The organism is Kitasatospora phosalacinea, assembly GCF_030268885.1.
Taxonomy (GTDB): Bacteria; Actinomycetota; Actinomycetes; order Streptomycetales; family Streptomycetaceae; genus Kitasatospora; species Kitasatospora phosalacinea_C.
Genome location: NZ_BSSA01000009.1, coordinates 173,015 through 230,685 on the forward strand (window position 1 = coordinate 173,015; position 57,671 = coordinate 230,685).

43 protein-coding genes and 1 pseudogene (1 of these 44 cut by a window edge) are annotated in these 57,671 nt (G+C 76.5%); 17 read left to right on the forward strand and 27 right to left on the reverse strand.

Annotated features, from left to right (window positions below; translation table 11 throughout):
* Positions 1–35 precede the first annotated feature (35 nt).
* Positions 36–659 (forward strand): helix-turn-helix domain-containing protein, encoded by a 624-nt coding sequence (locus QSK52_RS15870; RefSeq protein ID WP_285736700.1) that lies wholly within the window; start codon positions 36–38, stop codon positions 657–659.
* A 120-nt stretch (positions 660–779) separates the two neighbouring features.
* Here the strand turns inward: QSK52_RS15870 and QSK52_RS15875 are convergent, their stop codons facing one another.
* Positions 780–1,784, reverse strand: a complete 1,005-nt coding sequence (locus QSK52_RS15875; protein WP_285736701.1) for a YihY/virulence factor BrkB family protein — start codon at positions 1,782–1,784, stop codon at positions 780–782.
* Positions 1,785–1,938: 154 nt separating this feature from the next.
* Here QSK52_RS15875 and QSK52_RS15880 point away from each other — a divergent pair, with 154 nt between their 5' ends.
* Positions 1,939–2,979 (forward strand): mechanosensitive ion channel family protein, encoded by a 1,041-nt coding sequence (locus tag QSK52_RS15880; RefSeq protein ID WP_285736702.1) that lies wholly within the window; start codon positions 1,939–1,941, stop codon positions 2,977–2,979.
* A 75-nt stretch (positions 2,980–3,054) separates the two neighbouring features.
* On the opposite strand, the gene QSK52_RS15885 is transcribed toward QSK52_RS15880, so the two are convergent.
* From QSK52_RS15885 to QSK52_RS15895, 3 genes are all read right to left on the reverse strand, one after another.
* Positions 3,055–3,873: a hypothetical protein gene (locus QSK52_RS15885; protein ID WP_285736703.1), complete on the reverse strand. Its 819-nt coding sequence runs from the start codon at positions 3,871–3,873 to the stop codon at positions 3,055–3,057.
* Positions 3,874–3,883: 10 nt separating this feature from the next.
* Positions 3,884–4,036 carry a hypothetical protein gene (locus QSK52_RS15890; RefSeq protein ID WP_285736704.1) on the reverse strand — a complete coding sequence of 51 codons (153 nt, stop codon included), beginning with the start codon at positions 4,034–4,036 and terminating at the stop codon, positions 3,884–3,886.
* A 490-nt stretch (positions 4,037–4,526) separates the two neighbouring features.
* A complete protein-coding gene (locus QSK52_RS15895) occupies positions 4,527–4,901 on the reverse strand; it encodes a winged helix-turn-helix transcriptional regulator (RefSeq protein ID WP_285736705.1) in 375 nt (124 codons plus the stop codon).
* A gap of 161 nt (positions 4,902–5,062) precedes the next feature.
* Between QSK52_RS15895 and QSK52_RS15900 the strand changes: the two genes are divergently transcribed.
* Both QSK52_RS15900 and QSK52_RS15905 read left to right on the forward strand, forming a co-directional pair.
* Complete coding sequence (locus tag QSK52_RS15900; RefSeq protein WP_285736706.1) at positions 5,063–5,920, forward strand: SDR family oxidoreductase; 858 nt, start codon at positions 5,063–5,065, stop codon at positions 5,918–5,920.
* A gap of 104 nt (positions 5,921–6,024) precedes the next feature.
* Positions 6,025–7,074, forward strand: coding sequence for an SMP-30/gluconolactonase/LRE family protein (locus tag QSK52_RS15905; protein WP_285736707.1), 1,050 nt, complete (start codon positions 6,025–6,027; stop codon positions 7,072–7,074).
* On the opposite strand, the pseudogene QSK52_RS15910 reads toward QSK52_RS15905, so the two are convergent.
* Positions 7,017–7,614, reverse strand: a pseudogene (locus QSK52_RS15910) (transposase). The gene QSK52_RS15905 and the pseudogene QSK52_RS15910 overlap by 58 nt on opposite strands.
* A 263-nt stretch (positions 7,615–7,877) precedes the next feature.
* The gene (locus QSK52_RS15920) at positions 7,878–8,966 is read right to left on the reverse strand and encodes a polysaccharide deacetylase family protein (protein WP_285736708.1); all 1,089 of its coding nucleotides are present in this window, start codon (positions 8,964–8,966) and stop codon (positions 7,878–7,880) included.
* Between the two features lie 119 nt (positions 8,967–9,085).
* Here QSK52_RS15920 and QSK52_RS15925 point away from each other — a divergent pair, with 119 nt between their 5' ends.
* Positions 9,086–11,569: a SpoIIE family protein phosphatase gene (locus QSK52_RS15925; RefSeq protein WP_285736709.1), complete on the forward strand. Its 2,484-nt coding sequence runs from the start codon at positions 9,086–9,088 to the stop codon at positions 11,567–11,569.
* A gap of 7 nt (positions 11,570–11,576) precedes the next feature.
* Here the strand turns inward: QSK52_RS15925 and QSK52_RS15930 are convergent, their stop codons facing one another.
* A complete protein-coding gene (locus QSK52_RS15930; RefSeq protein ID WP_285736710.1) occupies positions 11,577–12,026 on the reverse strand; it encodes a MarR family winged helix-turn-helix transcriptional regulator in 450 nt (149 codons plus the stop codon).
* 104 nt (positions 12,027–12,130) lie between these two features.
* Here QSK52_RS15930 and QSK52_RS15935 point away from each other — a divergent pair, with 104 nt between their 5' ends.
* The 3 genes from QSK52_RS15935 (at position 12,131) to QSK52_RS15945 (ending at position 15,382) form a co-directional block, all read left to right on the forward strand.
* A complete protein-coding gene (locus QSK52_RS15935) occupies positions 12,131–12,979 on the forward strand; it encodes an NAD(P)H-binding protein (RefSeq protein WP_285736711.1) in 849 nt (282 codons plus the stop codon).
* Positions 12,980–13,092: 113 nt separating this feature from the next.
* Positions 13,093–14,676, forward strand: a complete 1,584-nt coding sequence (locus QSK52_RS15940) for a sensor histidine kinase (protein WP_285736712.1) — start codon at positions 13,093–13,095, stop codon at positions 14,674–14,676.
* 58 nt (positions 14,677–14,734) lie between these two features.
* A complete protein-coding gene (locus tag QSK52_RS15945) occupies positions 14,735–15,382 on the forward strand; it encodes a response regulator (RefSeq protein WP_285736713.1) in 648 nt (215 codons plus the stop codon).
* Positions 15,383–15,389: 7 nt separating this feature from the next.
* Here QSK52_RS15945 and QSK52_RS15950 read toward each other — a convergent pair whose 3' ends face one another.
* The 3 genes from QSK52_RS15950 to QSK52_RS15960 form a co-directional block, all read right to left on the reverse strand.
* Positions 15,390–15,707, reverse strand: coding sequence for a hypothetical protein (locus QSK52_RS15950; RefSeq protein ID WP_285736714.1), 318 nt, complete (start codon positions 15,705–15,707; stop codon positions 15,390–15,392).
* Positions 15,708–15,889: 182 nt separating this feature from the next.
* Positions 15,890–16,849 carry a hypothetical protein gene (locus QSK52_RS15955; RefSeq protein WP_285736715.1) on the reverse strand — a complete coding sequence of 320 codons (960 nt, stop codon included), beginning with the start codon at positions 16,847–16,849 and terminating at the stop codon, positions 15,890–15,892.
* 155 nt (positions 16,850–17,004) lie between these two features.
* A complete protein-coding gene (locus QSK52_RS15960; protein WP_285736716.1) occupies positions 17,005–17,667 on the reverse strand; it encodes an AAA family ATPase in 663 nt (220 codons plus the stop codon).
* A gap of 225 nt (positions 17,668–17,892) precedes the next feature.
* On the opposite strand from QSK52_RS15960, the gene QSK52_RS15965 reads away from it, so the two are divergent.
* The 4 genes from QSK52_RS15965 (at position 17,893) to QSK52_RS15980 (ending at position 21,670) form a co-directional block, all read left to right on the forward strand.
* Positions 17,893–18,813 carry an ATP-grasp domain-containing protein gene (locus QSK52_RS15965; protein WP_435053264.1) on the forward strand — a complete coding sequence of 307 codons (921 nt, stop codon included), beginning with the start codon at positions 17,893–17,895 and terminating at the stop codon, positions 18,811–18,813.
* Entirely contained in the window at positions 18,810–19,577 is a 768-nt protein-coding gene (locus QSK52_RS15970) for an ATP-grasp domain-containing protein (protein WP_285736717.1), read from the forward strand. Before QSK52_RS15965 ends, QSK52_RS15970 begins: the two co-directional genes overlap by 4 nt.
* A gap of 171 nt (positions 19,578–19,748) precedes the next feature.
* Entirely contained in the window at positions 19,749–21,461 is a 1,713-nt protein-coding gene (locus QSK52_RS15975) for a sensor histidine kinase (protein ID WP_285736718.1), read from the forward strand.
* A gap of 62 nt (positions 21,462–21,523) precedes the next feature.
* Positions 21,524–21,670 (forward strand): hypothetical protein, encoded by a 147-nt coding sequence (locus QSK52_RS15980; RefSeq protein ID WP_285736719.1) that lies wholly within the window; start codon positions 21,524–21,526, stop codon positions 21,668–21,670.
* A gap of 7 nt (positions 21,671–21,677) precedes the next feature.
* Here the strand turns inward: QSK52_RS15980 and QSK52_RS15985 are convergent, their stop codons facing one another.
* From QSK52_RS15985 to QSK52_RS16010, 6 genes are all read right to left on the reverse strand, one after another.
* Entirely contained in the window at positions 21,678–23,057 is a 1,380-nt protein-coding gene (locus tag QSK52_RS15985; protein WP_285736720.1) for an RNA polymerase sigma factor, read from the reverse strand.
* Positions 23,057–23,476 (reverse strand): YciI family protein, encoded by a 420-nt coding sequence (locus tag QSK52_RS15990; RefSeq protein ID WP_285736721.1) that lies wholly within the window; start codon positions 23,474–23,476, stop codon positions 23,057–23,059. Before QSK52_RS15990 ends, QSK52_RS15985 begins: the two co-directional genes overlap by 1 nt.
* A gap of 133 nt (positions 23,477–23,609) precedes the next feature.
* Positions 23,610–24,206 carry a hypothetical protein gene (locus QSK52_RS15995; protein ID WP_285736722.1) on the reverse strand — a complete coding sequence of 199 codons (597 nt, stop codon included), beginning with the start codon at positions 24,204–24,206 and terminating at the stop codon, positions 23,610–23,612.
* Between the two features lie 76 nt (positions 24,207–24,282).
* Positions 24,283–26,310, reverse strand: coding sequence for a hypothetical protein (locus QSK52_RS16000; protein ID WP_285736723.1), 2,028 nt, complete (start codon positions 26,308–26,310; stop codon positions 24,283–24,285).
* Positions 26,307–29,942: a DUF5682 family protein gene (locus QSK52_RS16005; RefSeq protein WP_285736724.1), complete on the reverse strand. Its 3,636-nt coding sequence runs from the start codon at positions 29,940–29,942 to the stop codon at positions 26,307–26,309. Before QSK52_RS16005 ends, QSK52_RS16000 begins: the two co-directional genes overlap by 4 nt.
* Complete coding sequence (locus QSK52_RS16010; RefSeq protein WP_285736725.1) at positions 29,942–31,036, reverse strand: AAA family ATPase; 1,095 nt, start codon at positions 31,034–31,036, stop codon at positions 29,942–29,944. The genes QSK52_RS16005 and QSK52_RS16010 overlap by 1 nt, the downstream gene beginning before the upstream one ends.
* A gap of 173 nt (positions 31,037–31,209) precedes the next feature.
* On the opposite strand from QSK52_RS16010, the gene QSK52_RS16015 reads away from it, so the two are divergent.
* Both QSK52_RS16015 and QSK52_RS16020 read left to right on the forward strand, forming a co-directional pair.
* Complete coding sequence (locus QSK52_RS16015) at positions 31,210–31,848, forward strand: SMI1/KNR4 family protein (protein ID WP_285736726.1); 639 nt, start codon at positions 31,210–31,212, stop codon at positions 31,846–31,848.
* An 80-nt stretch (positions 31,849–31,928) separates the two neighbouring features.
* Positions 31,929–32,717, forward strand: a complete 789-nt coding sequence (locus tag QSK52_RS16020; RefSeq protein ID WP_285736727.1) for a GNAT family N-acetyltransferase — start codon at positions 31,929–31,931, stop codon at positions 32,715–32,717.
* On the opposite strand, the gene QSK52_RS16025 is transcribed toward QSK52_RS16020, so the two are convergent.
* The gene (locus tag QSK52_RS16025; RefSeq protein ID WP_285736728.1) at positions 32,696–33,586 is read right to left on the reverse strand and encodes a hypothetical protein; all 891 of its coding nucleotides are present in this window, start codon (positions 33,584–33,586) and stop codon (positions 32,696–32,698) included. The genes QSK52_RS16020 and QSK52_RS16025 overlap by 22 nt on opposite strands.
* A 91-nt stretch (positions 33,587–33,677) precedes the next feature.
* On the opposite strand from QSK52_RS16025, the gene QSK52_RS16030 reads away from it, so the two are divergent.
* Complete coding sequence (locus QSK52_RS16030) at positions 33,678–34,217, forward strand: AAA family ATPase (protein ID WP_285736729.1); 540 nt, start codon at positions 33,678–33,680, stop codon at positions 34,215–34,217.
* 52 nt (positions 34,218–34,269) lie between these two features.
* On the opposite strand, the gene QSK52_RS16035 is transcribed toward QSK52_RS16030, so the two are convergent.
* From QSK52_RS16035 to QSK52_RS16050, 4 genes are all read right to left on the reverse strand, one after another.
* Positions 34,270–37,647: a DUF4132 domain-containing protein gene (locus tag QSK52_RS16035; RefSeq protein ID WP_285736730.1), complete on the reverse strand. Its 3,378-nt coding sequence runs from the start codon at positions 37,645–37,647 to the stop codon at positions 34,270–34,272.
* A gap of 73 nt (positions 37,648–37,720) precedes the next feature.
* A complete protein-coding gene (locus tag QSK52_RS16040; protein WP_285736731.1) occupies positions 37,721–38,842 on the reverse strand; it encodes a hypothetical protein in 1,122 nt (373 codons plus the stop codon).
* A 532-nt stretch (positions 38,843–39,374) separates the two neighbouring features.
* The gene (locus QSK52_RS16045; protein WP_285736732.1) at positions 39,375–42,935 is read right to left on the reverse strand and encodes a DUF4132 domain-containing protein; all 3,561 of its coding nucleotides are present in this window, start codon (positions 42,933–42,935) and stop codon (positions 39,375–39,377) included.
* 127 nt (positions 42,936–43,062) lie between these two features.
* Complete coding sequence (locus tag QSK52_RS16050; RefSeq protein WP_285736733.1) at positions 43,063–46,473, reverse strand: DUF4132 domain-containing protein; 3,411 nt, start codon at positions 46,471–46,473, stop codon at positions 43,063–43,065.
* 125 nt (positions 46,474–46,598) lie between these two features.
* Between QSK52_RS16050 and QSK52_RS16055 the strand changes: the two genes are divergently transcribed.
* On the forward strand, positions 46,599–47,294 hold the full coding sequence (locus QSK52_RS16055) for a maleylpyruvate isomerase family mycothiol-dependent enzyme (RefSeq protein WP_285736734.1): 696 nt from the start codon (positions 46,599–46,601) through the stop codon (positions 47,292–47,294).
* A 98-nt stretch (positions 47,295–47,392) separates the two neighbouring features.
* Here QSK52_RS16055 and QSK52_RS16060 read toward each other — a convergent pair whose 3' ends face one another.
* The 3 genes from QSK52_RS16060 to QSK52_RS16070 all read right to left on the reverse strand — a co-directional run bounded on the left by QSK52_RS16060 (position 47,393) and on the right by QSK52_RS16070 (position 52,428).
* Positions 47,393–51,070 carry a DUF4132 domain-containing protein gene (locus QSK52_RS16060; RefSeq protein ID WP_285736735.1) on the reverse strand — a complete coding sequence of 1,226 codons (3,678 nt, stop codon included), beginning with the start codon at positions 51,068–51,070 and terminating at the stop codon, positions 47,393–47,395.
* A gap of 96 nt (positions 51,071–51,166) precedes the next feature.
* Complete coding sequence (locus tag QSK52_RS16065) at positions 51,167–51,859, reverse strand: response regulator (protein WP_285736736.1); 693 nt, start codon at positions 51,857–51,859, stop codon at positions 51,167–51,169.
* Positions 51,860–52,074: 215 nt separating this feature from the next.
* Entirely contained in the window at positions 52,075–52,428 is a 354-nt protein-coding gene (locus tag QSK52_RS16070) for a hypothetical protein (RefSeq protein ID WP_285736737.1), read from the reverse strand.
* A gap of 551 nt (positions 52,429–52,979) precedes the next feature.
* Here QSK52_RS16070 and QSK52_RS16075 point away from each other — a divergent pair.
* Positions 52,980–54,863, forward strand: a complete 1,884-nt coding sequence (locus QSK52_RS16075) for an amino acid transporter (RefSeq protein WP_285736789.1) — start codon at positions 52,980–52,982, stop codon at positions 54,861–54,863.
* A gap of 36 nt (positions 54,864–54,899) precedes the next feature.
* Here QSK52_RS16075 and QSK52_RS16080 read toward each other — a convergent pair whose 3' ends face one another.
* The 3 genes from QSK52_RS16080 to QSK52_RS16090 all read right to left on the reverse strand — a co-directional run.
* On the reverse strand, positions 54,900–55,703 hold the full coding sequence (locus QSK52_RS16080; protein WP_285736738.1) for a DUF4232 domain-containing protein: 804 nt from the start codon (positions 55,701–55,703) through the stop codon (positions 54,900–54,902).
* 418 nt (positions 55,704–56,121) lie between these two features.
* Entirely contained in the window at positions 56,122–56,652 is a 531-nt protein-coding gene (locus QSK52_RS16085) for a GNAT family N-acetyltransferase (RefSeq protein WP_285736739.1), read from the reverse strand.
* Positions 56,653–56,800: 148 nt separating this feature from the next.
* On the reverse strand, positions 56,801–57,671 hold the 3' portion of the coding sequence (locus QSK52_RS16090; protein ID WP_285736740.1) for a DUF5685 family protein. It continues 332 nt past the right edge of the window; 871 of the gene's 1,203 nt are visible here — the last part of the coding sequence; its start codon lies beyond the right edge, outside the window — the gene reads right to left on this strand; its stop codon occupies positions 56,801–56,803.

A 57,671-nucleotide genomic window follows, 5' to 3' on the forward strand; every position in this document is an offset into this window, starting at 1 on the left:
GGACACTGCTCCGTCGACCGGGGGAGGGTGTGGCCGTGGAGACTGCCAACCGCGCGCTGACGGCGGACGTGATCGCGGCACTGAGGTACTGGCCCGGTGTCCTGTGGGTGGGTCAGAAGAATCCTCCGGACCCGGTGGACGTCACCGTCCTGCTGCCCTTCTTCAACGAGGTGCTGCAGGACCTTCCGTGGTGGAACCGCGACTGGAAGGTCGACCGGGTCCAGCCGGGTCTTCCCGCAGAGACCGGGGATCACCGCTGTGATCCCGCCGTGAGGTTCACCGAGGTGTCAATCCCGGGAACGGTCGTTTCCGGCAACGGCGAGAGCCTGCCGTTCGTCGCGAAGGTCGGGTTCACCGGCGACCGGCTGATCCGCTTCCAGGCCAAGATCGGTGACGTTGTCATCGGCCCCGCCGTTGCCCCTGCCGGACAGCCGGAGCCGCACCCGTTCGGACGGATGCTCGCCGGCTTGATGAACCTGCGTGGGATTCCGGTCGGGGACATGGCCAGGGCGGCCGGACTGTCGACGTCCACCATCCACATGCTCCGCCGCAGGCACAATCCGAACGTGCTGCAGGTCCGCCTGATCGCCCGGGTCCTGGACATGTCGGAAGCGGACGTCAGGGTCATCGCCGGACTCGACGACGGCAGCACCCAGTAGTTGACAGGTGGCGGCGTCACCATGCGGCCTTGGCGCTGGGACGGTCGGTGCCGTCGAGGGCGAAGTAGCGCAGGGTGGTGAACCGGGCCTCGATCCGGTTGAGCCCGGAGCTCGGCGCCACTAGTCCGAGCCGTCCCGGTCCTTCGGTGCGTCCTCCGGTGGGTCCTCGGGCGGGTCCGTGAAGTCGACGTCCACGTGCTGCTCGGGGCGGCGCTCCTCCTGGCGGGCGATGTCCTCCAGGACCTGTTCGTCCGGGCCGGTCAGCGGGGGCTGGAGGAGGGAGCGCGGCCACAGGCGGCGGGCGAGGACGGTGTTGCACTCGGCCGCGTACAGGGTGATCTGGGCGGCCAGGTAGAGCCAGGAGAGCAGGCCGATCACGGTGGCGAAGAAGCCGTAGACCGCGGTGGCGTGCCGGAGTTGGTGGGCGACCAGGGCGGCGCCGAAGGCCTGCAGGACGGTGAACAGCGGGCCCGCGAGCAGGCTGCCGGGCCGCAGGGCGCGGGACGGGACCTCCTTCGGGGTGAGGATCCGCAGACAGGCCAGGAACAGCAGGGAGTTGAGCGCCGCCGACAGCAGCAGCCCGCCGATCCGGGCCGCCGGGCCGCCCAGCGCCGTGCCCACCAGCGCCGCCGCGGCCGTGGACAGCAGCAGGCCGGTGCCGAGCGCCGCGAACAGCGCCAGGCTGCGGCCCAGCCGCGGCCAGTAGCCCGGCCGCCGCACCCCGGGGACGTTCCACACCTCCGCCATCGCGTGCTGCAGCACCTGCGCGATGCCCAGCGCGCCGTACAGCAGGCCCGCGACGCCGACCACCAGCGCCAGACCGCTGCCCTGCACCGAGTGGACGTTGCTGCGCAACTGGTCGCCGATGATCGGGAAGTCGGCGAGCGCCGAGTCCACCACGGCCCGCTGCGCGTCCGGGTGCCCGTGCAGGACGAACCCGAGCGCGGTGGAGAGCAAGAGCAGCAGCGGGATCAGCGAGACGAAGGCGTAGTAGGTGATCAGCGCGGCCAGCAGCCCGCCCCGGTCGTCCCCGTATTTCTTGACCACGCCGACCACCAGGGCCAGCGGGCGGTGACGTTGCTGGGTGCGGTCGACGGCGCGCAGGGCGCGTTCGACGGGGTTCACGGCACGGGCTCCTCACGGTGACGGGCGGCACGCGGTGACCGACGGCACACGCGCGTATGCCCGGTCGGCGCGTGTGAACCCCCGGGCGGCGGAAAGGCGGCCGGAGGACCCGGAGCCGAACGTCGAGGAGGCAGGGCAGGTGTGGTGGAGCGCGGTGCGACTGGTCGTGGCCGGTGCGGCGGTGGGGCTGGTGCTGTACGGGGTGGACCGGGTGGTGGAGCTCTCCACCACCCGCCTGTCCGCCCGGGCCGGGACGGTGCCGCAGGTGCTGCGCGGCTGCCGCAAGCCCATCCTCGCGGTGACCGGGTGCGGGCTGCTGCTGGCCGCGATGCCGTGGGTGCGGGCCCCCGACGGGGTCGTCCACCTGCTGGTGCTGGCCGCCATCGGCTCCTGCGGCTGGCTGGCCGCCCGGGCCGCCGCACTGCTGCTGGACGGGGCGGTGCGGCTCGCGGTGCGCCGCCGGGACGCGGCCTGGGCCGGGCGGGCCCGCACCCAGGCCGGGCTGCTGAGCCGGATCCTGCAGGCGGCGATCGCGCTGCTGGCGCTGGCCGCGATGCTGATGACCTTCCCCGCGGTGCGGGTGGTCGGCACCAGCCTGCTGGCCTCGGCCGGACTGGTCGGCGTGGTCGCGGGCATCGCCGCGCAGAGCGCGCTGTCGAACCTGTTCGCGGGCATCCAGATGGCCTTCGGCGACCTGGCCCGGATCGGCGACGTGGTCGTCGTCGGCGGCGAGTGGGGCACCGTCGAGGAGATCACCCTGACCGCGGTGGTGATCGCCACCTGGGACCAGCGCCGGATCGTCATGCCGATGTCGTACTTCGCGGGCCGCCCGTTCGAGAACTGGTCGCGCCGCTCCGAGCGGATCACCGGCACCGCCCTGCTGCACCTCGACCACAGCACCCCCGTCGACCTGCTGCGCGCCGAGTTCGACGCCTACCTGGCCAAGCACCCGCGCTGGGACGGTGAGGGCAGCGCCCTGCAGGTCGTCGACACCACCCCCAGCACCCTGGTGGTGCGCGCCCTGGCCACCGCCGCCAACGCGGCCGACGCCTTCGAGCTCCGCTGCGACCTGCGCGAGCACCTGGTGGCGTTCCTGCGCGAGCACCACCCGCACGCGCTGCCCCGGCTCGCGGTGGCGGCCGCGCCGGGGGAGGGGGTCGCGGGGGAGCGGGCCACGTGGCGGGACGAGGGCTGAGCGACGGTCAGCTGAGCGGTGGTCAGCGGCCGACGCCCCGTCAGCCGTCAGCCGCCAGCCGCCAGCCGTCAGCCGTCAGTCCGTCAGGCCGGGCGGGCCGGGCGGCCCGATCCGGCCGGCCCGGCGGGTGCCGTTGCGGCGCCGGGCCGCGGGTGGTTCGGGCACTCCGGCGGCGGCCGCCGCCAGGATCGCGTCGGGGTGGGTGAGCGCACCCCACCAGGCGGCGCCGTCGCCCTCGGCGTCCGGGTCGGCCTCCGGGTCGACGGGCAGCCAGGCGGCGGAGGCGGGCAGCAGGACGTGTTCGCCGGGCAGCAGTTCGGGCAGCGTCCAGCGCAGCGCGCACCGCTCGTACAGGTAGTGCTCGCCCCAGTGGACCGAGCGCCGGTACATCGCCTCCCGGTGCGCGGCCCAGCGGGCCGGGACGTCCGGGTCGCCGTCCGCGCGCTCGCAGATCGCCTCGGCGTCGTCGCCGGACAGCGCGAGCTCGAAGCCGCCGCCCGCGACCTCCAGCGAGGCGACGCCCTGGCTGCCGTTGTAGTCGGCCGAGGTGCCGGGCGGCGGGCCGGTGAGCGCGGCGGTGAACACCGGGCGGCGCACCTCGCGCCGGGTGCGCAGGCACCACAGCGCCCCGCAGGCCCCCGCGGCGGTGCGGGCGAACCCGACGGGCTCCGGCTCGTACGCGGTGACCAGCAGCTCCAGTTCGACCCCCCGGCCGTCCCAGCGGACCACCAGCGCCCCGGACGGCAGCCGCCACGACCGGTCGGGCCGCGCGGGCAGCGGGACGCCGTCCAGCTCGGCGGTGAACGCGAGCGGGCCCAGCGGCGTCACGAAGTCCGGTGCGGCGGCCGGGAGGACGGGTGTGCGCCGGACGTACGGCAGCAGCAGGGGGTTCACCGGGGCCCGCTCAGGAGGGCTCGCGGGCGATCCACGGCCGGGTGCCGGTGTGGCCGGGACCGGGGACGAGCAGGTGGACGAGCAGGCCGGTGGCCGCGCCCGCCAGCAGCATGCCGCCGGGCCGCCCGCTCTGCAGGCCCCGCCGGCCCGCGACCACCAGCACCAGGACCGGCGCACCCCTCAGCCGGCGCCACAGCGGGGCGAGCTCGCGCTGCTCGGACGGGAGTGCGAAGCGCTCGGGGAGTTCGTCCAGCGGCTTCGCCGGCCGCTTCCGGAAGGAGCGGGCCCACCACCACGCGCTGCCCGGGAGGGTGCAGCCGAAGAACGCGCCGACGGGGGGCGACGCGCGCCGTCGGCCCGTACCGGTCGGAGCGCAGGAGGACCGGCAGGCTGCTCACCGGCGACACCGGCAGCAACAGCGCTCCCGCGGCACGCAGGAGGTGGGTGGCGCGCACCAGGTGCAGTTGGGTCCTCATCGAATCCCCCCGGGGCGGACGGGTCCGTCCGCGCACGGGCGGCATCCTAGTGGTGCTTCGTCAGGTTCTGGTGCTGTGTCCGGTTCTTGTGCGGGGGAGGGGGCGGCTGTGCAGGTGGTGCAGGTACCGGTCCAGCCCTTGACTTGCGCGGCGTGGGTGCGGCCGTGGGCGCGGGGCTCAGGCGGTGCCCTCGGCGCGGACGTCGTACTCCTGACGAGCGGCGAGGACTTCGTCGACGTGCTCCACCGACCACTGGGTGAGTGCGCGCAGTGGTCCCCGCAGGGTCTGGCCGAGGGGGGTCAGCTCGTACTCGACGTGGGGCGGCACCTCGGGATACACGGTCCGCCGGACCAGTCCGTCGCGTTCGAGCGTGCGCAGCGTCTGGGTGAGCATCTTCTCGCTCACTCCGGCCAGCCGCTGCCGCAACCGGGTGAACCGGCAGGCTCCGTGCTTGCCGAGTTCTCCCAGCACGAGCACCGCCCACTTGCTGCCGATCTGGTCGAGCAGGTCGCGCGAGGGGCACCCGCGCGTGTACGGATCCCAGGACGCCATGGGCTCCGTCACATTCTCGGCAGTCGCCACTCTACTCACCTCGATACTTTCCCGTAGGTGGTTACCTTACCAGCAAGTGGCTACTTACCGATGGAGAGTGACCAGGCCAGTCTGGGTTCGTCACGCCGCGAGGAGAGTTCGCGGCAGGAAGGGGCGATCCCATGTCCATCGTCGTCACCGGAGCCTCAGGCCAGTTGGGCAGGCTCACCGTCGAGGCGCTGCTGCGGCGCGGAGTCCCCGCCGCGGACATCGTCGCGACCGGACGGGACACCGCACGCATCGAGGACCTCGGCCACCGCGGCGTCGTGGTGCGCCGGGCGGACTTCGCGGAGCCGGACAGCCTCGCGGCGGCGTTCCAGGGGGCGGACCGGCTGCTGCTGGTGTCCACCACCACCGTGGACGAGCGGTCGGCCAACCACCGCCGGGCCGTCGACGCGGCCGTGGCGGCCGGCGTGTCGCTGGTGGCGTACACGAGCATGACGCAGGCCGACACGGCGACCAGCATCCTGGCTCGCACCCACCGCGCCACCGAGGAGTACCTGCGCGAACGCGAGGTCCCCAGCACACTGCTGCGCAACAGCTGGTACCTGGAGAACTACACCGCCCAACTGCCCCTGTTCCGTCGGCGCGGAACGGTGATCGGAGCCGCGGGCAACGGCCGGATCAGCGCCGCGTCACGCGCCGACTACGCGGAGGCCGCCGCCGTCGTGCTGACCGCCGAGGGCCACGCGGGCGCGGTGTACGAGCTGGGTGCGGACGAGGCGTTCACCCTGGCCGAGCTGGCGGAGGCGGTCTCGGCGGCCACCGGGGAGCCGATCACCTACACCGATCTGCCCGCGGACCGGCTCAGCGAGGCGCTGACCGGGGTCGGCCTGCCCGCCGAACTGGCGCACGTCCTCGCCGACGCCGACCTCGGGATGAGCCGCGGCGAGCTGTACACGGGATCCGGCGACCTCAGCCGCCTGATCGGCCGGCCGGCCACTGCCCTGTCCGACGCCATCGCCGCCGCGCTGCGCTGACCGTCCGCGCGCCCCGCGGCCGTCGCGCCGCGGGGTGCTCACCCCTCGTTCCATTCGTTCCGTGACCGTGCACGACCCTGTCATCACCCGGAGAGTTGCCGACCATGTCCTCCCGCACAGTTCCCCCGCACACCGCGTCCACCCGCGCCGCGTCCGCCCGTACGACCGTCCGCGTCAGGGGACGGCGTGCGCTCGTCACCCTCACCGCCACCTCCGCGGCCCTGACCGCGTTCACGCTTCCCGCGACCGCCGCCTCCCCCGGTGGCCCCGCCCACGCCTCCCAGGGCGGGAACGGCAACCAGGCGATCACCCTCGACGGCAGCCGCGCGTTCCCCGAAAGCGTGGCGGCCGACCGCCACTTCGTCTACGCCAGCAGCATCGGCGACGGCACCGTCTACCGGGGACGCCCCGGGGCGGCCACGCTCGAACCCTTCCTGCCGGCCGGCCAGGACGGCCGCACCCAGGCCGCCGGCATCAAGATCACCGGCGACCGCCTGCTGGTCGCCGGCGCGTTCACCGGGCGCTTCTTCGTCTACAGCACCTCCGGGAGGCTCGTCGCGACCTACACCGTCCCTGATACCGGCGAACAGACCCTCGTCAACGACGCGGCCGTGGCTCCCGACGGGGACGTCTACATCACCGACTCGCTGCGCGCCGTGGTCTACCGGATTCCGGCCGCCGAGGTGGACGGCCCCGCCACCGGCGCCCACCGGACCCTGCGGGCGGCCTACCACCTGCCGGACTACGTGGCCGGCCAGTCCAACGGCAACGGCATCACCACCGCCCCCGACGGCACGTCGCTGATCATCGGCTACTGGTACAGCGGCGCCCTCTACCGGCTCGACCTCACCACCGGCGCTGTCCGCAGGATCGACGCACCGCCGCTGCCCAGCGCCGACGGCATCGTCCGGCGAGGAGACACCCTGTACGTCGCGCGTTCGGTGAACAACGAGGTCACCGAACTGCGACTGTCCGCCGGGAGCACCCGGGCGGTCGTCGTCTCCGAACGCACCTTCCCGGGCGCCGACACCACCACCGGCGTCGCCGTGAGCGGGGGCCGGCTGCTGGTGACCAACTCCCAGATGGACACCTACCTCTACGGCGCCCCGCTGACCAGCCCGGCCTTCACCGTCGAGAGCCTGCCGCTGCGCTGAGGCCCGGTCGGGGACGCCCGACGCGCGCGGCGCGGGCTGCCGGTCCGGAGCACGAACAGGATGCCCAGCAGGCAACGCCCGTCGTCCACCGGGCGGGGCCCGGCGACCGCGGGGCGGTTCGGTGGCGGGCGAAGTGCGGGCGGCTCCGGCCCGCCGTGGTCGGGGCGGTGCGGCTCGGCGTCCCGGGCGTGGGCGACCTCCTTCCCGGTGAGGGCGAGGACGTGGGACGGGCTCCGTTCCTGCAGCCCCTGGCGGAAGGGCGTGCTGGCGCCGTAGCCCGCGTCGGCGACCACCACCGGGGCATCGAGCCCCGTCCGGCCACGTTGTCCAGCGGCCCGAGCGCCAGGCGCCGCTTCTCCTGGTGGACGGTGCCCTCCGGGACGCCCGCCCGGCGGCACCGCTCCGGATCGTCGCTCCACCCGCGGGGCAGGTACGACTGCAGTCCAGCGGGCACGACGCGCTGTCGGTGGCGGCGTGGACGCTGACCGCGACCTGGCGGTTCGCCCGCTCGCCCAGCGCCCCGTAGTACTGCCGTGCCACCCCAGCAGACGCCCGGCCGCCGTGCGATCCGCCTGCGCACCGGCCACGGATCCCACGGTGACTGGTTCACGAACTGCTACGAGGACTGCACGTCCCCGCCCGGCAACCGCGCGGCCGTCGGCCGGATCGACGTGCGCGGACCGTCCAGCACCGGACCCCGCACACAGCACGCACCCCACCGGCGCCGATCCCGCCGCGGCAACGATCCGAGCACATCACCCACGAACTCCGCCAACTCACCACGGAGCCGCTCCCCATGGGGCTCAGAGGTAGTCCTCCAGGCGGGCGATCGCGAAGCCCTGGGCGGTGGCGGCGTCGACGACCCGGCGCAGCATGTCGGGCATGGTGCCCTTCCAGTCGGCGGCGGGGGCGCGGAAGTGGGTGAGGACGATGTCGCCGGGGTGGAACTCCTGGTCGGCGTAGCGCCACTCCAGGTGGTCCGGGAAGGCTTCCTCGTTCCACAACGGGACGGCGGTCACGCCGCAGGAGGCGGCGGTGCGCAGGGCGGCCTCGGTGTACTCGCCGTACGGGGGCCGGAACAGCCGCGGGCGGGTGCCGGTCTCCTGCTGGAGGCGGTCCTGCTGGCCGCAGATCTCGCGCTGCAGGGCGTCGGGGCCCAGGCGGCGCAGGTCGGGGTGGGTGAGGGTGTGGTTGTCGATGGTGACGCCGTGGGCCTGCAGGGCGCGGAAGTAGCCGTAGTCGGAGCGGGCCAGGTAGTCGGAGAGGAAGGCGGTCATCGGGACGCCCAGTTCGGCGACCATGGCGGCGAACTGCGGGTCCTTCTCGGCGCCGTCGTCGACGGTCAGGAACACCACCCTGTCGGTGGTCGGGACGCGCTGGACCACCGGCGGCAGGCCGGGCGTGCGCTTGACGCCGGGCCCGTCGGCCAGTTCCGGCTTGACGGCGGGCGGGGCGGGGGCGCGCAGCGGGAGGGCGGCCAGGCCCCAGCGGCGGGCGGCGGCGAGGGCCTGCTGCAGCGCGAGTTCGTGTTCGGCGGCGGAGACGCGGCCGTTCAGCTCCTGTCCGGCGGCGGCCTGCGGGCGGGCGGCGGGCATCGCGGCGAGCGCGGCCCGGGCCTGGGCGGCCTGGGCGGCTTGCGCGGCCTGAGCGGCCTGAGCGGCCTGGGCCGCGGGGGCGGCGCCCGCGGCCTGGGCGTCGGCGGGCGGGGCGGCCGGGGCGGAGGAGCGGGCGGGGGCGGGATCCCGGGGATGCAGGGCGGAGCAGCCGACGGCGAGGGTGGCGAGCACGGTGAGGGCGGCCAGGCCCCGGCGGTGGCGGCGGCCCGGGCGGGGGGTCGGGCGGGCGGCGGGTGCGGCGGGGTGGCGGTGGGACGCGGCGGAAGAGCTCGGCATACCGGCCGATGATCCCCTTGTCGTATCTGTCATACCGACACGCCGTGGTGCCGTCACCCGGACGGACGGGCGCCGTCCCCCGTTTGACGCGCTCCGGGCGACGGCGTACAGAGAAGAACATGCGCCCGGGTGTCCCGGCAGACCCGACCGGCCCGCCACCACGCACCGACCCCGACCCGGCGACGCGCCCCGGCATCCCGCCCGGCGACGCCCGCCCGCGCTGGGACGCGGCCGTCGAACCGCTGCTCGCGGACGGCCTGTTGCGCGCCGTCCGGGCCACCGCCGCGTACGGCGGCGTGCTCTACCTGCACTCCGCCGACCGGCGCTCGCTGGTGGTCGCCGCCGTGGTCGGCATCCCGCTCAGCCTGCTCGAACCGTTCCAGCGGATCGCCGTCGCCGCGCCGCTGCCGGTCGCCGACTCCTACCGCGGCGGCCGCACCATCGTGCTCGCCGACGCCGACGACACCATGCGCCGCTACCCCCGCCTCGCCGTCGGTCTCCCGTACGCCCACGCCTCCGCCACCACCCCCGTCACCGCGGGCGACCGCACCTTCGGCGTGATCGCCGTGTTCTGGCCCGCCGACGGCAGCCGCCCGCCCGCCGCCACCCGCCGCCAGCTGCGCACCGCGGGCAACCGGCTCGCCACCGGGCTGCTCCCGTACGGCGACCGGGTCGGCGGCGAGGGGCCGCCCGTCGTGGTGCCGCTGCCGGTGCCCGGCGGGGACGGCGTCCGGGTCGGCTTCTTCGACTGGGACCTCGCCAGCGGCCGGACCGGCGTCGACGAGCGGCTGCGCGAGATCCTCGGCACCGGCCCGTACGACGGCCGCGGCGCCACCCTGCTGGAACGCCTCGCCCCCGAGGACGTCCCCCCGCTGCGCGAGGACGCCCGCCGTGCCGCCCGCCAGGGCCGCCCGTTCACCCGCCGCGTCCGGCTGCGCGACCCCGGCGGCGGCACCCGGCAGCTCGACCTGTACGGGCAGCCCGTCGCCGACCCCGCCCGGCTGGTGGTGGCCGTGCTCGACGCCACCGCCGCCGCGGCGGCCACCGCCGCCGTGGAACGCCTGCGCGACGGCGTCTTCGCCCTCGACCCCGACGGCCGGGTCGGCTACGTCAACCGCAGCGCCGAGATGCTGCTCCACGCCACCCGGGCCGACCTGCTCGGCCGCCGCCCCTGGGACGCGCTGCCCTGGCTCGCCGACCCCGCCTACGAGGACCGCTACCGCTCCGCGATGCTCTCCCAGCAGCCCACCGCGTTCCTCGCCCGCCGCCCGCCCCACCACTGGCTGGCCTTCTCGCTCTACCCCGACGCGCACGGCCTCACCGGCCGGATCGTGCCCGCCGCCCCCAGCGAGGACACCACCCTCCCCGAGGCCCCGCCGCCCACCCCCGCCCCGCTCGGCGGCGTCTACCACCTGCTGCAACTGGCCTCCGCGCTGACCGAGGCGGTCACCGTCCGGGAGGTCGCCGACGCCGTCACCGACCAGATCCTGCCCGGCTTCGGCGGCCAGGAGCTCGCCCTCTACCTGGCCCGCTCCGGACGCATGCACCTGGTCACCGAGCGCGGCTACCCCGAAGGCTTCCTCGACCCCTTCGAGGGCACCCCGATCCGGGCCCGGCTGCCCGGCACCGAGGTGTTCACCACCGGCGCCCCCGTCTTCTTCGAGTCGGCCCGCGACCTCTCCGCCGCCTACCCCGGCATCCCGCGCGACGAGATGGGCGCCTGGGCCTTCCTCCCGCTGATCGCCTCCGGCCACCCCGTCGGCAGCCTCATCCTCGGCTTCGACCGCCCACGGGTGTTCACCGCCGAGGACCGCTCCGTCCTCACCGCCCTCGGCGGCCTGATCGCCCAGGCCCTGGAGCGCGCCCGCCTCTACGACGCCGAGTCCGCCGTCGCCCGCGGCCTCCAGCAGGCCCTGCTGCCGCACCGGCTGCCCGCCGTCCCCGGCCTCGCCACCGCCGCCCGCTACCTGCCCGGCACCCGCGGCATGGACATCGGCGGCGACTGGTACGACCTGCTGCCCACCCCCGACGGCGGCGTCGTCCTGATCATCGGCGACGTCGAGGGGCACAGCGTCAAGGCCGCCGCGCTCATGGGCCAACTCCGCAGCGCGGTAAGGGCGTTCGCCAGTGCGGACGACCCCGTCGAACAGGTCGCCCGGCGCACCAACCACCTGCTCCTCGACCTCGACGCCGGACTGCTCGCCTCCTGCTGCCTGCTGCGCCTGCACCCCGCCACCCGCACCCTGCGCGCCGTCCGGGCCGGGCACCCGCCGCCGCTGCTGCGCGCACCCGACGGCCGCACCACCCTGCTCGACCTGGAGGCCGGACCGCTGCTCGGCATCGACCACGACCTCGACTTTCCCGCCACCGAGACCGGGCTGCCCCCCGGCGCCACCCTCGTCCTCTACACCGACGGCCTGGTCGAGTCCGCCACCGCCACCCTCGCCGAGGGCATCGACCGCCTCCGCGCCACCCTCGCCCACGCCGCCGTCCCCGACCTCGAACCGCTCGCCGACCTGCTGCTCGGCCAGGCCCGCCACGACGACCGCCGGGCGGACGACGTCGCGATCCTGCTCGCCCGGCTGACGGACGGGCCGGACTGACGGCGCCTCAGGCGGGGGTGTCCGCGCCGTCCTGTTCGGCGAGCAGGGCGGTGGTGGCGCGGTGGACCTTGGCGAGGGCGGTGAGCAGGAGGCGGCGCTCCTCGGGGGCGAGGTCGGCGGTGACGCGTTCCTCCAGGAGCCGGCGTTCGGCCTCGACGGGCTGCTGGAGGGCGCGGCCCGCGTCGGTGAGCCGGAGGCGGACGAGGCGCTGGTCGCGGTCGTCGCGGGTGCGGGTGAGCAGGCCCGCGGTGGCCATCCGGGTGGCCATCTTGACCACGGTGGGGGTGGTGACGCCGAGGGCGGCGGCGAGTTCGCCGGGGGTGCGGCCGTCCTGCTCCCACAGGGCGGCGAGCAGCAGGTTCTGGCCCAGGTGCAGGCCGTGGCGGCGCATGCCGGCGTCGGCGGCGGCCCGGAGCGCCTTCGAGGTCTTGCCGTGCAGGTCCAGGAATTCGGGCATAGGGGCCTCCGGTCGCTCCAGCGAATCGATTGACGGCTAATCAGTTCCCGGCTAGCGTTCGGTGGGCAGGGATCACTAGACGGCTAATGTCTTCAGGGAGAACGATGATACTGGTCACCGGCGCGACGGGGAACGTCGGCCGCGCACTCGTCCGCGCGCTCGACGCGAAGGGCGCCCCGGTCCGCGCCCTGGTCCGCGACCCGGCCCGGGCCGCCCGGCTGCCCGCCCGGGTCGAACGCGTGGTCGGCGACCTGGGCGAACCCGCCACGCTGGCACCGGCGTTCGACGGCGCGGACCGGGTCTTCCTGCTCACCCCCGGCCTCGGCAGCGAGCACACCGCCCACGCCGTCGCCGCCGCCCGCGCCGCCGGGGTGCGCCACCTCGTGCACCTGTCCTCCGCCAACGTGCTCGGCGACCCGGTGCCCGCGATGGGCCGCTGGCACCACGACCGCGAGGAGATCGTCCGCGGCAGCGGCATCCCGTTCACGGTCCTGCGGCCCGGCGGCTTCATGACCAACGCCCTGGAGTGGGCCGACACGATCCGCACCGGCGGCTACGTCCTCGACCCGGTCGGCCCCGGCCGCCTCGCCCCGATCGACCCCGCCGACGTCGCCGACGTCGCCGCCCTGGTCCTCACCGAGGACGGCCACCGGGGCGAGCACCACGCCCTCACCGGCGGCGAGGCGCTCACCGTCACCGAACAGGTCGCCCTGCTCGCCGCCGCCACCGGCCGCCCCCTCGCGGTCCGCCCCGCCGCCACCCCCGAGGAGGCCGTCCGGGCCCGCTTCCCCGACGGGGCCCCCGCCGCCCTGGCCGCCGCGATCACCGAGACCTTCGCCCTGCTGCGCGCCGACACCACCGGCTTCCGCACCGACACCGTCCAGCGCCTCCTCGGCCGCGCCCCGCGCACCTTCGCCGACTGGTGCGCCCGCCACGCCGACGCCTTCCGCTGATGACGCTGACGGCGCTGACGACGGCCGGCGGCGCGCGGGGACGACGATCGTCGACGGGGAGGGACGACTTCCGGGGGCATCGGGGCCGGGCCGCGGGTGGTTAGGGTCGGGGTGTGACGAGGACGTGGTGGCGGCGGGCGTTCCCAGGGCCCTGGCGGGTCTGGACGGTCGTCCGGGAGGTGCTGGGCGGGCTGCTGGTGTGCGGGCTCGCGGCGCTGCTGCAGGCGGCGGACAGCGGGGGGTGGCCGTCGGGGCTGGTGGTGGGGGCCACCGCGGTGCTGTACGCGCTGCGGCGGGGACTGCCCGGGCCGGTGCTGGTGGTGTCGGCGGCGGGCCTGGGCGGGCCCGTCGGGTTCCTGCCGGTGCTGGTCACCGCCGGGTACTCGGCCGGACGGCGGCTGGGCAGGCCCTGGCGGGCCCCGGCCGTGCTGGCGCTCGGCTTCCTGGCCCTCTTCGCCGTCGGCCTGCTGCAGAACCGGCGCGACCACTTCCCGCTGCCCGTGCTGCTCGGCCTGTGCGTCGCCGGGTACCTGCTGGTCGGCGTGCTGCCCGCCGTCCTCGGGCGCTACCGGGCCCAGCGCGTCGCCCTGCTCGACAGCCTGCGCGAACGCAACGGGCAGCTGCTGCGCGAACGCGTGATGATCGCCCGGCAGGCCCGGCTGCGCGAACGCCACCGGATCGCCCAGGACATGCACGACAGCCTCGGCCACCAACTCGCCCTGATCGCCGTGCACACCGGCGCCCTGGAGGTCGACCGCACCCTCGGCGAGCAGCAGCGCGAGGCCGTCGCCGTGCTGCGCCAGGCCGCCACCGGTGCGATGCGCGAACTGCGCGAGGTGGTCGGCCTGTTGCGCGAGGACACCGCGACCGCGCCCGGCGGCGCCGACGCCATCGACCGCCTCGCCGAGACCTCCCGCGCGGCCGGCGCCCGGATCGAACTGCGCCACCAGGGCACCGCCCGCCCGCTGGCCGCCGCCACCGGCCACGCCGCGTACCGGATCGCCCAGGAGGGCCTGACCAACGCGCACAAGCACGCCCCGGGCGCGGCGATCACGCTGACCGTGCGCTACGAGCCGGACGCGCTGGTGGTGGAGGTGGCCAACGGCCCCGGCGGGGACGGCGCCGCCGCGGTCTCCGGCGGGCAGGGCCTGACCGGACTGCGCGAACGGGCCCGGCTGCTGGGCGGGATGGTGCACAGCGGGCCGCTGCCGGACGGCGGCTTCCGGCTCGCCGGGATGCTGCCCTACACCTCCGAGGGCGCCCGGGCCGCCGTCCCCGACGACGAGGAACTCGCCCTGCTGGCGGGCACGTCGGTCGAACCGGAGAAGCGCCGCCGCAGCCCCGCGGTGGGCTGCGCGCTCGGCGCGCTGGGGGTGCTCGGGGTGGTGGCCGCGGTCGCCGCGGTCGGCGCCATCGTGTTCGTCAGCTCGATGCGCGACGCCACCGTCCCGATGAAGCTCTACGACTCGATCCAGGTCGGCCAGAGCGAGGAGTCCGTCAACGAACGGCTGCCGGTCGGCAGCGACTTCCTGACCGGCGACTTCCGCAAGTCCGGCCCGCCGGTGCCCGAGGGCGCGCACTGCCGCTGGTTCGCCAGCGACCGCGGGAGCGGGACGGAAGGCGGCCAGGACGTGCTGCGGTTCTGCTTCAAGGACGGCCTGCTGGTGGAGAAGCAGCACTACCGTGGCAAGGTGTAGCCGTGCGGGCAGGGTCGGTGAAGGGGGCGGGGTCGGTGCGGGGAGCGGGAGGCGTGCGGTGATCCGGGTGCTGGTGGCCGACGACGAGCCGCTGATCCGGGCCGGGATCCGGATGATCCTCACCTCCGCCGAGGACATCGAGGTGGTCGGCGAGGCCTCCGACGGGGCGCAGGCGCTCCGGCTGGCCGCCGAACTCGCCGTCGACGTCCTGCTGCTGGACATCCGGATGCCCGTCCTGGACGGGCTCAGTGCGCTCGCCGAACTGCCCCGCACCGCGCCCGGCACCCGCGCCATCGTGCTCACCACCTTCGGCGAACGCGAGAACGTGCTCCGGGCGATCACCTCCGGCGGCGCCGGGTTCCTGCTCAAGGACACCGCCCCCGGGGAACTGATCCAGGCCGTCCGGGCCGCCGCCACCGGCCACGCCTTCCTCTCCCCGGCCGCCACCCGGCACATCGTCGACAGCCTCGCCGAGGGCCCGGCGGCCGCGCGCGGCGAACGGGCCAGGCGGCGGCTGGCCGTGCTCACCGCGCGCGAACGCGCCGTGGTCGAGCTGCTCGGCGAAGGGCTCTCCAACGCCGACACCGGCGCCCGGCTGCACATGAGCGAGGCCACGGTGAAGACCTACGTCAGCCGGATCCTCGCCAAACTGGACTGCGAGAACCGGGTGCAGGCCGCCCTGCTGGCCCGCGACGCCGAGCTCTGACGGTACGTCAACTCCAGGCGGGCGGCAGCGGGATGCCGAGCTGTGCGGCCCGTTCCGTGTACGCCCTGCGGATCTGCCGCAGTGCCTCCGGCCGGAACGGGTCCTGGGCCGGGATGGCCGCCGCGACGGTCAACGCCTCCTCCATCAGCGCGAGTTGGAGGTCCGGCCGGAGCAGCACCGGGTGGTGGACGGTCAGTTCGATCGCCGCCAGCGCCAGCCGCGGCAGGTGCACCGCCGGGTTGTCCGCGGCCAGCAGGCGGTGCGCGCGGTACGCCTGCCACGGGGTCGGCGGTTCGCTGCCCGCCAGCAACACCCGTGCCCGCAAGGCCAGTTCCTGATCCACGTGTGAGGACACACGACTCCCATCGAGCTCGTCCAAAGGGGGGAATGCGGACGAGTCTGCGGCCCACGGGGTGCCCCGGACAAGGGCGGACGGATGTGCGCTCGGTCCTACCGGAAGCGGGCGTGAGCAGGCAGAATGGGGGTCGATACGCTGCCGGGAGCGGTTCAGGCGGTGGGGACGGTGGGGACGGTGGGGACTGCGGGGGTTTCGGCCGCTGCCGGTGCTGTTGCTGCGGCGGCCAGGCGGTCGCCGATCGCGTCGATCTCCGCCGCCAGTTGGGCGCGCAGCGCGGGCAGCAGGGCCAGGGCCGCGCGGGCGGCCTCCGGGTCGGGGTGCTGGTCCTGGTGGGCGGCGGTGACGGCCGTGCGCAGCGGCAGCACGGCCAGTGCGGTCTCCCAGGCGGTGCGGTGCACGCCGGTGGCGTAGCGGGCCGTCAGGTACTCCAGTGGGGAGAGCGCGAGCTCGTCCCGGTCGGCCGGGCCGGCCAGGCGGTGCTCGGGCAGCAGCCAGGCCACCCCGTCCCGGGCGACCAGGTCGAAGGCCCGGGACAGGTCCGGGGCCGCCGGGCCGCGCGCCGACTCGATGGTCGAGGCCGCCAACAGCCGCTCCAGCATGGCCGCTTCGCGCGGACCGGACGGCCGGTCCGGGTGCTCCTGCCCCGCCAGCAACTGCTCCAGGTGGTAGCGCTGGCCCCAACTGCCCACCGAGCGGTGCATCGCGCCCGCCCGGGTCTCCCGGATCGCCGCCAGCGCCAGCGCCCGGGTGGTCAGGTCCCGGCGCACCGCGAACGCCGCGGCCGCCCCGTCCGGGAACAGCCGTCCCAGCGCGGACCGCACCGCGTCCACCGTCGGGCCGTCGTACCAGCGCAGTGTCCAGCGCGGTTCGGCCGGAGGGGACGAGGGGTCGAGCGACGGCTCGTGCCGGGCGTCGTGCCGGGGCTCGTACTGCGGCTCGAACGGGACGCGGAACTGCACCGACAGGCGGTCGGCGATCCGCCGGGCCTGCGGGCCGCGCAGCACCTGCTCCGGCGTCTGCGCGACCGGCAGGGGCCGCGGTTGCGGGGACGGAGCGGACGCGGGCGCGGGCGAGGCGGCGCGCTCCGGAGTGCGTTCGGGGGTGCCCATGGCGGGAGACTAGCCACGTCCGGGCCCGGCGGCGGGCGACGCGCGGACGGGCTCAACCGTTCGCCGCAACCCGCGGTAGGTGACCGGCGGGCGGCGGCGGGCGTTCGGGCGGATCGCGGTGGGGCGGGCGACCGGCGGGGCAGTGGTGCGGGGTTTCAGACGGGGGCGGCGGCCGGGAAGGGCTCGTGGCGCGGGGACGGGACGGCGTGGGGGAGGGGCAACGGGGGCACGGGGGTGGTGAATTCGATGGCGGTCAGGCGGGCGGCCGCCTCGCGCGGGAGGAGGACGGCGGAGGCCAGACCCGGCGGCAGCGGACCGTCGGCGGTGGCCAGGGCGCGCAGGGCGGCCCAGGCGCGGCGGTGGCGGGCGAAGGCGTACCGGGAGACCCTGCGGCCGCGGCGGCGCTGGCCGTCGGCGGCCTGGGCCGGGCTGGCGTCCAGCAGGAGCAGGTGCAGGCGGCGGCCCTGCCGGGCGGTGGCGCGGGCCAGGGCACGGCGCACCCACGGCAGGGTGCCGCAGTCGTGCACGACCAGCGGGCCGCCGGCCCGGACCGCCGCGCGCAGCCGCAGGTAGTGGGCGATCCGGACCAGCGGCCGGTACAGCGCGTACGGGACGCCGGGCAGGGTGCGGGCGAAGGCGGCCCGGGTGTGCTGGGAGTCGATCACCCGCACCCGGGCGCAGCGCCGCATCAGGGTGCTCTTGCCGCTGCCGGGCAGGCCGGAGACCACCAGCACGTCGTCCGCCGGGTAGGCCAGCCGGGCCGGGGCGGGACGGTCGGTCAGGTCGTGCCGGGCGTGCGGGCGCAGCAGCGGGTGCACACGGTCCTCCTCAAAGAGCGTGCCAAGGGGGCGTCATAAGAACGTCATGCCCGGGGCGTACGGTTCCAGACCTGCGGCAACGCACCTGTGACGCGGCTGTATCCGTTCCCGGACACCCTGGGTGAAATGCGGCGGATGATCCATGGCAGGGTGGGCGGATGCGATTCGCCCCGGGGGAGTCCGGCGGGGGCGATGGGGAACAGTGGGAAAGTGGGGTGGGGGCACATGGGGCACATGAGGTTCTGCTTCCTGGTGGAGGAGCACTACCGCAACGACGGGATGCCGCTGGCCGTGGTCGAGCACCTGCGGGCGGTCGGCCACCGGGTGGACGTGCTGCGGCCCGGCGCGGACCTGCTCGACCTCGCCAAGCTGGTGCGCAGCGGCAAGCACGACGCCTGGGTGCTGAAGACCGTCTCCGGCGGTCCGGGCCTGGGCCTGCTGGAGTCCGCCGCCGCGGCCGGTCTGACCACCGTCAACGACGCCCGGGCGATCCGCCCGGTCCGGGACAAGGCGCAGGCCGCCGTGGTCGCCGCCCTGCACGGCCTGCCGATGCCGCGGACGTGGGCCGCCGCCGACCCGGCCGCGTTCGCCGCGATCGGCGCCCGCCGCTACCCGCTGGTCGTCAAGCCCGCCGACGGCTCCTCCGGGCGCGCCGTCCACCTGGTCGAACGGCCCGAGCAGCTCGCCGGGTTGACCGCGCCCGCGGACGGCGGACTGCTGATCGCCCAGCCCTACGTCCGCAACGACGGCTGCGACCTGAAGGTGTACTGCGCGGGCGGCGAGTTCTTCGCCACCCGGCGCACCTCGCCGCTGCACCCGCACCTCCCCGCGGTGGAACGCCCCGTCCCGCTGCCGCGCGAGGTCGCCGCGCTGGCCGCGCAGGTCGGCGAGGTGTTCGGCCTCGACCTGTACGGGCTGGACGTGCTGCTCGGCCCCGACGGCCCCGTGGTCGTCGACGTCAACGACTTCCCGAGCTTCCGCCAGGTCCCGCGCGCCGTCGAGCGGGTGGCCGACGCGGTGGTCCGGCTGGCGCGCACCGGCTCCTCCTGGCCCACCCCCGGTGCGCGCCACCTGCTCACCGACACCGCCGTGCCCGACGCCGCCGTCCCGGGCGCGGCCGTCCCCGACGCCCGGGCCGCCCGGTGAGCGCCCCGCGCTCGCAGCGGCCGGTGCGGATCGCCCTGATCGCCCGCGAACCCGACCACCCGCTGCTCGCCGGAGCGCGCCGACTCCTGGAGCGGGAAGGACATCTGACGGTCGGTCAGGACGAGGCGGCCGACGTGGTGCTGCTCAAGGCGCGCAGCGAGCGGGCGCTGCACCGCGCCGCGCAGTACGAGCGGGCGGGCACTCCGGTGCTCAACTCCTCCGGCGCCACCGGCCGTTGCCAGGACCGCGACTGGATGGAGCGCACCGCCCGGGCCGCCGCCCTGCCGTTCGCGCCGACCCTCGGCCGCGGCATCCTCGGTCAACTCCCTTGGGACGGGCCGGTGGTGGTCAAGAGCCTGCACAGCCGCAAGGAGGACCTGGTCGCCCGCGCCGACACCCCCGCGCAGTGGCACGCGCTCGCCGGGCAGTGGCCCGGCGAACCCGTGCTCACCCAGCGGCCGGTGGACGGCGACGGCTGGGACCGCAAGGTGTGGGTGGTCGGCGGGCAGGTCTTCGCCGAGCAGCGCCGCTCCGAACTCGCCCCGGGCGCCCCCGAACGCCGCCCCTGGACGCCCGACGAGCGGGAGCGCGCGATCGCCCTCGCCGCCGGGCCCGCCTTCGGCCTCCAGGTGTACGGCGTCGACCTGCTGCCCGGCCCCGACGGCCCCGTGGTCGTCGACGTCAACGCCTTCCCGGGCGTCCGGCACCAGCCGGGCGCCCCCGAGGCGCTCGCCGCGCTCGTGCTGCGCACCGCCCGGCGCTGAGGCGCCCGCCGCCGTTGCGCAGCCGTTGCGCTTCCGTTGCGACGCGCCCCGTCCGTGGTGACCTGCCGATTCGTCGGGCGGCCGGGGCGGGCGCATTCCCACCCCGTGGGTCCGCCCCGGTCCGGGCGTCTGCGAGAATCGGCGGCGGAGCCACGGACGAGGAGGAGCGCGGTGCGCGAGGAGGAACCGCGGTCGCGGATCCCGCAGCTGAGGCTGGACGAGCTGCTGGCCGAGCTGCAGGCCCGGATCGACGTGGCCCGGGGCACCCGCGACCGGGTGCACAGCCTGCTGGAGGCCGTCCTGTCGGTCGGCCGCGAGCTGGAGCTGACCCAGGTGCTGCGCCGGATCGTGGAGGCCGCGGCCGTCCTCGCCGACGCCAAGTACGCGGCGCTCGGCATCATCGGCCCCGACGGCGACACCCTCTCGCAGTTCATCACCGTCGGACTGGCCGAGGAGGAGATCGCCCGGATCGGCCCGTACCCCACCGGCAAGGGCCTGCTCGGCGAACTCATCCGGCACCCGCACCCGCTGCGCCTGGAGGACCTCAAGCAGCACCCGGCGTCCACCGGCTGCCCCGCCCACCACCCCGAGATGCGGACCTTCCTGGGCCTGCCGGTGCGGGTGCGCGACGAGGTGTTCGGCAACATCTACCTGACCGACAAGCGCGGCGCCGCCGGGTTCGACGACGACGACGAATCGGTGATCGCCACCCTCGCGGTCGCCGCGGGCGTGGCCATCGACAACGCCCGCCTGTACGAGGAGGCGCAGCGCCGCCAGCACTGGCTGACCGCCACCGCCGAGATCAACCGCCGCCTGCTGTCCGGCAGTTCGCGCACCCAGGTGGTGGAGCTGATCGCCCAGCGGGCCTGCGACATCTCCGGCGCGCAGCTGGCCGAGGTGCTCACCACGCTGCCGGACGGCACCGGGCTGCGGGTCGAACTGGCCCTCGGCGGGGACGTCAACGGACGGGTCGGGGTGGACGTGCCGCTGGACGGCACGATCTCCGGCGCGGCCTGCGCGACCGGCTACCCGGTGACCTCGCCCGACCTGACGGGCGACCCGCGCTACCCCGCCTGCGTGCCCCGTTTCGCGGGCACCGGACCGGCCGTCGCGGTGCCGCTGGGGCGGGCCGAGGGCCACACCGAGGGGGTGCTGCTGCTGGTGCGCGGCAGCGGCGAGGCCGAGTTCACCGAACGCGAGATCGACCCGCTGCTGGGCTTCGCCGACCAGGCCGCGCTCGCCCTGGAACTGGCCGAACGGCGGCGCGACGCCGAGCAGTTGGCCGTTTTGGAGGACCGCGACCGGATCGCCCGCGACCTGCACGACCTGGCCATCCAGCGGCTGTTCGCGACCGGCATGACGCTGCAGAGCGCCTCCCGGTTCATCGACCACCCCGGGGCCTCCGACCGGGTGCTGCGGGCCGTCGGCGACCTGGACGAGACCATCAAGATCATCCGATCGACGATCTTCGGCCTGCGGGTCCGCGAGGCGGGCGCCGGGCAGGGGCTGCGGGCCCGCGCCGTGCACGTGGTCGAGGAGGCCCAGGCCGTCCTCGGCTTCGCCCCGCGCCTGAGCATGGAGGGCCTGCTCGACACCGACGTGCCGCCCGCGGTCGCCGACCACCTGGTCGCCGTCCTCGGCGAGGCGCTCAGCAACGCGGCCCGCCACGCCCGGGCCGGCCGGGTCGAGGTCACCCTGCAGGCCGCCGGCGGGCAGGTCGCCCTCACCGTCCAGGACGACGGCGTCGGCATCCCCGCCCAGGGCCGCCGCAGCGGCCTGCGCAACCTGGAGGAGCGCGCCCGCACCCTCGGCGGCACCCTCACCGTCACCGCCCCGCCCGCGGGCGGCACCCTGCTCAACTGGACGGCACCGCTGGGCCACTGAGACGCCGGCGGGCCGCTCCGCTATGCTTCGCGTCCGAACTTGATATTCGTGCAGGAGGGGGCATGGTGGCGCGACACGTGGCGCGGTGGATCGTCCAGTGGGTGACCCTCGCGGGAGTGGCGGCGGTCGTGCTCTTCGGAATGGCCCTGGTGGTCGGGATGCCCCTGCTCCTGTTCGTCTCCCACCTGGACACCGTTCCGGGTCCCTGACTCGCCGTCAACCCAGGGCGGCCGCCTTGCGGAGCAGGACGGCGCGTTCGCGGGCGTTGCGGCACAGGCGGGCGGCGAGTTCGAGCTCGGTGCGGGCCTCGGTGGTGCGGCCCAGCCGGGTGAGGAGTTCGCCGCGGACGCCCGGCAGCAGGTGGGAGCCGGGCAGGCGGTCGGCGGCGAGCAGCTCGTCGACGATGGCCAGCGCCTCGGCCGGGCCGCTCGCCATCGCGACCGCGACCGCCCGGTTGAGCTCGACCACCGGGGACGGCGCGACCCGGCCGAGCGCCTCGTACAGCAGCACGATGCGCTCCCAGTCGGTCTCCGCCGTCGAGGGCGCCACCGCGTGGCAGGCCGCGATCGCCGCCTGCAGGCCGTACGGGCCCAGGCCGCGCCCCGCCGAGGTGGCCCGGCCCAGGGCGGCCAGGCCGCGCCGGATCGCCGAGCGGTCCCAGCGGGTGCGGTCCTGGTCCTCCAGCAGCACCGCCTCCCCGTCCGGCCCGGTACGGGCCGGGAAGCGGGCCGCGGTGAGCTCGAACAGGGCCAGCAGGCCGTGCGGTTCGGGCTCGGCGGGCAGCAGGGCGGTCAGCGTCCGGGCCAGCCGCAGCGCCTCGTGGGCGAGGTCGGGGCGCAGCAGGTCCTCGCCCGTCGTCGCCGTGGAACCCTCCGTGAACACCACGTACAGCACGCTCAGCACCGCGCCGAGCCGGGCCCGGCGCTCCTCGGCGGGCGGCAGTTCGAACGGGACGCGGGCCGCGGCGACGGTCTTCTTCGCCCGGGTGATCCGGGCCTGCACGGTCGGCACCGGCACCAGGAACGCGCGGGCGATCTCCTCGCTGGACAGGCCGCTCACCACGCGCAGCGTCAGCGCCACCCGGGCCTCGGGCGAGAGCACCGGGTGGCAGGCGGTGAACACCAGCGCCAGCACGTCGTCGTCGATCCGGTCCGGGTCCCACGGCAGCTCGTCCGGCCGGGCCGACCCGGGCGCGGCGCCCGCGTCGGCCTCGCCCTCGGCGAGCTGGTTCGCCAGCAGCGCGTAGCGCTCGTCCAGCGCCGCGCGGCGGCGGAAGGCGTCGATCGCCCGCCGTCGCGCGGTGGTCAGCAGCCAGCCCACCGGGTTCGCGGGCGGGCCCCCGCGCGACCAGGCGACCAGGGCCTCCGCGAGGGCCTCCTGAGCGACGTCCTCGGCCAGCGCGAAGTCGCCGGTGTACCGGGCCAGCGCCCCGACGATCCGCGCGGACTCGATCCGCCAGACCGCCGCGACGGCCCGCCGGGCCGGTTCGGTGACCGCCGCGCCGGTGCCGGGGCCGAGCCCGCCGGTGCTGCCGCCGGTACCGGTGCCGGTCCCCGGGTCCGTGCCCGCCGGGCCGTCGTCGTCGGTCGTGGGCATCAGAGCTGGCCGGTCCGCTCGCGCCACGCCCGCTCCTTGACGATCCACTCGTTGTCCTGCGGGAACTCGTCGATGCCGGGCACCCGCCGCACCTCGCACTTCGCACCCGGCAGCGCCGGCAGGCGCTTGGCCCACTCCACGGCCTCCTCCTTCGAGGCCACGTCGATCAGGTAGAACCCGCCGAACAGTTCCTTCGTCTCGCCGTACGGGCCGTCGGTGACCACCGGCGCCTCGCCGCCGAACTCGACCACCGCGCCCTGGGACGGGTCGTCCAGCCCCTCGGCGGCGATCAGCACGCCCGCCCGGATCAGCTCCTCGTTGAACCGGCCCACGGTTTCGAGCATCTCCTCGAAGGGCGTCTCGAACATCTTCGCCAGCGTCTCGTCCGTCGCCCGCATGACCAGCATGTACTTCGCCATCGTCCTGCTCCTCACTTCGGGGGGTCTGTGGCGACCCTCTCTGACCCAAGGTCGAACGGGTCCACCCCGGATCGACACGGAGACCGAAAAACCGCCGTTCTTTTTTGTACAGGGGTGACGCGGGGTGCCCCGGCTAGTGCTTCGTGACCCGCGGGGCGCCCGGGCGGCCGGTGACGGGGTCGAGGACGAAGACGGCGGTCTCCTCGTCCGAGGTCACCGTGATCCGGTCCGGGCCGGTCCACTCGGCGCTCCGGTAGTAGCCGTGCCCGGTGCCCTCCCCCCAGGTGCCGAGCTCCCAGTGGCGGGCGGACCAGCCGGTGCCGGTCACCACCTCCACCTGGTAGAGCGGGTCGATGGAGAAGGCGACGTCGGTCACGGTCAGCGCCAGCCCCGGGCGGTCGGGGTGGGCCTTCCGGTCCACCGGCCGGCCGTCGCCGTCGAGGAGCAGGCCCAGGACGACGTACGGCGCCGAGACGACGATCAGCCCCACCAGGGCGACGGCGCAGCCGATCTGCGAGAACCTGGTGCGGAACTCCAGCTCGACCACCAGCGAGACCACGACCAGCACCACCGCGGTGCCCAGCAGCGGCACCGGGTGGGCGAACCACCGCTCCGCCTCCACCAGCCCGCCCGAGCGGGCACCGAACGCACCCGCCAGGAGGGCCAGGGCGGCGAGCAGCGCCAACCCCCTGAGCGTCCAGGCGATCTGACGGCGGCGGCGCAGTGCCATCCGGTCCCCTCCCGTGATTCCCGTGATCGTTCCGGCGGACTGTACTACGGGCCCGTCCGACCGCAGGGGCCGGGGCTCAGGGGCGCTCGGCCTCCTCCCGGTGCAGGTCGAGGGCGGTCAGCAGGTGGAACGCGGCGTCCGCCCAGCGGGACGGGGACGGGGCGGCGGCCAGGGCGTCCAGCAGGGCGGCCGCGGTGCGCAGGCCGGTGCGGCGCAGGTGTGCGGAGGCCGGGGCGAGGCGGTGGGGCAGCGCGGTGTCCAGGCCGGTGCGGGCGAGTTCGGCGAGCGCGGTGCGGGCTGCGGTCAGCGCCTCCGTCAGCGGGTCGGCGGCGACCGGCGGCAGCGCGTCGAACGGGTGCGGTTCGCCCTCCGCGGCCAGGTCCGGGTGCACCAGCCCCGCGTCGGTGCGCACCGCCAGCGGGTCCAGCAGCGGACGGCCCGCGGCCTGCCGCAGCAGCCCGCTGACGTGCGAGACCGTGCCGGACTCCAGGGCCGCCGCCAGCGCGTCGATCCGGCCCGGGCAGAGCACGTCGTGCTCGGCCGACACCAGCACCGCCGTCCCCGCGGCGTCCCGCACCGTCGCCTCCAGCCGCTGCCGGGCCGGATCGTAGCCCAGCGGACCGACCTCCGCCACGGCCAGCACGTGCGCGTTCTCCGCCTCGATCCGCGGCCGCACCAGCCGCGGCGGACGCCCGCCCAGCGCCCGCAGCCGGGCCGCCGCGTCCGACAGCAGCAGCGGTGCGGGCAGCGACGCCCAGGCGTCACCGAGCGGCGTCACGCTGGTGGACGCGATCCGGCCGCGCTCCACCGTGACGGCCCGCCCCGCACTGCGCGAGATCGACTCGCTGACCAGGTTCGACCCCGCCAGCGCCCGCACCGAGTGCCCCAGCAGCCGTCGGCCCGCCAGCTCGGCGCCCGTGCCCGCCTGGCCCTCCACCACCGTCCAGCGCTTGCGCAGCACCAGGGCGATCCCGGCGTCCGGCTGCGCCAGGTACAGCTCCGTGCAGCGCTCCGGGCCGCTCCCGCCGGCGACCCGGCAGCCCAGCGCCACCAGCCGGGTGCGGCGCAACTGCGTGACGGCGCTCTCGCCGCTGCCCAGCGCCAGCGTCCGGTCCGCCGCCCGGTGCCGGGCCAGCAGCTCCGCCAGCAACTCGGCGACCAGGTCCGGGTCGTAGCGGGTGTCCCGGGCCTCGTACGCGGCCAGCTGCGCCCGCAGCTCGGCCGCCGCGGCGGCCGGCCAGTGCGCCGAGGCGGACGCCAACGCGGCCTCGGCGCGTGCCAGTCGGGCCTGCAGGACCGGGCCGGTGCGGGCCGTCCCGGTGCGCAGCAGTTCCTCCGCGAGCGCCGCCACCGCCGCCAGCGGGTCCCCGCCCGCGGCCGTCGTCCGCCGGGACGGCCGGCCCCCGCCCACCGTGCGGGCCGCCCCCGACGGGGTGCCCTCCTCGTCCGCCGCCCGGAACGCCCAGGCCGCGAGCGTCACCAGCTCGCCGTGCCGGGCCGAAGTCGCCCCGCTCAGCGCGAAGTTCAGGCTGTGCGGGACGGGGAAGCGGACGGTGCAGCTCGGCAGCTCCACCGAGGGCGCCGGGTGCTCGGCGTCCATCCGCTGCACCGTCGCCCGCACCCCCCGCTCCCACGCCCGCCGGGCCGCCGCCAGGGCCGGTCGGCCGAACGCCGCCAGCAGCGCCGCGTCGTCGAACTCGGCCGGGGACCAAGGGAGTTGCGCTGCCTCGGGAGACGCTTCCGGTGGGACCGCGGTGGCCTCGGTGGCCTCGGTGGGCGCGGTGGTTTCGGCGGTCTTGGCAGGTGTGGTGGGTCCGGCGGCCCGGGCCTGGGCCTGGTAGGCGAGGACCAGGCCCACCAGGTGGCGGCACACGCCCGGTGCCGGGCAGCTGCACCGGCCCGCGTCCAGCGGCACCCCGGCGGGCAGCGCCGTCCGGCTGCCGTCCGGGAACGCGGCCGACACCTCGCCGTCCGCGCCCAGCGCCACCGACGGGCCCGCGCCCGCCTCCAGTTCGCGCGCCGCCCGCTTCACCAGGCCGCGGTTGGCCAGCGCGGCCAGCGTGTCGGCGTCCAGCGCCAGCAGGTCCGCCCGGGGCGCGCTCACCGGCCCACCTTCTCCGCGACGAACGCGGCCAGCGCGCCCGGCGTCATCGCACCCACGTGCGCGCCCAACCCGACCAGCCGGGCCGCCAGTTCGCGGTCGTACACCGGATCGGCCTCCTCGTCCAACGCCGCCAGCCCGAGCACCGTGGTGCCCTGCTCCACCAACTTCCGCACCCCGCGCAGCAGTCGACCGGTGTCGCCGCCCTCGTAGAAGTCCGACACCAGCACCACGATGCTGCGCCGCGGGTTCTCCAGCAGCCCGGCCCCGTAGTCCACCGCCCGGGCGATGTCGGTGCCGCCGCCCAACTGCACCCGCATCAGCAGCTCCACCGGGTCCGTCACGTCCTCCGTCAGGTCCACCACCGAGGTGTCGAACGCCACCAGGTGGGTGCGCAGCCCCGGCAGGTTCCACAGGCAGGCCGCCGTCACCGCCGAGTGGATCACCGACCCGGCCATCGAGCCCGACTGGTCGACCAGCAGCACCAGTTGCCACTGCTCCAGGGTGCGCCGCGTCCGGGTGTGGAAGTACGGCCGCTCGATCAGCAGCCGCCGCTGCTCCGGCTGGTAGTGCGCCAGGTTCGCCCGCACGGTGGAACGGAAGTCGAAGTCCCGGGCCAGCGGGATGCGGCTGCGGCCCGGCGCCCGGGCGCCCGTGAACGCCCGGCGCACCTCGGGGCGCAGCCGCTCCAGCAGCTCGCGCACCACCGCCTCGACCAACCTGCGGGCCAGGGAGAGGAGTTCCGGGTTCATCAGGTGCTTGGTGCGCAGTACGGCGCGCAGCAGCGCCGGGCTCGGCTCCACCCGGGAGAGCACCTCCGGGTCGGTGACGATCTCGTCGATCCCGTACCGCTCCACCGCGTCCCGCTCCAGCCGCTCCACGGTCTCCTTCGGGAACAGCCGGTGCACGTCCTCCAGCCAGTCCACGGGCGTCACCCGGGACGCCTCGCTGCCGCCGCTGCGCGAACCGCCGGTGCCGGGTCCGCTCCGGCGGACCCCGCGGCGGCCCGCCTCCGGGTCGCGCCCGTACAGCCACTCCAGGGCGGCGTCCTGCGCGGCCGCGAGCTCGCCGAGGCCGCCGGTGCAGCGTTCGGCGGCGGCGCCGAGGATCAGCCGCCAGCGCTCCAGGCCCTCGTCGGGGAGGGGAGCGGAGGGTGGAGCGGGGGACGGGGCGGGGACGGGGGTGCTCCCGGTGGGTTCGGGGAGGTCGGCGGGTTCGGGATCGGTCGGGGTGCCGGTCGGGGTGCCGGTCGGGGTGTCGGTCGGGGCCGGGGAGAGGCCGTAGCGGGACAGCAGGTCGGTGACGGCGAGTTCGAGGCCGGCGGCGCGGGCGAGCAGCGCCGGGTCGGCGCTGGTGCGCAGCAGGCCGCGGGCCGAACCGGTACGGCCGCGGAGGGCCAGCAGACGTTGGGCGATCCGCTCGCGTTCGCGCGGCGGGAAGTAGCCGAAGGCCTGGCGCAGCGCGGGCAGGCCGGAGAGGAACTCGGCGGTCGGCAGCCCGGTGACGATCGCGTCCAGCGCGTCGAACAGCGAGGCGTCCCCGACCGTGTCCAGGGCGGGCCCGGTCAACTGCTCGCGCGCCAGCACGAACAGCCCCGACAGCCAGTCGCCCAGGCGCTCCGGCTCGCCGGCCAGCGCCCGGGCCTGCCCGGCGACCGCCTCGGCGGGGAACGCGGCCGCCGCGGTTCCCTCCGAGGCCGCCGCGGTTCCGTCCGCGGACAGCGACCAGCGCAGCCCGAGGGCCGCGCCGCGCAGGTCCGGGGGAGCGGCCGGGTCGGCGGCGACGCGGGCGGCGGTGGCCAGCGCGGCGGAGCGCGGGAGGGTGAGGACGGGCGCGGCGTGGCGGAGGGCGTCGCGGGCCGCGGTGGCGGCGCGCAGGCGGCCGTGGTCGACGCCGGTGCCGCCGTGCAGGCCCTCGGACAGCCACAGCACCCGCTGCAGGGCGGCGTCGACCAGCCCGGCCAGCCGCGGGTCGGCGCCGACGCCGTAGATCCGGTCGTGCCGCCACAGGTCCAGGGTGGCGGCCAGCACGTCGCCCACCGCACCGAGTTCGGGCACCCGGCCGATGCGGTCGGTCAGCGTCTCCAGGAGCTCCCCGGTCAGCGCGCCGACCCCGCACAGCACGGCGTCGAACAGCAGCCCGGCCAGGGCCGTCGGGTCCGCGTCCGCGGCCCGGGCCCGTTCGGCCAGCGCCACGGCCGCCGCGTCGGACAGCTGCGCCCCGTACGCCCCGGCCTCGATCAGCGCGGCGTCGCGCCGGTGCGCCCAGCCCTGCGCGGACGGCGCCCAGTGCTCGGTGAACACCGGGTCGCCGCCGCCGGTCGGTCCGCTCTCCCGGGCGTGTCCCGGCACGCCCAGCACCCGCAGCCGGTGCAGGAAGCGGCTGCGCCGCAGGCCCTCGGGGGTGGTCAGGTCGGCCGTCGCCGCCCTGCCCGGCTCGACGCCGCAGACGGCCTGCTCGGCCGCCACGTCGTGGACCAGCGGCGGCGCGGGGGTGTCCGGGTGCAGCCGGCCGCGGCGCTCGCCGGTGCCCGCCGCGACCAGGGCCCGCACCAGCGGGTCGGTGCCGGAGGTCGGCCGCCCGCGGAGCTGCCAGGGCAGCGGCTGGTCCAGCGCCTCGCCGACCAGCCCCGAGACCAGGCCGTCCAGCACGTCGGCCCGCGAGCGCGTCCGGTGCCCGCGCATCGCCGCCAGGCCCTCGGCGAGGGTGCGCGCCGCGATCAGGTCGGCCGTCGACACCCGCACCTTCGCCGCCCGCAGCCGCCGCACCACCTCCGCGACCAGGCCGTCCGCCGCGCCCTGCGGGCCGCGCTCCCACAGCAGTTGGTAGTAGCCGGGGGAGGGCATGCCGGACTGGTAGCCGCCGAACGCGTCCAACTGCCGGAAGGAGTACGGCACCAGGTGGCTCCCGCCGACCGCGCCCTCCGGGGGCCGCGGCACCTCGGGCCACTCGGGTCCGGCCGCCCCCGAGGCGGCCAGGGCGCGCAGCGCGGGCGTGTGGAAGCCGCCGGTGACCACCAGCACCGGCCCGTCGCCGCGGGCCAGCGCGGCCCGCACCCAGCGCGCCATGTACGCCTCGCGGGCCGCGTCGCCCTCGTCCGCGGCCGCGTCGCCGCGGACCAACGCGAAGTAGGCGTCCAGCCGTTCGGCCAGCCCGTCCGGCTCCGGGAGCTCGAACAGGCCGTCCCACAGGGTGTCCGGGGAGTCCGTCCCGAAGGCCCGGCACAGCCGCTCGGTGGCCTCCGCGTACCGGGCCTCCGCGTCCGCGAACCGGTTCGCCAGCGGGCGCACCCGGTCGGTGAACGCCGGGTGCCAGGCCGGGAGGTCGACGAAGCGCACCTGCGCGCCCGCCGCCCGGCCCTCGGTCAGCGCCACCCACTCCGGCGAGTACGCGCACAGCGGCGCCCAGGACGTCGCCGTCCGCTCCTCGTCCCGGTAGTGGCTGAACACCGCGACCGGCAGCTCGTGGCCCAGCAGCAGCTCGTCCAGCCGCGGGTTGAGGTCCGCCGGGCCCTCGATCAGCACGTGCGCGGGCCGCAACTCCCGTACGGTGCGCGCCACCAGGGACGCGCAGGCGGGCGAGTGGTGCCGCACGCCCAGGAACACCGCCTCCGGGCGCCGGGTGCCGCCTGCCATCAGTCGGCCAGCAGGTGGCGGGCGTCGTACAGTTCGCGCCAGCGGCCGCCCTTGCGGCGCTCCGCCTGCTGCTCCAGGAAGCGCCGCAGCCGGGCCAGGTCGTCCGGGCTGTCCTTGGCCGCCGTACCGGCCAGGCAGGTCACCAGGTCGGCGGCGCTGCCCGGCTCCTGGCGCAGGAACCAGCCGCGCACCCCCACCGCGTGCGCCACCGACACCGCCTCGGCGGTGCTCAGCACCGCCGAGGAGCCCTTCCCGCCGGTCGCGTCCGGCGAGCGCAGCTCGCGGAACGTCGCCACCAGCACCTCCAGCAGGTCCCGGTCCGGGGCGGGCTCGACGCCGGAACGGCGCAGCAGCGCCGCCGACTCGGCCTCCACCAGGGCGACCTCGGTGTCGAAGTCGGCGATCGGGAACACCGTCTCGAAGTTGAAGCGGCGCTTCAGCGCGGCGCTCATCTCGTTGACGCCGCGGTCGCGGGTGTTCGCGGTGGCGATCACGTTGAACCCGGCGCTCGCGAACACCATGCCGTCCGGGCCCTCCAACTCCGGCACCGCCAGGACCCGTTCGGACAGCAGCGAGAGCAAGCAGTCCTGCACTTCCAGCGGGCAGCGGGTGATCTCCTCGAACCGGACGACCTTCCCCTGCGCCATGCCCTTCAGCATCGGCGCGGGCACCAGCGAACGCGTCGACGGGCCCTCCGACACCAGCAGCGCGTAGTTCCAGCCGTACTTGATCTGGTCCTCGGTGGTCGCCGCCCCGCCCTGCACCGTCAGCGTGGACGTCCCGCTCACCGCCGCCGCGATCAGCTCCGACAGCAGCGACTTCGCCGTCCCCGGCTCGCCCACCAGCATCAGCCCGCGGTCGGTCGCCAGCGTCACCAGCGCCCGCTCCACCAGCGCCGCGTTCCCGACGAACTTCCGGCTGATCCCGGCCCGCTCGTCCCCCACCACGAAACTGCGCGCCGCCCGCAGGCTCAACTCCCAACCCGGCGGCCGCGGATCGCCGTCCCGCTCGCGCAGCACCGCCAACTCCTCCGCGAAGCGCACCTCGGCGGGCGGCCGCTGCAGGTCGGAACGGTCGGCGGTCGGAACGGGCATCGCACAATCCTCGGGGCAGATGGGGAAACCGGTGCAGCAGCAAGTACGGGAACGATCCTCTCAAGCTCCCGCGGACCACCCGCCCCCGGGCTCCCACCCGCGGACCGGCCGCCACTGCGCACAGACCGTATCCGCCCCCACCGACAGCACCACCGACGGGCAGGATGGTCACCGTGAACCCGCATCCCGTCCCCCCGGTCACCGTCTCCTGGCAGCGGATCGACACCTGGCTGTCCCGGCACGCCCCCGCCTGCACCGCCCTGCTCCGCCCACCCGCCGACCCGGCCGACCTGGCCGCCGCGGAGCGGGTGCTCGGTCGGCCGCTGCCCCCCGAACTGCGCGAGTCGCTGGGCTGCCACGACGGCGCCACCGGGTGGACGACCCTGCTGCCCGAGCAGTCCCCGCTCGGCGCGGCCGGGATCGCCGAGCACTGGCGCACGTGCACGGACGTCGCAGCCGACAACGACGGCCTCGCCATCCGTCCCTGGGACGACGAGCCCTGGTGGCACCCGCAGTGGCTGCCCTGGGCCGAGACCGCCGACGGCCACGCCCACGTCATCGACCTGCGCCCCGGCCCGGCCCGCGGGCGGCTCGGCTGGGCCGGGCACTCCGGCGGCGGCGACTTCACCGACAGCTGGCCCGGCCTGGCCGCCTACCTGCACGCCGTCGCCGACGCGCTCCTGCTCGGCGGCGGCGTCCGCGGCACGTACCCCTACCTGACGGCTGACGGCCGCCTGTGGTGGGACCTCGGCGCGGACTGCCACGAGTTGGACGGCGGGCCGCTCACCCCCGCGCCGGTGGGGGCGGAGTGACGTCCCGCGGCGGGCGGCGGCGTGTCATGGGTCTGCAACAGTGGGCGGACCGGGTGCGGTGGGGCGCCTAGGTTGGGCGGATGAGCGAACTGTCGATCGACGAGGTCGCCGCTGCCGGGGCGGCCTGGGTGTGGATGCCGGACGACGCGGAGGTGTTCCGGGACGGGACGTGCACGGTGCTGCGGCTGCCCGAGCACTACTCCTTCGACCTCTCGGTGGTGTCCTTCACGCCCGCCGGGCCGCTGCCCGGGGCGGTGGACGCCGTGCTGGCGCTGGCCCGGACGCTCGGGCCGCCGGTGCTCGACTGGCAGGTGCTGATCGGGGACCCGGCCGGGCTGGGGGAGGAGCTGGCGGCCCGCGGCGGGCGGGTCAAGCTCGACCTGGAGATCCTGGCCGCGGACCTGTCCGGGGGCGCGCCGCAGCTGCAACCGCCCTCCGTGGACGTGGAGTTGCGCTGGGCGACGGACCCCGCGGCCGCCCTCGACGCGGTGGCCGCGGAGGCCGCCGGGTTCGGCGGCCCGCTGCCGCCCGCGGGGCGCGCCGAGCGGGTGGCGGAGCGGGGCGCGCGGGACGTCCCGGCGGGCGGGGGCGGGACGGTGGTCGCCTACGTGGACGGCGCACCGGCCGGGGCGGGCGCCGTCGCGCTGGTGGACGGCGTGGCCCGGCTCGCCGGCGGCGCGGTCGTCCCGTCCCGGCGGGGCCGCGGGGTGTACCGGGCGCTGCTGGCGGCCCGGCTCTCCTACGCGGTGGCGCACGGCGCGCGGATGGCCCTGGTCAAGGGCAACCCGGCGACGTCCGGGCCGGTCCTGCAGAAGGCCGGGTTCGCCGTCCACGGCCGGGAGCCGGTCTACGCCGTCCCGCTGTCCTGACCGGCCTCCATGCCGTCGACCCACTCCGGGAAGTTGTGGCTGACGGCCTTGGTCAGCGGAGTGAGCTTCTGCACCAGGGTGTTGAAGTCCCCGCTGTGGCCGTCGGACCACTGGCCCATGGAGACCATCAGGCTGTGGCCGAGGCCGGTGACGCTCTGCACCAGGCCGCTGTCGGCCGGGAGTTCGCGCAGGCCCGAGCCGGGCGGCGGGAGCTGGACGGCGACCTGGTAGTCGTCGGTCCGGGAGCCCAGCGACAGCCCCAGCTCCATGGCCTCGCGCTGGTCCTTCATGGTGAACAGCACCAGGTTGTACTGGTTGCCGTCGGCGTCCTTGTACAGCGCCAGGTCGACGCCGAGGCAGCCCTTGCCCTGGGTGATCAGCCCGGCGAGCGTCGGCGCCACCGTGTCGGCGCCGGTGCAGACCGGCTTCGTGGTCTTCGCCACCAGGGTGTACCCCTGCACCTGCTCGGGGAAGACCGACAGCGGGGCCGCCGAGGTCGGTTCGTCGGACGGCACCGACCCGGCCAGGGCGGAGGCGGCGGTCGAAGCGGAGGCCGCGGCCGCAGGAGGAGCGGGAGCGGACGGGGAGGCGGAGCGGGAGGCCGGGGCGGACGGCGCGGGTGCCGCGGTCGGTTCCGAGCGGGTGGGGCGGAGCGCGTACGCCCCCGCCCCCGCGGCCACCAGCAGGGCGACGGCCAGCGGGACCAGCACCCGGCCGCGCGAGCGGCGGCCCTGCGGCGGGCTCGGCTGCTGTTGCTGCTGTTGTTGTTGCGCGCGTTCGGCGGCACTGGCTTCGTGCTGCGCGTTGTTCTTCTCGAATTCCCTGACGAACTCGTCCCACAGTTCGTCACCGGATCCACCCTTGTTCACAGCACCCGAACAGTAGTGATCTCCAGCGCGCTTGGGAAGAGCCGTATACGTTCTTGCTGTCAAGGGTGCGGACGAGCGGAACGAGGGGCGCGTGCTGATCGCGATGGCGGGCCTGCCGGGGGCGGGCAAGAGCACGGTCGCCGGGGCGCTGGGGCGGCGGTTGGCCGCGCCGGTGGTGTCGGTGGACCCGATCGAGGCGGCGATGCACCGGGCGGGGGTGGCGCCCGGGCAGCCCACCGGGCTGGCCGCGTACCTGGTCGCCGAGGCGGTCGCGGACGGGGCGCTGGCGCTCGGGCAGAGCGTGCTGGTGGACGCCGTCAACGCGGTGGAGGCCGCCCGCGGCCAGTGGCGGGCGCTGGCGGCCCGGCACGGGGTGCCGGTGGTGTTCCTGGAGGTGGTGTGCTCGGACCGGGCGGTGCACCGCGAACGGCTGGCGGGCCGTCGGCGGGGCATCGAGGGCTTCCCCGAGCCGAGCTGGGCGGCGGTCGAGCGGCTCCGGGCGGAGTTCGAACCCTGGCCCGGGGAGGGGCCGGAGGGCTCCCGCCGCCCGGAGCGACTGGTGCTGGACAGCCTGGACGAGGTGGAGCTGAACGTGTCGACGGCGCTGGGCTTCCTGGGCGCCGTCTCCTGAACGACCGGGCCGCGGGTGGGCGTTCAGGAGACGGGCGGACAGGCGGCGCGGATCAGGCGGGGCCGGTCAACTCCTCGAGGTCGGCGAGGAGTTCGGAGGCGGTGACGGTGTCCAGTTCGGCGAAGGGGCGGCGGTGCCCGGCGCGGTCGGCGTACCGGCCGGGGCGGGTGCCGAGCCAGACCTCCTGCAGGGTCTGCTCGGGCTGGGGGTCGGTCGAGGCGTAGGGCACGCCGGGGTCGAGGACGACGCTCAGGCGGCGGCCGTCCGGCAGCTTCTTGTAGGCGATCCGCCGGAGATCGTGGTTGTCCGCGTACTCGGTCGACCAGTCGCTGCCGCGCCGGAGGAGCGCACGCACCGCCTCGGCCGGGGCGGTGCGCCCCTCGAAGCGCGGCAGGCGGTCACCGGCGGCCTCCTCGGCGGTCAGGGACCGCACCGGGCGGCCGAGTTGGGGGAAGGGCTGGATGACCAGGTAGTCGGTGAACAGCTCCGTCCAGAGCGGCAGGTCCGCGCCCAGCACGGCCGGGTGGGCGAGCCGGACGGTCGCGTCCGCGGGGAGCCGGAACGGCTTGTCGTCCCGGTCGGCGAAGGTGCGGTCCTCGGCGATCCGGAAGGGCACCCGGTCGGCGGTCCACAGCAGCCGTCGGCCCAGGTGGGCCAGCAGCGGGTGGGCGAGGAACAGCGCCCCGAACTCGTCCGCGCTCCAGGCCCGTCGGTCGAGCATGGCGCGCTCCAGCCGGAGCACCTGGTCGGCGCCGACGGTGCGCAGCTCCTTCTTCAGCGCGGCGTACCGCTTGCGGGCGGCCGGGGCCAGCTCCGGGTCGTCCCCGGCGGCGGGCGCGGGCGGGGCGGCGCGGCGCCTGCCCGCGGCGTCCAGCACGTACGGCTGCAGGTCCGCGCCGAGGGCGACGGTGAACGCGCGCGGGCCGTAGTCGAGTCGCGCCGTCCCGTCGGCGTCCAGGCCGAGGTCGGGCACCAGGCGGTCGGCGAGCTGCTCGGGCGTCAGGCCCAGCCCCAGGGCGACCTCGGTGACCTTCTCCCGGGCCCGGGTGCGGATGCCCGCGAAGCGCACCCGCTGGGAGATGCCGTGCAACTGGGCCAGCGCGGCGTCCGTGCCGATCGCCGCCAGCACGTCCAGGCCCTCGGTGGCCCGCTGGCTGCTCTTGTACCCGGGCCACCGGCGCACCACCACGGCCAGCCGCCGGGCCGTCCCGTCGTCGCCGAACTCGCCGAGCTGGGACAGCGCCCAGCTCTCCTTGGCGGGCATCCCGGCCAGCCGCCACTCCTCGAACACCGCCCAGCAGAACGCCGCCCACGCCCCCGGCGCGCACTCCTCGGCGACCAGCGCCAGCCCCGGGTACGGGGCGCCGGGCTTCGACAGCGCCAGCATGGTCAGCACCCGCTGCACCGCCTCCTGCGGCAGCACCGCCCCCGAGCGCAGCGGCAGCGGCGGCAGCAGCTCCGCGGCCAGCCACTGCGGCGGCTGCGGGAGCCGGGCGGGCAGCGCGTCCACCAGCGGGTCGACGGACAGCACCGCGGCGACGACCTCGGCGGCCGCCGCCCCGTACCGCTCCGCGACGGCCGCCGTCAGGCCCTCGGGCCCGGCCTGCGCCGCGACCAGCCGCAGTGCCTGCCCGGCCGCCGTCCGGGCCGGGCCCGTCGGTCCGACCGCGTCCGGGACGAGCAGCAGCGCGCCCGCGACGCCGTGCCGGGCGAACCACGCACGGGCGGTGCGGCGGACGGACTTGCGGGTGACCAGGCCCTCCGCCATCAGCCGGGCCGCCGCCACCTCCCGCACCGGCAGCAGCAGCGGCGCCATCTGCGCGGGCCGGGCCCGGACGGTGCGCAGCGCCAGCGGGACGGCCGCCGGGCCGTACTTGGCGACGATCGGACGCAGCGACTCCAGCCCGTAGTACAGCTCCTCCGGCTCCCAGCGCAGCAGGTGCGGGGTCAACACCTCCACCGGGGCCTGCCACAGCACCTGGCAGGTCGCCCAGGTGCCGCGGGCCTCGACGAACGCCCGCGGGCCGAACGCGGCCCAGTCGGTGTCCTCCGGGTGGACCCGCCACTCGTGCGAGGCGAGGGCGGGCGCCATCCACGACTCGCGCTCGCCCTCCTGCCAGTGCAGGGCGGAGGACTCGTCGACGGCCAGGCCGTCCACCACCCGCGGCCGCCCGGACCGGCGCGGCCGCTCCCACGGCGGGGACGCCAGCACGGCGGGCCACTCCCGCTCCGCGGCGGCCGGAGCGGCCGGGCCCGCGGCGGGCAGCGACCGCAGGAACGCGGCCGTCACCGGGTCGACCCGCTCCAGCAGCGCGTCCAACTCACCTGCGCAGGAGCGCAGTTGCCGGTCGAGCAGGTGCCGCGCCGTGGCCCCGCCGCCTTGCGCGTCCGCCGCCAGCAGGCGCAGCGCACGCACCGGGTAGCGCTCCACGGCCCGCCACAGCACCGGCGCCACCGACCGGTCGTCGGCCCGCTCCAGCAGCGCCCGGAACGCCTCGTCGGCGGGGAACTCCAGCAGCAGCTCGGCGAGTTGGCGTGCCGCGTCGCCGCTGTCCAGACGGCGCATCGAACCGGCGAGCAGCGGCGCCGCGTCCGCGCCGAGGCCGTCCGCGACGGTCGCGGCCGCCCCGTCCCACCAGCGGTACCAGCCCACCCGGGGCGCCAGCCGGTCGACCTGGGCCCGGCTGCCGAGCGCCGACAGCATCAGCGCCCACACCGACCGGCTCTGCCACTCCGGGAGTTCGTCGATCCAGGCGTCCACCCAGCCGGGTGCCTCCGGGAACAGGTACGCGGTGCCCGTCCGCCGCAGCGGCCCCGCGCCCCGCTCCCGCTCCGCCGCCGCCAGTGCCTCCCGGTAGGCGTCCTCCTCGGCGGCCGACAGCAGGTGCCGGGCCCGGCGCAGCGCCCTGGCCTGCTCGGCGCCGTAGCCGTGCGAACGGGGGTCGGCGGCGATCAGGGCCGGTGACGGGTAGCCGGGGCGGGAGCGCCAGAAGCCGACCTCCAGGGTTGCCACGGCGGCCCGGACGGCGAACGCCAGGCCGTACCGCGCCGTCCAGGCGTCCACCGGCGCCGCCCCGCCCGCGTCGTCCTCCGCGTACAGCGACGGCAGCATCGCGGCGACGCAGGCCGCGCCGCGCGCGTCCGGCTCGCCGTCCAGGTACGCCAGGGCGGCCCGCACCAGCTCCGGGGCGGAACCGTCGGCCGCGACCACCCGGTCGATCCACTCCCGGTGCGCGGAGACCAGCGCGTCCTCGGCGGCCACCGCCCCCGGGCCCGGCCACGCCACCTCCACCGCGACCCCGCCGCGCCGCGGCACCACCAGCTCGCGCCAGCCGGACGGCCACGCGAACGCGTCCTCCTCCGGCGCCCCGCCCCCGCCGCCCGCCCCCGCCTGCCGCACCGCGCCTCCCGCACCCCGTCGAACGATCACCGCCCCAGGGTAGCCAGCGGCCCCGACACGGCCGGAGTCGGTCGTGCCGGGGCCGCGGGGTCGGACCGCGGGGTCAGACCGCCGAGGTGTACGCCAGCAGGAACGGCGCCAGGACGGGTGCGCCGCCGGGGTTGAAGCACAGCGGGGCGAGCTTCACCGTGCCCGAGCTGCGCGTCCAGGGCAGCGCGAGCTGGCACCAGCCGGGGCCGCTGCCGTACGCGGTGACCTGCGCGTGGTCGGGCGGCACGGCCACGCCCGGCATCAGCACGGTGGACGGGACGCCCGCGCTCAGCGTGTTGGCGCCGCCCACCGAGTTGAAGTTCGTCCCGGCCGGGACCGCGCCGTTGTACCAGAGGTACCCGAAGGACTTCGGCGGGTACGCCGGCCCGTGCACCGCCCGCTTGACCGAGTAGCTGAGCGTCCAGGCCGTGTCGTACGGCGCGTTGGCCGCGTCGAAGCAGGCCACCAGGAAGGTCTGCCCGGTGCTCGACGGGTACCAGCCCGCGACCTTGCAGCGGGCGCCCTGCACCGCGTCGACCGCGGTGACCTGCACGTCGCCGACCTCGGTGGTGGAGCCCAGGCCGGGCAGCCAGGCCTTCCAGATGCCGGTCGAGCCGTGGCTGGACAGGTTCGCCCCGCCCGCCGAGTTGTACTGGGTGACCAGCGTGCCGGAGGGCAGCGAGTACAGGTAGCCGTGGTCGCCGCCGGGCGGGGCGGGCGTGCCGGAGCTGCTGGTGAACAGCACCGTGAACGGCGAGTTCGCCGGGGCCCCGGCCGGGCTGTAGCAGGCCACCTTGACGTCCAGGCCGGTGCCGACGGTGCCCCAGCCCACGACCTGGCACCACGTCCCGGTGCGGTTGACGGCGGTGACGTGCGCGATCCCGCCCGGACCGCCGATCAGCGGGAAGTGCACCACGTACGCGCCGGTGCCCGCCGGGTCGACCTTCACCGGGTTCGCCGCCGGGGACGCCCAACTGCCCCACTGGCGCGTGGTGTCGGGGACGTAGCCGGGCGGCGGCGCCGGGAGGTCCAGGTAGGCGAAGCCCCACCGGTCGGGCACCGCGGCGTGTGCCGGGGCGGCCGCCGGGACGGCCACCGCCAGCAGGGCGGCGAGCAGGGCCAGGACGAGCGGGACGAGGCGGGCCCGGACGCGCGGGGCGGTGCCGGGCGGTGGCGGGGTGGCGTGGACGGACATGGGTGTGACCCCCAGGGTGGTGAGGACGGGTGCCGACTGCGTGCGGGGCGTGCGCTGGGAACTCCCGCCCGGGGCGCGGGCCGTGGCCGGTACGCCGCCGAGGGCGCCGCGGGCGTGCCGCGGACGGGCCGGGGCGCGGGCCGTGGTCGGGCGGGTCGAACGGTTCGGAGCGGGGAGCCCGACGTCACCGCGGCGGGCCGCGGTGCGCGGTGGAACCCGGGCACGGGCATCGGAACCCGGGGCGCCCGGTGCTGTCCGGTCGACGCCGGCTGCTACGGCGTCCGGCCGTCGGCGGCCGCTGCCGCGGGGCCGGGGCCCGGCGGCGACTCACATCGTAGGAGCGGCGGACCCGGCGGCCCAGCCCCCCGGCACCCCCGGACCCGGCGGTTCCCGGCCGATCCGGCCCCCGCACCGGGCGCCCGTCCCGCCCCCGCAGCCCCGCCGCGTCCCGCGGGCCACCCCACCCGCCGCGCTGCGCCCCGGCGGGCCGCCGGAGCCGCGCGGGCGGGGTGGCCGGAACCGGCCCACCGGGTCAAGAAGAGGTCAACTCCTCCAGTTCGGCGAGGAGTTCGGAGGCGGTGACGGCGTCCAGGTCGCCGAGGCGGAGCGGGGTGCGGTCGCTGCGCCACTCGTCGTCCGGGTCGGTGCCCAGCCGCACCGCCTCGAAGGTCTGGTCGCCGAGGTGGGCGACGGCACCGACCGCGATGCCCGGGTGGAGGTCGATCACCAGGTGGCGGCCCTCCGCCAGCGGCTTGTGGAACCACACCTCCACGCCCGCGTCCTGCGGTTCGCCGCGCTGCCAGCCGCGCTTGGTCAGCCCGAGCAGCCGGCCGACCGGCACGGTGCGCCCCTCGAACCGGGCCAGCCGGCTCCCGGCCGCCTCCTGCGGCGTGAACCCGCCCGTGACGCGCCCGAGTTGCGGGAACGGCTGGACGATCTCGTAGTCGGCGAACAGCTCGGCCCAGGCGGCGAGTTCGGTGGTGGTCAGGTGCAGGGGGTGGGCGAGTCGGACGACGGCGTCCGTGGTGAGGTGGAAGGGCTCGTCGTGGACGTCGGTGAAGGTGCGGTCCTCGGCGACCCGGAAGGCGGTGCCGTCGGCCGTCCAGAGCAGGCGGCGCACCAGGTGGCCGAGCAGCGGGTGGTCGACCAGCAGGTCGGTGAACTCGCCCGTGCTCCAGGTCCGTTCGGTGACCATGGCGGTCTCCAGGCGGGCGATCTGGTCGGTGGCCAGGGTGCGGACGTCCTTCTTCAGGGTGGCGAACCGCTTGCGCTCGGCGGTGGCGCGCTCCTGGTCGTCGCGGGCGCCGGGTGCGGGCAGGTCCTTGCGCCGCCTGCCGTCGGCGTCCCGGACGTACGGGCGCAGTTGCTCGTCGAAGCCGACGGTGAACCTCCGGCTGCCGTAGTCGATGACGGTGCTGCCGTCCGCCGCCAGCTCCAGGTCCGGCACCAGGCGGTCGGCCAACTGCTGCGGGCTCAGGCCCCGTTGGGCGGCGACCGCCTCGATCCGCCGTTGGGCGTGCTGGTCCAGGTGCCTGCCGTCGGTGCGCCGGGTGAGGCCGTGCAGCTGGGCCAGGGCGGTGTCGGTGCCGATCGCGACCAGCACGTCCAGGCCGTCCACCGCCCGCTGCTTGACCTTGTGGCGCGGCCAGTTGCGCAGCACCGGGGCCAGCAGGCGGGCGGTGGCGTCGTTGCCGAACTCGCCCAGCGCGTGCAGTGCCCAGCGGTCCTTGACGGGGATCCCGGCCAGCCGCCACTGCTCGAACACCGCCCAGCAGAACGCCGCCAGCGAATCCGCCGTGCACGCCTCCCGGAGCACCGCCAGCCCCGGGTAGGGGGCGCCGGGCGCGGACAGCGCCAGCATGGTGACCAGGTGCCGCACCGCCGACTCCGGCAGCGCCCCGCCCCCGTCGGCCAGCAGCACCGGCGGCAGCCCGGCCGTCCGCAGCCAGGCCGGGAAGGCGGGCATCCGGACGGGCAGTGCGCTCACCAGCGGGTCGGTGCTCAGCAGCTCGGCCGCGGCCTGCCCGGCCGCCGCGCCGTACCGCCCGTCCACCGCCGCCAGCAGCGCGTCCCGGCCCTGCTCGGCGGCGACCAGGCGCAGCGCCTGCTCGGCGGCCCGGCGGGCCGGACCGGACGCGCCGAGCGCCTCGGGGACGAGCAGCAGCGCGCCCGCGACCCCGTGCCGGGCGAACCAGGCCCGGGCGGCCCCGTGCAGCGGCTTGGCGGTGGTCAGGCCGGTGGCCAGCAGCCGGGCGACCTCCGCGCTCAGCACCGGCAGCAGCGTCGGCCCCAGCAGCGCGGGGCGCTCGCGCACGCAGTGCAGCACGGCGGGCAGGAGCGCGGCGCCGTACTTGGCCAGCACCGGGTGCAGGAACGCGTCGCCCAGGTAGAACTGGGCCGGCCGCCAGGCGGACGCGAACGGTGCGAGCACCTCGACCGGGCCGCTCATCAGCAGGTCCCACTCGACCGGCAGCCGCCGCGGCTCCGCCAGCAGGACGCCCGGCGCGACGGCCGCCCAGTCGGTGTCCGGGCCGAAGCGCCCGTGGTCGCCGTACGGGCAGGCGAGCGCCCACTGCGCCCGCTCGCCCGGCTGCCAGACCAGCTCCGTCCCGCTGTCGGCCGCCAGGCCGTCGACCACGGCCGCCGCGCGGGCCTTCCGGGCGGTCTCCCAGGGCGCGACCACCAGCGGCGCGGGCAGCGCCCCGGCCGCCGCGACCGGCACCCGCGGCGGCCGGGAACGCTCCAGCTCGGCCAGGAACCCGGCGTCCGCCGGGTCGAGCTGCGACAGCCGGGCGGCCGGTACGGGCAGCAGCTCGGCCAGGTGCACGTCCAGCAGGTGCCGGGCGGTGACGGCGACCGGGCCGCTGCCCCGGGCCGGCGCGGCCAGGCGGCGCAGCCCGCCCACCGGCCGCCGCCGGACGGCCTCGACCAGCACCGGTGCCACCTGCGGGTCCTGGCTGTGGCCGATCAGCGCGTCCAGCGCCTCCGCGCCGGGGAACTCCAGCAGGCGCCCGGCGAGTTCGCGACGCTTGGCCGGGTCGTCCAGGGACGGGAGCGCGCCCGCCAGCAGCGGCACGCAGTCCGCGCCGAGGCCGTCGGCCAGCGTGGCGACCCGCTCCGCCGTCCAGGCGCCCGGCAGCACCTTCGGCCGGGGGCCCAGCCGGTCGACCTGCTCCCGGGTGCCGAGCGCGAGCAGCAGCAGCGTCCGCAGCAGCGGCCCCTCCTCGCCGAAGCCCTCCTGCTCCGCGACGCTCTCCGTGACCCACTCCCCGGCCCCGGGCACCAGCACCGCGGCCAGCACCCGGCGGCGCGGCGTGCTGCGGACCGCCGCCAGCGCGGCCAGCGCCTCCTCGTACGGGCCCCGGTCGGCCACGGCGAGCAACCGGCGTGCCCTGGAGAGCAGTTCGAACTGCGGCGGCACCGCGTAGTGGCCGAGCCGGCGGCCGTCGTCCCGGTAGGTCAGCTCGCCGAACGACCAGGAGCGCCGGTAGTCGTGCTCCACCTCGAAACTCTCCACCGCGGCCAGCGCCGCGAACGCCAACCCGTGCCGCGCCGCCCAGCCGTCCACCACCACGGCCGCGCCGCCCTCCTCGGGGTTCCGGACAGACGGCAGCAGCAGGGCCGTGCACGCCGCCCCCAGCGGGTCGGCCGCCCCGTCCAGGTACGCGCGGGCGGCCCGGACCAGCCCGGGGTCGCACCCCTCGGTGCCCAGCGTGTTCGCGATCGACGCACTGCGTCCGGCGACCAGCGCGTCCCCCGCCGCCACCGCCTCCGGCCCCGGCCACGCCACCTCCGCCGCGACGGCGCCGCCCCGCCGCGGCAGCACCAGCGGACGCCACGCTGCGGGCAGCACGAACGGCCCCTCGTCCGGCAGCCCGGCGCCCCCGCCGACCGCCCGGTAGCCCGCCCGCTCCTTCTGCCCGACCAGCTTCGCCAGGTGCGCCGCGGCCGCCGCCGGACCGCTCAGCTCCTTGATTTGCAGCCGCCCGCCGTCCCCGACCCGCCCGTACCGCACCCGCACCGCGGCCCCGTCGACCTCGGCCTCCCAGAACGTCGCCGAACCGCCGCCGTCGACCAGCTCCCAGCGCTGCACGCGCCCCTCCGAACCCTCGCGCTTCGTACCGGCGAGCCGCCGCACTGCCGGACGACCGCCGGGGCAGACCCTAGTCAGCGGCACCGACGCCCGGCCCGCAGGCCGGGACGCGCCGCCCGCCAGTTGCTCACCCGGCGGTCAACTCCTCCAGGTCCGCCAGGAGTTCGGAGACCAGGACGGGGGGAAGGCTGCCGAACCGCTCCTCGCCCCGGTGGTGCTCCGGCCAGTAGTGGCCCGGGGCGGTGCCGAGCCACACCGCCTCGACGGTCTGCACCACCGCCTCGGCGGGGGAGCGCAACCGGACGCCCGGGTCGAGCTGGACCACCAGGTGCCGCCCGTCCGGCAACGGCCGGTGGAACCAGCCCGCCACGCCGTCGTCGCCGTACTCGATCTCCTCGTGCCCCCAGCCCTGCCTGGTCAGGGCGAGCAGCCGCCAGACCGGGACGGTGCGCCCCTCGAACCGGTGCAGCCGGTGCCCGGCGGCCTCCTCCCCGGTCAACTCCAGTGCCGGACGCGTCAGTTGCGGGAAGGGCTGGAGGACCTCGTAGTCGGCGAACAGCTCCGTCCAGGCGGCGAGGTCGGCGGCGCTCAGGTGCAGCGGGTGGGCGAGCCGGACGGTGGCCGCCGCGGGGAGCTGGAACGGTTCGTCGTGGACGTCGGTGAAGGTGCGGTCCTCGGCGAGCCGGAAGGCGGCGCCGTCGGCCGTCCAGAGCAGCCGTCGCACCAGCTGCCCGAGCACCGGGTGCGCGACCAGCAGACCGGTGAACTCGCCCGCGCTCCACGACCGTTCGGCCACCATCGCGTCCCGCAGCCGGGCGGTCCACGCGGTGGTGAAGGCCCGGACCTCCTTCTTCAGGGCGGTGAACCGCCGTCGCCCGGCCGCCACCAGCTCCGGGTCGTCCGCGGCCGCCGCCGCGGGCAGCGCGCTGCGCCGCCTGCCGCCGGAGTCCCGGACGTACGGGCGCAGCTGCTCGTCGAAGCCGACGGTGAACGTCTGCGGGCCGTAGTCGACGACGGTGCTGCCGTCCGGCTCCAGGCCGAGGTCCGGCACCAGCCGGTCGGCGAGCTGCTCGGCGGTCAGGCCCAGCGACTCGGCGACCTCGGTGACCCGCTCCCGCGCGCGGGAGCGGAACGCCTCGGTCCGGGCCGTCCGGGCGATGCCGTGCAACTGCGCCAGGGCGTCGGGACCGCCGATGGACACCAGCACGTCCAGGCCGTCCACCGCGCGCTGGTGGGAGAGCAGCGGCAGCAGCGGGGCCAGGCGGCGGGCGGTGGCGCCGTCGCCGAACTCGCCGAGCGCGTGCAGCGCCCAGGCGTCCTTGGCGGGCGCCCCGGCGTGCCGCCACTCCTCGAACAGCGCCCAGCAGAACGCCGCCGCCGTGTCGGCCCGCAGCGCCGGGGCGACCACCGCCAGGCCCGGGTACGGCCCGCGCGGCAGGCCCAGCTGCAGCATCGCCAGCAGGTGCCGCACCGCCGCCGGGGGCAGCGCCCCGCCCCCGTCCGCCAGCAGCACCTGCGGCAGCACCTCCGGCCGCAGCCAGCGGGGCGGCTTCGGCATCCGGCCCGGCAGGGTCCGCAGCAGCGCGCCCTCGCCCAGCACCTCCGCGACCGCCTCCGCGGCCCGCTCCCCGTACCGCTGCGCCACCGCCGCGGTCAGCACCTCCGCGCCCTCCCGGAGGGCCACCAGCCGCAGCGCGTGCTCCGCCGCCCGCCGCTGCGGCCCGGCCGCGCCGACCGCCGCCGGGACCAGCAGCAGCGCCCCCGCCACGCCGTGCCGGGCGAACCACGAGCGGGCCACCGGCCGAACGGACTTGAGCTCCAGCAGGGCGTGCGCCATCAGGCCCGCGGTCTCCGCGTCCAGCACCGGCAGCAGGACGTCGACGACCTCCTCCGGGCGGTCCCGGGCGGCGAGGTGCAGCAACCGCAGCGCGGCCGTCCCGTACCGGCCGAGCACCCGCGGCAGGTGGATGCCGCTGCTGCGGTACTCCGACGGCCGCCAGTGCGCCAGCCTCGGCAGCACCAGCTCGGCCGGGCCCCAGGCCAGCAGCCGGGCCGCCTGCCAGTCGAGGACCTCCTCCGACAGCTCCCCGAGCACCTGCGCCCAGTCGGTGTCCGCCGCGTACCGCCAGTACGGGTCGCCGCCGTTCGCGAACGCCGCCTCCTCGCCCTCCCGCCACACCAGCCGGGGCTCCCGGTCGGCCACCAGCCCGGTCAGCGCCTCCGGCGCGCGGGCGGCCCGCCGCCGTGTCCACGGCGGGTCGACCAGCAGCGCGGGCAGCCGCTCCGGCGCCGCCTCCGGCAGCGGCTCCCGCGCCCCCGGCAGGGCCAGCACGAACGCGGCCTCCGCCGCGTCCAGCCGCGCCAGCAGCTCCGGCAGCCGCGGACGCCACAGCGCGACGTGCCGGTCCAGCAGCTCGCGGGCCGCCGCGGCGTCCGCCCCGCCGTCCCGCGCCACCGCCGACAGGACCCGCACCGCCCGCACCGGGTACCGCTGCACCACCTCCAGCAGCAGGGCCCGGCCGGACGGTCGGCCGATCCGCCCGACCAGCGCACGCATCGCCCCGTCGGTGGGGAACTCGGCCAGCATCCCGAGGAGTTCGCGCTCCCGCTCGCCGTACGTGTACGGGTCCACCGCGCTCGCCAGCAGCGGCGCCACCGCCGGGCCGACCCGGTCGGCGAGGGTGGCCACCAGCTCGGGCGTCCAGTCCCGGCACACCCAGCCGTACTCCGGCCCGAACCGCTCCACCTGCGCCGCGCTGCCCAGCGTCGGCAGCAGCAGCCTGCGCAGCACCTGGGCGGTGCGGCTGCGGTCCCCGGGCAGCTCGGCCAGGCACTCGTCCACCCACTCCGTCCGCTCCGGCACCAGCTGCGCGATCGCCGCCCGCAGCACCGGCGTGGTCCGCAGCTGCGCCAACTCCGCCACCACCGCGGCGTGTTCCGGCTCCGGCGCCTCGGCCAGCGCCTGCCCGGCGGCGGCCAGCAGGCCGTACTGCGCCGTCAGGTCGAGGTGCTCCTCGCCCTCCAGGTCGAGGAAGGCCGCCCGGTAGCGCCACTCGGAGCCCGTCCACTCCCGGACGAAGTCCGCCTCCAGGGCGGCCAGCACCGTCCGGACCGCGAACGACAGGCCCGTCCAGGCCGCCCGGTCCGCGAACTCCCGCCGCAGGCAGTCGGGCTCCACCGAGGTGCGGACGATCCGGGCGGCCAGCGCCGCCCCGACCGGGCCGCCCTCCCCGTGCAGGTACGCCCAGGTCTCGGCGGTCAGTTCGGGGTCGGCCCGCTCGTCGGTCAGCAGCTCCTCGATCAGCCCGGCCCGCTCGTCCAGTGCCCGGGCCTCCCGCCGGTAGGCGTCCTCCGGGTCCACCACCGGCCGCTCCCCGGCCGCCGCGACCGGGCCCCCGCTCCCGCGGCGCGGCACCACCAGGGCGTGCCAGGCCGCGGGCAGCACGAAGGCGTCCTCGTCCGGCAGCCCGGACCCCGCCTCCCCGTCGTCCGCCGTGCCGCCCCCGACCGGTCCCCCGTGCCGCATGTGCTCCTCCAACTCCCGATGATCAAAAGGCCGTTGGAGCCAGACCCTAACCGCAGCGGCGGACAGCCCGCCCGGGGGCCTGGCCGGGCGCCGAAATCCCAGCGGCTCTCCGACCACCGGGGAGGTATGTTGACGCCGTGGACTACGCGGACTACTTGGTGGAACTCCGGCGCGAACTCGACGACTTCGGCGCCCTGCTGGACGGCGACCTGTCGGCCCCCGTCGAGCACTGCGGCAACTGGAAACTGGCTGACCTGGTCGTGCACATGGCCGCCGGCAACTTCTGGGTGGTCACGGCCGTCCGGGAGCGGCACGGCGACAACTACCGGGAGTCCGACGCCCCCGGCGACCCGGACGCCCTCCGGGCCTGGTACGCCGACAGCGCGGACGACCTGGTGGCGGCCCTGTCCGTCGACCCGGCGACCGAGGCGTGGACGTTCGTCCCGCCGCACACGGTCGGCTTCTGGCGCCGCCGCCGCACCCAGGAGACCCTGGTGCACCGCTGGGACGCCGCGAACGCGCTCGGCCTCCAGCAGCCGCTCAACGCGGAACTCGCCGCCGACGGCGTCGCCGAGGTCTTCGACACCATGGCCCGGCGGATGATCGCCCGCGGCGCCGCCACCCCGCCCGACCGGGCCCTGCGCCTCATCGCCACCGACAGCGCCCGCTCCTGGACGTACGGCCCCGGCGAGCCGGTCGCGGAGGTCTCCGGCACCGCCGAGGAACTGTTGCTGATGCTGTGGGCCCGCAGGCCGCGCGAGAGCGACGCCCTGACCTGGGCGGGCGACCGCGCGGCCGGGCTGGGCGTGCTGGCCGGGCCGCTGGTCCCCTGAGCCCGCCCCGCCGGGGGAGCACCACCCCGCCGGGGGAGCGCCACCCCGCGGAGGCAACCCCGCCCGCCCCCGGCCGACCGGGGGCGGGCGGTGGGCCGTCAGCCCGCGGTCAACTCCTCCAGGTCGACGAGCAGTTCGGAGACAGTGACCGGATCCAGGTCACCGAGCCGCTCGCGCGGCTCGCGGCTGTTGGGCCAGTAGCCGTCCGGCGAGGCGCCCAGCCACACCGCCTCGAAGGTCTGGTCGCCGAACTCGTTGACGTAGCCGACCGTGATGCCCGGCTGGATCTCGACCACCAGGTGGCGGCCGTTCGGCAGCGGCTTGTGGATCCAGCCCTCCACGCCCCCGTCCTGCGGTTCGCCGCGCTGCCAGCCGCGCTTGGTCAGCCCGAGCAGCCGCCCCACCGGCACGGTGTGCTTCTCGAACCGGCGCAGCCGGTGCCCGGCGGCCTCCTCCTCGGTCAGCGCGGCCACCGGACGGCCCAGCTGGCGGAACGGCTGGACGAGCTCGTAGTCGGCGAACAGCTCGGCCCAGGCGGCGAGTTCGGCGGTGGTCAGGTGCAGGGGGTGGGCGAGTCGGACGACGGCGTCCGTGGTGAGGTGGAAGGGCTCGTCGTGGACGTCGGTGAAGGTGCGGTCCTCGGCGACCCGGAAGGCGGCGCCGTCGGCCGTCCAGAGCAGGCGGCGCACCAGGTGGCCGAGCAGCGGGTGGTCGACCAGCAGGTCGGTGAACTCGCCCGTGCTCCAGGTCCGTTCGGTGACCATGGCGGTCTCCAGGCGGGCGATCTGGTCGGTGGCCAGGGTGCGGACGTCCTTCTTCAGGGTGGCGAACCGCTTGCGCTCGGCGGTGGCGCGCTCCTGGTCGTCGCGGGCGCCGGGTGCGGGCAGGTCCTTGCGCCGCCTGCCGTCGGCGTCCCGGACGTACGGGCGCAGTTGCTCGTCGAAGCCGACGGTGAACTTCCGGCTGCCGTAGTCGATGACGGTGCTGCCGTCCGCGTCCAGGCCGAGGTCCGGCACCAGGCGGTCGCCGAGCTGTTCGGCCGTCAGGTCGAGCGACTCGGCGATCTCGGCGATCTTCTCCTGGGCGCGGGCCCTGAGCGCCTTGAACTTCACCCGCTGCGCGATGCCGTGCAGCTGGGCCAGGGCGGCGTCGGTGCCGATCGCGGCCAGCACGTCCAGGCCCTCCACCGCCCGCTGGTGGGCGTTCTGGCCCGGCCACTCGCGCAGCACCGGCGCCAGCCGCCGGGCCGTGTCGTCGTCGCCGACCTCGCCGAGCGCGTACAGCGCCCAACCGTCCGAGGAGGGCATTCCGGCCTGCAGCCACTCCTCGAACACCGCCCGGCAGAACGCCGCCACCGTGTCGGCCCGCAGCGCGTCCGCGACCACCGCCAGGCCCGGGTACGGCTCGCGCAGCTTCCCCAACTGCAGCACGGTCAGCAGATGGCGCACCGCCGGTAGCGGCAACGCCCCGCTGCCGTCGGCCAGTTGCACCTGAGGCAGCACCTGCGGCCGCAGCCAGGACGGGAGTTCGGGCAGCTTCGCGGGCAGCGCGGTCTCCAGCGGGTCGGACCCCAGCGCCTCCGCGACCACCGTCGCGACCTGCTCGCCGTAGCGCTCCGCCACCGCCGCGGTCAGCACCTCCGCACCCTCCCGGAGGGCCACCAGCCGCAGCGCGTGCTCCGCCGCCAGCCGGGCCCGACCCGCCTTGCCGACCGCCGCCGGAACCAGCAGCAGCGCCCCCGCCACCCCGTGCCGGGCGAACCACGAACGAGCCACCGGCTGAACGGACTTGAGCCGCACCAGGGCGTCCGCCATCACGCCCGCCGCGACCGCGCTCCGCACCGGCAGCAGCACCTGCGCCGCGTGCGCGGGCCGGGCCAGCACCGCGGCGTGCACCAGCCGCAGCGCGGCCGTGCCGTACTTCGCCAGCACCGGCGGAAGCTGCGCGTCACCGTCCGCCAGCGCGTTCGCGTTCCAGGAGTCCAGGAGCGGGGTCACCAGCTCCGCCGGGCCCTGCGCCAGCAGGCGGCAGCACAGCCAGGACGAGCCGAGCTGGGCCACCCGCTGCGCCTCCGCCGCCCAGTCGGTGTCCGCCGGGTAGCTCCAGTAGTGCGCGGCCGTGGCCGCGAACGCCGCCGACTCGCCCTCCTCCCAGTGCAGTTCCGCCCGCTCGTCGGCGGTGACACCGGTCAGCACCTTCGGCTTGCGGGCGGTGCGCGGCCGCGCCCACGGCGGGTCGACCAGCAGCGCGGGCAGCCGGTCCGCCGGCGCCTCCGGCAGCGGCTCCCGCGCCCCCTCCAGATCCCGCACGTACGCGGCGACCTCCCCGTCCAGCCGCGCCAGCAGCTCCGGCAGCCGCGGACGCTCCACCGCGACGTGTCCGTTGAGCATCTGCCGGGCCGCCGCCCCGGCCGCACCACCGCGCCGCGCGGCCGCCGACAGCACCCGCACCGCCCGCACCGGGAAGCGCTCCACCGCCGCCAGCAGCGCCAGCCGGACGGGCTTCTCGGTGATCCGGTCGACCAGCTCGCCCATCGCCGCGTCGGTCGGGAACTGCGCCAGGTACCCGGCGTACTCGCCCAGCCGGTCGCCGTCGTGCCCGAACCGCTCCAGCGCCCCCGTCACCAGCGGCGCCGCGCCCGGCCCCGCCCCGTCGGCGAGGGTGGCCACCACCTCGGTCGTCCAGTGCACCCACGCCCAGCCGCCCTCCGGAGCGGCCCGCCGCGCCTGCTCGGCGCTGCCGACCGCGGACAGCAGCAGCGTCTGCAGCACGGCGTCCGCCGCCTGCCCGTGTCCGGACGCCTCGCTCAGGCACTCCTCCACCCAGTCCGTCCGCTCCGGCACCAGGAACGCGCCGGCCGCCCGGCGCAGCGGGGTGTCCCGCAGCGCGGCCAACTCCGCGACCACGGCGGCGTGTTCGCCCTCCGGCGCGGCGGCCAGGGCCCGGCGGGCGATCGCCAGCAGCTGGAACTCGAGGAGCAGCGAGTGGCGGCGCGGGTCGTTCAGGTCGAGGGCGGTCAGCCTGCTCCACTGCCGACCCATCCGCGCCCAGACGGTGTCCACCTCGAAGGACGCCACGGCGGCCCGCACCGCGACGCCCAGGCCGAAGCGCGCCACCCAGCCCGCGAACTCCCGCTCCTGCCAGCCCGGTTCGGCCGGAAGGCGGGTCATCGCCGTCACCGCCATCAGCCCCGCCGGGTCCAACTCCCCGGCCAGGTACGCCCGGACGGCGGCCACCGGCCCCGGGTCGGACTCCCCGGCGGTCAGCACCTGCTCGATCGCCTCCCGCCGCTCGGCCACCCGCCCGGCCTCCGCCGCGGCCACCTCCGCCGCGTCCACCACCGGCCACTGCTCCGGCAGCGGCAGCGGCACCGGCACCCCGCCGCGGCGGCGCGGCAGCACGTGCTCGCGCCACGCCTCGGGCAGCACGAACGCGTCCTCGTCCGGCAGGGCGGCGGTGGCAGCGGTGGCGGGGGCGTCGGCGTCGGGGGCAGCGGGCCCGGCAGGCGCCCCGGTTCCGGCAGGCTCCTCGGCCTCGGCACCGACGCCCGGGCCCCCGTCCGCGCCGCCCCCGTCCACCGCCAGGTAGCCCTTGCGCTCCTTCTCCGCGACCAGCTTCGCCAGGTGCGCCGCGGCCGCCGCCGGATCGGCCAGCTCCTTGACCAGCAGCCGCCCCTCGGTACCGATCCGGCCGTACCGCACCCGCACCGCGGCCCCCGCGGCCCCGGCCTCCCAGAACTTCGCCGAACCGCCGTCGACCAGCTCCCAGCGCCGCACTCGCCCCTCCAGACACGCCGACCGACCACGAACCGGTCGGCCACCTGGGGGAACCCTAGCGAGCGGCCCGGACAGCCCCGGGTCCGGAACCCCCGCTCAGAACCCCCGCTCGGGACCCCGCTCGCTGCCGCCGGACTGGGCGGCCAGCGTCTGGGTGGCGATCACCGCGGCCTGGACGCGGCGCTCCACGCCGAGCTTGGCCAGCAGCCGGGAGATGTGGTTCTTGACGGTCTTCTCGGCCAGGAACACCCGCTCGCCGATCTGCCGGTTGGTCAACCCCTCGCCGATCAGCGCGAGGATCTCCCGCTCCCGGTCGGTCAGCTGCGGGAACTCCGGCGCGGGCGCCGGGGCCTCGCCGCGCAGCCGGGCCATCAGCCGGGTCGCCGCGCCGGGGTCGAGCATCGACTGCCCGGAGGCGACCGTGCGGATCGCGGTGACCAGGTCGGTGCCGCTGATCTGCTTGAGCACGTAGCCCGCCGCGCCCGCCATGATCGAGTCGAGCAGCGCCTCCTCGTCGTCGAAGGAGGTGAGCATCAGGCAGGCCAGTTGCGGCATCCGCGAGCGCAGCTCCCGGCAGACGGTCACGCCGTCGCCGTCGGGCAGCCGCATGTCCAGCACCGCGACGTCCGGACGCAGCGCGGGCACCCGGGCCAGCGCCTGCTCGACCGTCCCGGCCTCGCCGACCACCTGCAGGTCCGGCTCCGAGTCCAGCAGGTCGTGCACCCCGCGGCGGACCACCTCGTGGTCGTCCAGCAGGAACACCCTGATCGGCGCCGAACCCTCGGACATGGCAGCAACTCCTCCTCGCAGACCCCTGACACCCGGCAGTCTGTCAAACCCCGCCCGCCCACCGACAGGGCCACCCGCCCCCGGCCCGGCCCGGAACCCGGTCCCGACCGGTCCTCGACCCGGTCCCGACCGGCCCTTGACGCCCGCTGCCCGGACGTGCTCGAACCGCCGCCGTCCCCGATCGCCCCGCTCGACCGACCCGCCCGCCCCGCCGCTCAGCCGCCCCCGTCCCGGCGCCCTCCGCCGTCCGACCAGGGCAGCGCCCGCCCCGACCAGAGCGGCTCCACCCGCCGCCAGGCGCGCTCCCAGGAGTCCGCCGCCCGCCGCTCCAGCACCCGCAGCCGCCAGCGCAGCCCGACCGCCCCGCCGCCCGCCACCGCCCCGAACACCAGCAGCCCGAGCAGCCCCCGGTCCACCACCCCGTACGGCACGGCCGCCAGGTCGGCCGGGAGCAGCCACCCGGGCAGCAGCCGCACCGGGACGAGCCGGGCCGCCGCCGCACCGGCCGCCAGGGCCGCGGCGAGCGTGCAGCACGCCAGGGCGACCGCCCGCCGCCGGGCACGGTCCACCCCGCGGCGGAGCGGGTTGCACCGCGCACCCCGGCCCCGCCGGTGCTGCGCCCCCTGACGGCGGTCGGACCGGCGGCGGGTCAGCAGGCGCACGGACGGGCGGCGCGGGTGGGGCACGCGCGGATTCCTCTCCTCGGTGGCGCGACCGGCCCCCGTGGGCGGTCGCACCGCTGGCAGCGTTCCGGAGCGGCGCGGTGCGCGGATAGGGCCGGGCGGTCCCGCCCGCGGGGCCGATGGTCCCGAACCGGACGAACCGGTACGAACCCCGGCACGGGGGCAAACCGTACGCCAAGCCCGTCCCAACGGTCCGTCAACGCCCCGGGACCGGTGCGCTGCTGGGCCAAAGGGTGGGGCTACGCTCCAGCCTGCCCCGGACGGCGGCGGACGTGACCTACATTGACGTGGGAGTTCGCCCGGCGGGCCGGAGCGCCCGGCGAGCCCGGGGCCCCACCCCACGAACAGGAGCCGGCACAGTGGTCGACCCCGCCCCCGCGGACGCAGGAACCCCCCGGCAGCGACTGCGGGCCTGGCTGCTCGAGGGCCTCGCCGACATGGCCAAGCAGCACCCCGGCCCGCACGCCCAGGCCACCGACCAGCAGCACGGCCAGCGCTGGTGGAAGGTGATGTGCCTGACCGGCCTGGACTACTTCTCCACCCTCGGCTACCAGCCCGGCATCGCCGCCCTCGCGGCCGGCCTGCTCTCCCCGGTCGCCACCGTCGTGCTGGTGCTGGTGACCCTGTTCGGCGCGCTGCCGGTCTACCGCCGGGTCGCCCAGGAGAGCCCGCACGGCGAGGGCTCGATCGCCATGCTGGAACGCCTGCTGTCGTTCTGGAAGGGCAAGCTGTTCGTCCTGGCCCTGCTCGGCTTCGCCGCCACCGACTTCCTGATCACCATCACCCTCTCCGCCGCCGACGCCACCGCCCACCTGGTCGAGAACCCGCACCTGCGCGGCGCGCTCGGCGGCCACCAGGTGCTGATCACCCTGCTGCTGATCGCGGGCCTGGGCGCGGTCTTCCTCAAGGGCTTCAGCGAGGCCATCGGGGTGGCGGTCGTCCTGGTCGGCGTCTACCTGGCGCTGAACGTGGTGGTGGTCGCCGTCGGCCTGTGGCACGTGGTCACCGCGCCGTCCCTGGTCACCGACTGGACGCACGCCCTCAGCCTGGAGCACGGCAACCCGGTCGCGATGATCGGCGTCGCCCTGGTGGTCTTCCCCAAGCTCGCCCTCGGCCTGTCCGGCTTCGAGACCGGCGTCGCCGTCATGCCGCACATCGAGGGCGACCCCGACGACACCGAGCAGCGCCCCACCGGACGCATCCGCGGCGCCCGCAAACTGCTCACCACCGCCGCCGTAATCATGAGCTGCTTCCTGATCACCACCAGCTTCGTCACCACCCTGCTCATCCCCGCCGACGACTTCCAGCCCGGCGGCCCCGCCAACGGCCGCGCCCTGGCCTACCTCGCCCACCACTACCTCGGCGGCGCCTTCGGCTCCGTCTACGACCTCTCCACCATCGCCATCCTGTGGTTCGCCGGGGCCTCCGCGATGGCCGGACTGCTCAACCTGATGCCCCGCTACCTGCCCCGCTACGGCATGGCCCCGCACTGGGCCCGCGCGGTGCGCCCGATGGTGCTGGTGCTCACCGCGATCGCCTTCCTGGTCACCTGGCTGTTCGACGCGGACGTCGACAAGCAGGGCGGCGCGTACGCCACCGGCGTGCTCGTCCTGATCACCTCCGCCGCGATCGCCGTCACCATCGCCGCCCGCGCCGCCCGGCAGCGCGCCTGGACCGTCGGCTTCGCGGTGATCGCCGCGGTCTTCCTCTACACCACCGCGATCAACATCGCCGAACGCCCCGACGGCGTGAAGATCGGCGCCTGCTTCATCGCGGGCATCGTGCTGGTCTCGCTCGCCTCCCGGCTCGCCCGCGCCTTCGAGCTCCGGGTCACCGACGTGCAGTTGGACGAGGTCGCGGAACGCTTCGTGCGCGACACCGCGCACCGCACCATCCGCTTCATCGCCAACGAACCGGCCGGCCGCGACCTCGCCGAGTACCGCGACAAGGTCCACCAGATCCGGGCCGACAACGACATCCCGCCCGAGGACGACCTGGTCTTCGTCGAGGTCACCGTCCTCGACCCGTCCGACTTCGAGGCCGAACTGCACGTCCGCGGCGAGGTCCTGCACGAGCGCTACCGGGTCCTGACCCTGGAGCACTCCAGCATCCCCAACGCGCTCGCCGCGATACTGCTGCACGTGCGCGACACCACCGGCCAGCTCCCGCACATCTACTTCGAGTGGACCGAGGGCAGCCCCTTCGCCCAGTTCCTGCGCTTCTTCCTGTTCGGGCAGGGCGAAGTCGCCCCCGTCACCCGCGAAGTGCTGCGCGAGGCCGAGTCCGACCGGGCCCGCCGCCCCCGCGTCCACGTCGGCTGACGACCCGGCCGCCCGAGGGCCGGGGCCCGCGGCCGGTCAGGACCCCTCCGGGGCCCAGGCCCCGACGCCCAGCCGCCCCGTCGTTCCCAGGTCCAGCTCCGGCGTCACCGTCACGGCCGCCGCGCCCGGCGTCGCCCGCACCCGCACGTACGGGGCGTTCACCGGGTCGGACGAGGCGTCGTTCGTGTTGCGCCACACCAGCGCCGAACCGGCCTTCCCGCCCGGCGGGACGGTGAAGCGGCGCGGCGGCGCGTCCGCGCCCGTGCCCGTCGCGATCGCCGCCCCGCCCTCCAGCACCTGCACCGACGCCACCGGGGCGTGCGCCTCGTCCAGCACCTGCACCTGCGGGTAGCCGTTCAGCACCACGTCCGCCGTCCCGCAGTTCTCCAGGTGCAGCCCCACCACCCGCAGCCCCATCGCCGCGTCCCCCCGGTCCGCGTACACCCGCACCCCCGACGCCGGACACGCCCCGCCCGCCGACGGGGCCTCCGCCGTCGGCACGCTGCGCACCTTCAGCACCTTCACCCCCGGCACCGCCCGGGCGGAGCCCGACGGGCCCGCGGAGCGCGGCAGCACGCCGTCCGGCGCCTGCCGGAAGCTCGGTGCCGCACCGACCGGCAGGTCCGGCTGCACCGGGGCGCCGGTCAGCGGGAGCCGCCCGCGCACCGACGCCCCCGGGGCCAGCCCCGGCTGCACCGCCGACAGGTTGTCCGCCAGCCGTGCCCCGCTGCCCGACCACCCGAACAGCACCGACACGTCGGCGGCCTCCGCCCCCCGGTTGGTCACCTCGTACTCCAGGCAGTCCGCGTTCACCGCCACGATCCGCACCCCGTCCCGCACCCACCCCTCCGGGGCCGCGCCCGGCGCCGCCCCGCAGGGCCCCGCGCTCCCCGAGGCCGCCGGGGCCCCCGCGCTCCCCGCCACCGTCGAGGACCCGCAGCCCACGACCGCCCCCGCGGCCACCACGACGCCCACACCCACCCGAACCGCCCGCATCAGAACCATCCGGAGAGTCGATCACGAACCGCCCCCGTCGACCGTGACCCGGATCACGCCGCGCGCAACAGCCCTGCAACGGTCGCGCGCTGCCCGCCCGTCAGGCGCGGGCCGGCGCAACTCCGGCGCTCCGTCGGCAGGGCCGCGCCGCTGCCATCCAACAGCCTTCCCGGGAAAGGTGGTTGATCGACTCCCGGTCGCTGCACGGCAGTTCGGGGCCGGACCGGCACCCGGGCCGCGCCGCCCCCGTCCCCGTCCCCGTTCAGAACGGCAACGAGTGCAGTCGGACCGCCCCGCCCTCCGGCCAGAGCGCCCCCGGCACCAGTCCGGTCCACATCGCCCCGAGCCGGACCGCCTCCGGCCCCTCCGGCTGCTCGGCCGTCACCGGGCCGGGCAGCGCCGTCCACCCCAGACGCGCGTACAGCGGGGCCCGGTCCGGCAGGCAGAACAGCATCGCCAACTCCAGCCCGTCGGCCCGCGCCGCGTCCAGCGCCGCCGCGACCACGGCCCGCGCCAGCCCGTGCCCGCGCCAGCGTGGCGCGACCAGCACCCCGCCGATCCCCGCCACCTCGAAGCGCCGCCCGCCGACCTCCACCGGCGCCACCACCGACCCGGCGTGGGCGACCACCCGGCCGTCCAGGAGCACCCCGAAGTGCCGGTCCTTCGGGCGCCAGGTGCCCCCGACCGCCGCCACCTCGAACGGGTCCGCCGACTCGCCCAACTCCTGCAGCGCGGGCCAACCGCCCCACTCCGCCAACTCGACCGCCGCCGCGAACTCCTGCTGCTCCGTCATCGCCCCGCCCCGTCCCGCGTCCGTGCCCGTCCGTGCCGATCGCCGGTCATCCTAGGGCTCCGCCCGGTCAGTCCTTCGGCGGCGCGGTGCTCTCCCGCACGGTGAGGGTGGTCGCGATCCCCGGCCCGGTCCGGGGGCGGCGTGCGGGTCAGCAGTCGCAGCCGCACCCGTCACATCCGTCGCAGCAGTCGCAGCTGCTGCAGCACCCGTCGTCACCGCAGCAGTCGCAGCACCCGTCGCACCCGCTGCAGTCGCAGTCGCAGTCGTGGCGCTGGCAGAAGCCCTCGCGCCGCTCGCGCGAGAACGGGTCGTCGTGGTCGCAGCACAGCAGCTGGCAGGTGCAGGCCATCGCCATCCACACCGCGCAGCCCGGGATCAGCGAACGGGGCCGCTTCGGCTTCGTGAAGTCGCGCGAGTGGTCCGGGGGTGACGGGGCGTGCGGGTCGGTGCCGGGCGGGGAGGCGTGGGCGGTGGCGTTGGCGCAGGCGTGGTGGCGGCCGCGGCGTCCGAAGACCCGGTCCACCGCCTCCCCGGTCTCGTGCGCGAGCAGCCGGTGCACGAGGGCCCGGTCGGTGAACTCGACCTCCTCCAGGGCGAGTCGGATGCCGTGGACGGCGTCGCGGCAGAGCCGTTCGGCTTCGGCCCGGGTGGTGCCGGTGACGGTGAGCGGGTTCCAGAGCCCGCGGGCCTCGTCCTCGGCGCGGTCCTCGGCGGCGTCGAGGAGGTGGGCGAGGCGCCCGAAGAGGCGTCCGGCCTCGGCGAGCGCCCGCGCGTTGTGCGGGCGCCCGCCGAGGACCGCGGTGTGGGCGAACGCGGCGGCGGTGGCCTCCTCGGTGGGCGCGGTGGCCAGCAGCAGCGGCCCGCCCGCGGTGACGGCGGACTCGGCGTCCTGCTGGCGCGCGGCGGCGGTCAGCAGGACGCCGGTGTCGAAGCCGACGACGGCGGCGCTGCCCGCGCTCTGCCGGTCCCAGCGCCGGGCCACCCGCCGCGCCCCGGCGGCGACGGGGCGGCGGGCGAAG

Coding starts and splice junctions, on each gene's coding strand:
- QSK52_RS15895 (WP_285736705.1), bottom strand. CDS start 4,901: ATGGCGTCCTGGGATCCGTACACGCGCGGGTGCCCCTCGCGCGACCTG.
- QSK52_RS15900 (WP_285736706.1), top strand. CDS start 5,063: ATGTCCATCGTCGTCACCGGAGCCTCAGGCCAGTTGGGCAGGCTCACC.
- QSK52_RS15905 (WP_285736707.1), top strand. CDS start 6,025: ATGTCCTCCCGCACAGTTCCCCCGCACACCGCGTCCACCCGCGCCGCG.
- QSK52_RS15920 (WP_285736708.1), bottom strand. CDS start 8,966: ATGCCGAGCTCTTCCGCCGCGTCCCACCGCCACCCCGCCGCACCCGCC.
- QSK52_RS15925 (WP_285736709.1), top strand. CDS start 9,086: ATGCGCCCGGGTGTCCCGGCAGACCCGACCGGCCCGCCACCACGCACC.
- QSK52_RS15930 (WP_285736710.1), bottom strand. CDS start 12,026: ATGCCCGAATTCCTGGACCTGCACGGCAAGACCTCGAAGGCGCTCCGG.
- QSK52_RS15935 (WP_285736711.1), top strand. CDS start 12,131: ATGATACTGGTCACCGGCGCGACGGGGAACGTCGGCCGCGCACTCGTC.
- QSK52_RS15955 (WP_285736715.1), bottom strand. CDS start 16,849: ATGGGCACCCCCGAACGCACTCCGGAGCGCGCCGCCTCGCCCGCGCCC.
- QSK52_RS15965 (WP_435053264.1), top strand. CDS start 17,893: ATGGGGCACATGAGGTTCTGCTTCCTGGTGGAGGAGCACTACCGCAAC.
- QSK52_RS15980 (WP_285736719.1), top strand. CDS start 21,524: ATGGTGGCGCGACACGTGGCGCGGTGGATCGTCCAGTGGGTGACCCTC.
- QSK52_RS15985 (WP_285736720.1), bottom strand. CDS start 23,057: ATGCCCACGACCGACGACGACGGCCCGGCGGGCACGGACCCGGGGACC.
- QSK52_RS15990 (WP_285736721.1), bottom strand. CDS start 23,476: ATGGCGAAGTACATGCTGGTCATGCGGGCGACGGACGAGACGCTGGCG.
- QSK52_RS15995 (WP_285736722.1), bottom strand. CDS start 24,206: ATGGCACTGCGCCGCCGCCGTCAGATCGCCTGGACGCTCAGGGGGTTG.
- QSK52_RS16005 (WP_285736724.1), bottom strand. CDS start 29,942: ATGGCAGGCGGCACCCGGCGCCCGGAGGCGGTGTTCCTGGGCGTGCGG.
- QSK52_RS16010 (WP_285736725.1), bottom strand. CDS start 31,036: ATGCCCGTTCCGACCGCCGACCGTTCCGACCTGCAGCGGCCGCCCGCC.
- QSK52_RS16020 (WP_285736727.1), top strand. CDS start 31,929: ATGAGCGAACTGTCGATCGACGAGGTCGCCGCTGCCGGGGCGGCCTGG.
- QSK52_RS16040 (WP_285736731.1), bottom strand. CDS start 38,842: ATGTCCGTCCACGCCACCCCGCCACCGCCCGGCACCGCCCCGCGCGTC.
- QSK52_RS16065 (WP_285736736.1), bottom strand. CDS start 51,859: ATGTCCGAGGGTTCGGCGCCGATCAGGGTGTTCCTGCTGGACGACCAC.
- QSK52_RS16075 (WP_285736789.1), top strand. CDS start 52,980: ATGGCCAAGCAGCACCCCGGCCCGCACGCCCAGGCCACCGACCAGCAG.
- QSK52_RS16085 (WP_285736739.1), bottom strand. CDS start 56,652: ATGACGGAGCAGCAGGAGTTCGCGGCGGCGGTCGAGTTGGCGGAGTGG.